This window comes from Mycetocola zhadangensis (assembly GCF_003668565.1).
Classification (GTDB): domain Bacteria; phylum Actinomycetota; class Actinomycetes; order Actinomycetales; family Microbacteriaceae; genus Mycetocola_A; species Mycetocola_A zhadangensis.
Genome location: NZ_RCWJ01000002.1, coordinates 456889 through 511590, shown reverse-complemented (window position 1 = coordinate 511590; position 54702 = coordinate 456889). Strand labels below are relative to the sequence as shown.

Below are 54702 nucleotides of genomic sequence, written 5' to 3'. Positions count from 1 at the left end.
ACTGGCCGATCGGAATGCGGAAGTCCATTACGCGAAGCTCCCTTCACGAGCTGCCGAATTTTCGTCGGCGGTGGATGCTTTCGGTACCTCGGACTCGTCGGTCATTCCGGCGGTTTCGCGAAGTGTCTGGGTGATGACCTCTACGGCAACGGTTGCCGGAGTTTCGATGACCTGGTTTTCACCCGTGGTTGTTGGAACGTTGGCGAGTGCGGCGAGGAGCGTGACGCGAGGAATCGCGCCAAGCAGACGGCCCTGCTCGTCGACGACCGCGACAGGCAGCTGGCTTTCGGCTGCCGGCTCGAACAGGTCGACCAGATACTGGTCGGGGCCGACGGTAGCCGGGTCGTTACGCACGATTGTCATGAGGTCGCGGTTGCCCGCCTTGACGTGAGTGAGCACGTCGCGGTCGTAAACCACTCCGAGCAGCTTGCGGCCATTTCCGACAACGAAGGCTGCGGAGGTCTGCATGTCGCGCATGGTGCGGAGTGCGGCGCGGGGTCCGGCAGAGCCGGAGACGACGGCGCGAGCCGGCTCCATCACACCGGCGGCGGTGAGCACACGGGCACGGTCGACGTCCTGAACGAACTGGGCAACGTAGTCGTTGGCCGGGTCGGTGAGGATCTCGTCTGGCGTGCCGACCTGCACGATGCGTCCGTCACGCATGACCGCGATGCGGTCGCCGAGGAACATGGCCTCGTTGAGGTCGTGCGTGATGAAGATGATGGTTTTGCCCAGCTCCTGCTGCAGATCGACGAGCTGTTCCTGCATCTCGCGGCGGATCAGCGGGTCGAGCGCCGAGAAGGCTTCGTCCATCAAGAGCACGTCGGTGTCGGCAGCGAGAGCGCGGGCGAGGCCGACTCGCTGCTGCATTCCGCCGGAGAGTTCGCCAGGGAGCTTGTCTTCCCAGCCGGAGAGGCCGACCCGGGAGACGACCTTCTGGGCACGTTCCCGGCGCTCAGCGAGGGGAACACCCTGAACCTCGAGCGCGTATGCGGCGTTGTCAAGCACCGTGCGGTGCGGCAACAGCGCGAAGTGCTGGAAGACCATGGAGATTTTCGAGCGACGAACCTCGCGAAGCTGCTTAGCCGGAACTCCGCTTACCGCAGAGCCGTAGACGGCAACCGAACCGGAAGTCGGCTCAAGTAGACCGTTGAGCATACGAATGAGCGTCGACTTGCCCGAGCCGCTGAGGCCCATCACGACGAAAATTTCGCCCTGCTTCACCTCAAAGCTCGCGTCGATGACAGCGGCAGTTCCCTGAGCTGTCAGCTCACCCCGCGATGCGCCCGCCTTCAGTCGCTTAACGACATCACGTGGCTTTTTGCCAAAGACTTTGTAGACATTGTTTACCTCAACGGCAACAGCGTTGGTCACATTTTCTCCGAGCGCGCGCAAAGGCACCGGTCACTTTCGTGGCGCTCCCGCGAAAAACGGGATGCCTGCGCGGCGTTTTCGTTAGTTTCGACCGGGTCGGGGACGAATGCACACGCTCCACCCATCAAGCGGCGACGTCAAGTGCGTCTGAAGCGATTCGGGAGCTGTGCTGGCGCAGCCATGGGGCCGCCGCCAACGTCACAGGACCATACGTCCGAATGCGCGACATTCCTGTGTCACATTCGTCCGCGGACTAGCGTTACGGCCATCATGGCCGTGGACCAGCCTAACAGAAACCCCGATGGACCTTGTTTTTCGCTGGGCCCTCGCCCAACAGCAGCCGTGAAAGCCACGAGCGTTTGCCCGGTCACGAGCGAGTTCGGTTTTGCAGTCGGCTCACGGCATCCGCTCATAAACTGTAGAAAATCGTCACGACGCAGGGAGCAGCTCATGGGTTTTTTCGACAGACTATTTGGCACAGGGCAGCAGGACGCCCAGCGCCCAACACCGCAGTATCGTCCGCAGCCCCGCGCCGCGCAGGGCGGATCAGCACAGGCCCCGCGCAGCGAAGACGAGATCGCTGTCGAACGCTACCGCTACCTCCTGCGAACCGCTCCTCCCGAGGCGATCGAGCAGGCTCACGAAGAGGCTTTTGCGAAGCTCACACCCGAGCAGCGACGGTTGCTGTTTACCCAGCTGACCGCCGACGCCGCACCGGGGGACGCACCGCGCGGCGATGACGCACACTCGCTTGCCCAGTCGGCCACCCGTTCGGAGCTGCGTCAACCGGGAACGATGGAACGCACCATGACCGGACCGAGCTTCGGCAGCATGGTGGGGAGTTCACTGCTAGGCACTGTCGCCGGCTACTTCATCGCGTCCGCGCTGGTCAGCACCTTCCTTCCCGACCCGTCATCGGAGGCTGGAGCCGAAGGAAGCAGCGAGGAGTCGGGCTCAGATGGAGGCGAGTCAGGAGCGGATGCCGGCGGTGATGCTGGCGGCGATTACAGCGCCGGTGGTTATGACGGCGGCGGTTTCGGAGGAGACTTCGGCGGCGGAGGAGACTTCGGCGGCGGAGGAGACTTCGGAGGCGGGTTCTAAGCGAGAACCCGCCACACAACCGACTACTCGAACCGACTACTCGAGCAGGAGCGCGGGTTCCTCGATGATCGACGCAACGTCGGCCAGGAACCGCGACGCCACATCACCGTCGACAACTCGGTGATCGAACGATGCGCCGAGCGTCGTCACGAAGCGCGGTCGCACCTCGCCATCGACGACCCACGGCTTCTGCTTGATGGTGCCGAGGGCCACGATCGCAACCTCACCCGGGTTGAGGATCGGGGTTCCTGTATCCATACCGAACACACCGATGTTGGTGATCGTGATCGTGCCGTTCTGCTGGTCAGCCGGCGGTGTTTTGCCCTCACGAGCGGTCAGGGTGAGTTGTTCGAGTGCCTGCGCGAGTTCGAGCAGCGTCATCGCCTGCGCTTCCTTGACGTTCGGAACGATCAACCCGCGCGGAGTCGCGGCGGCGACCCCGAGGTTCACGAAGTGGCGGACGATGATCTCCTCGTCGGTCCACGCAGCATTGACCGTCGGGTTGCGGCGCACAGCCCAGATCATTGCCTTCGCCATGATCAGAAGCGGCGACACCTTCACACCGGCGAAGTCGGTCGAGTTCTTGAGTCGCTTGATGAACTCCATCGTGCGGGTGGCGTCAACATCAACGAACAGCGACACGTGCGGTGCCTTGAACGCCGACTCGACCATCGCGCTGGCGATCTGCTTGCGCACGCCCTTGACCGGGATCCGCTCTTCGCGGGTGTCGCCCCACTCGGGCGTCTCAATGTTTCGGAAAACACTGGCCTGGCCCGCCTCGCGCACGACGTCATCGCGGGTGACCTCTCCCCCGATACCGGTTCCGGTGACCAGCGACAGGTTCACACCGAGGTCCTTGGCCAGCTTGCGGATTGGTGGCTTCGCGATCACCGGTCCTGGAGCGGGAGGAACGGATGCCTGTCGTGCGGCAGGCGGGACGGCACGCGTCCGCGCGCGGCGACGCGATGACACGTGACCGGCATCACCGTAACCGACGAGGACCGCTCCTGGTGCCTCGTCGTCGACGGTTCCCCGGGTATCAGCGACCGCTTCGGCGAATTCGGTCGAGATGGTGGGCGGGGCGACCTCCGCGGCCGCCTGGCCACCGGCATCCGCTGCACTGATCGTGATGATCGGTGTGCCGACATCGACAGTGGTGCCCTCGGTAACGAGAATTGACGCCACGGTGCCCTCGTACGGCGACGGCAGTTCGACGAGCGACTTGGCTGTCTCGATTTCGACGATCACCTGGTTGAGCTCGACGACGTCACCTGGCGCGACTTTCCACGAGACCACTTCGGCCTCGGTGAGCCCTTCACCGGCATCCGGCATCAAAAATTGGAACTCACTCATGGTTCTCCATTCGGTCGGCAAGCGACTAGTAGGCGAGCGCCCGATCGACGGCTTCGAGGATGCGGTCAGCGTCTGGCAGGTAGAGCGCCTCGAGCTTGGCCGGTGGGAAAGGAACGTCGAAACCGGAGACGCGAAGGACCGGCGCTTCGAGCGAATAGAAGGCGCGCTCGGCGACGGTCGCGGCGATCTCGGACCCGACCGAGACGTTGCCCGGCGCTTCCTGGGCGACCACGAGCCGACCGGTCTTGCGCACACTTTCGAGAATCGGCGTGTAGTCGATCGGTGAGATCGAACGCAGGTCGACGACCTCGAGACTGATGCCCTCGGCCGCGGCGAGCTCAGCAGCCGCAAGCAGAACGCTCACCATGGCGCCGTGCGCGACCACCGTGGCGTCGGTACCTGTGCGCACGACACGACTCGCGTGAAGCGATGCTGCCGATCCGGAGAGGTCAACCTCACCCTTGGGCCAGTAGCGGCTCTTCGGCTCGAAGAACATCACCGGGTCGTTGGACGCAATAGCTTCCTGGATCATCCAGTACGCGTCATTCGGTGTCGACGGGCTAACCGAGCGGAGGCCGGCGGTGTGCGCGAAGTACGCCTCCGGGCTCTCCTGGTGGTGCTCGATGGCACCAATGTGTCCGCCGTACGGCACCCGAATGACAACGGGCATCTGCATCGAACCCTCGTTGCGGTTGGTCAGTTTCGCCAACTGCGAGGTGATCTGGTTGAAGCCCGGGTAAATGAATCCGTCGAACTGGATTTCGCACACCGGACGGTAGCCGCGCATGGCCAGTCCGATCGCTGTTCCGATGATGCCGGACTCGGCAAGCGGAGTGTCGAGCACCCGCCCCTCACCGAACTCGGCCTGCAGACCTTCGGTGATGCGGAAAACACCGCCGAGCTTGCCGATGTCCTCGCCCATCAGGAGAACCTTGTCGTTCTCGGCCATCGCCTGGCGAAGCCCGGCGTTGAGTGCCTTGGCCATCGGCATGGTCGCGACCTGCGCATCGATGCTCAAAGTCATGCTGCGCCTCCGGCCATGTTGCGCTCGTACGCTGACAGCCACTCGCGCTGTTCGGTCATCACCGGGTGATCCTCGCTGTAAACACTGTCGAACATGAAGCTCAGGTCGGGGTCCTCGATCGCATGTGTCCGCGCGCGAATGTCCGCCGTGAAGTCCTTCGCGTCGGCGATTACACCGGTGAAAAATTCCTCGGACGCTCCCTTATTGCGGAGGTACGCCTCGAACCGAACAATCGGATCCTTCGCGATCCACGAGTCCGTGACGTCCTGTGTGCGGTACTTGGTCGGGTCGTCACTGGTGGTGTGCGCACCGATTCGGTAGGTGAGTGCCTCGATCAGCTGCGGGCCGCCACCTGACCGAGCATCAGTGAGGTGCTTGGCCGAGACGGCGTAGCTGGCGAGCACGTCGTTGCCGTCGACCTGCACAGCTGGCAGGCCGAAGCCGCGAGCACGCTCGAACAGCGGCGTGCGTGACTGGGTCGTCACCGGAACGCTGATCGCCCAGTGGTTGTTCTGCAGGAAGAACACCTGCGGCGTCTGGTAACTCGCCGCGAAGATCATCGCTTCGTTGACGTCGCCCTGGCTCGTCGCCCCATCACCGAAGTAGACCATCACGGCTTCGTCGGTCTCCGGGTTTCCGGTCGCCGTTGCGCCGTCAAACTTCACTCCCATGGCGTACCCGGTCGCGTGCAGCGCCTGGGCGCCGATGACGAGGGTGTACGGGCGGAAGTTTCCGTTGCGCGGGTCAGCAACATCCCAGCCGGAGTGCGTCGTCCCCCGCATGACCTCGATGATGCCGAGCAGGTCGACGCCACGAATCAGCCCGACCGCGTGCTCCCGATAGGACGGGAAGATGTGATCCTGAGACCGTGCGGCGCGCCCGGATCCGACCTGAGCACCCTCCTGCCCGTGGCACGGTGGCCATAGCGCAAGCTGCCCCTGCCGCTGCAGGTTGGCCGCCTCGGTGTCGAACGCGCGAGCCGTGACCATGTCGCGGTAAAACTGCTCGTGGTCCGAGTCGCTGAGCGCCTCAAGGTACGGCAGATATGGCTCAGCCGATGCCGTCGGAGAGAAAGTCCCATCAGCTGCCAGTACCTGAACCGGGGGCGTGAGGGACGTCGTTTCGGTTTCCGCCATTGTCCTAACCTAACCGCCGGGCCGAATGCCCAGCTGGTAGAGATGCCACAACGTCTGCGCTTGCACGTAGGAGTTTCTCCACAGACTCGTCTTCGCCGATCGAGATCCGGATCCCTGACCCGGCAAACGCTCGCGCCACGATACCGTGCCGCAGGAACGTCTCATTCGCTTCGAGCGTTTCCTCGCCAGTCGCCAGCCAGACGAAGTTGCCCTGCGCATCGGGAATGGTCCAGCCCTGCTCAATCATTGATGAACGGATGCTGTCACGCAGCGCCGCAAGGCGGCTCACTCGTTCGAGCAGCTCGGTTTCCACAGCGAGTGACGCGATCGCCGCCGATTGCGCCGGTTGTGTCACCGAGAGCGGGATCGCCGTCGCGCGAGCCGCATCGAGGATGGCGATGGGCCCGAGCGCCCAACCGACGCGGAGCCCGGCGAGCCCGTAGGCCTTGGAGAAGGTGCGCAGCACGACGAGGTTCGAGTACCGACCGGTCAGGGTCAGCCCGTTCACGGCATCCGGGTGGGTGACGAACTCGGCGTATGCCTCGTCGAGGAGCACAAGAACATCGCTCGGCACCTTCGCCATGAAGTCGCTGAAGTCGGCTGCCGTAACGATCGTCGACGTTGGATTGTTGGGTGTGCACACGATGACGACACGCGTGCGCTCATCAATCGCGGCGGCCATGGCGTCGAGGTTGTGCGAACCATCGGCTCGGTTGGGTACCTGGACGCTTTCGGCGCCGGCGACGGTGACGAGTCCCGGGTAGGCCTCGAACGAACGCCAGGCGTACACCACCGAGTCGCCGGGGCCGGCGGCCGCCGTGATGAACTGGCTGAGCAGGGCAACTGAGCCGGAGCCGATGTGCAGCTCATCCGGTGTCACGTCGTGTTTCTCGGCGAGCACCTGCCGCAAAGCCGAGGCACTCGCGTCGGGGTAACGGTTAAAAGCGCCAGCAGCGACGACCGCCTCGATCACGCCGGGAAGTGGCGGATAGGGGTTTTCGTTGCTCGACAACTTGAAGGCGTCATCCCCCGCGGGTTTGCCCTGCCGGTATGGCGGGGTCGCCAGGATCTCCGGTCGAAGCTTCACCACTGCCGGAGGTACTGCATGATCTGCGTTTGCGGGGGTGAAAGTCACACACCGAGTCTAGACAGCGGCCATTCCGCGGGACGCATGCACGGCCAGCCTGTCCCGCAACCCTGTCCGGAAATCCGCCTGCTTTTTCGCCGAACTGCCATAGTGGAGCATGGCTAAATTCCTGCTGAACATCGTCATCAACGCCGTGGCAATCTGGTTGACAACGCTCGTCGTCGCGGGCGTCCAGGTCATCCCGTATGCCCCCAACAACGGCGTGGCGACCGCGCTGACCTACCTGCTCGTCGCCTTCATCTTCGCGATAGTGAACAGTGTGATCGGCACGGTGATCAAGATCGTCGCCTTCCCCCTCTACATCCTGACGCTCGGCCTCATCTCGTTCCTGATCAATGGCCTGCTGCTTCTTATCGTCGGCTGGGTCACGAGTGCGTTCGGCTTCGGTCTCACCGTTGACGGATTCTGGTGGGCCGTACTCGGCGCTGTGGTGATCAGTATTGTGAACTGGATTTTCCAGATCATCCTTCGGCCGCAGCGCCGCGACCGCAACTGATTCGCTGCTCAGCCCGGCCGCACTCGCTCGGCGCGGAAGGCCTGCGCAACTCCGGCGCCTGGGCCGATTCCGGCGAGCGCGTCAGTCAGTGGGAACAGGCGCGGGTCGGTTGACTCGTCGATGAGGGCCGCCGTCCGTTCGTACTCGCTCATGTAGTGCGCCGAGCCGAACTCGCCCGGCGGCGGGAGCTCGTCGAACACCGACCGCGACACGACGATCCGGTCACGCCCTTCGACTCCGTCGACGGGTGCTCCACCCAACGCCGGCACGATGTCTTCGGCGTGCTCAACCGCGACCTGTGTGACCGAGTCGGCAACCGGCACCTGGCCGCTTGGAGCACCGAACGTGACCAGCGACTGGGTGTCGAATACTCCGGATGCCGCAACGCGCGCGGCAACGAGGCCTCCTTGCGAGTGGCCGAACAGGTGCACACGATCACCTGGCTTCACTCCAGCTTGCTCCATGGCGTCGAGCGTCGCCGTGTACGAACCGGAGTCACTGTTTGCCAGCCCGGCGAGGTTGCTTGCCATGTCGAACGGCTCATCACTCTCCGCGCCGAAATCGGTTGTGCCAGCCACATACACGGCGTACGAGCGTTTGCCGGCACTGTCCGGATACGTCTCAACGGTGACCTGCGGTTTCCCAACGCCGCTCGACGGAATCCGGGCCGCTGCTTCAGCGAGCGATGCGGGCGGGCGCACCGGTCGCTCGGAGCCCGCCCGGTTCGTGTGCACCGGCGTCGGCGTGAACGCGTGTTTGCCGCCGAGAATGATCGCGGCAGCTGCAACGGTCTCGAGCCCAACCAGCCCTGTGCCCTCATCACCGAGGAACCGGGCGACCGGCAGGCCGGTGCCTGCGGCTCCCATCAGGATGTCGTCAGCGGCCGAGACCACTCCTCGCACGGCACGCACGAACGCCGGGTTGGCCATTAGCTCCGTGTTTCCGGCGAGCTGGCCGCCGATTCCAGCGCCCAGAACCGCGACGGCTCGCCGAAGCGGAGGTTGCTTCATCATCAGGGCGGTCAACGCCAGGGCTGGCAGCATCGGGAGCGCGCCGATCACCAGGTTGCGCAGGTACGCGCCGAGCAGGAACCCGGCAAACGCCTGCATCGCACCGACCCTCTCCCGTGAGCGAGCCTCGCCGTCCGCATAGGCCTCAGCAGCCTGGCGGACGACACCGCTCAGCCGATCGGCGCTGTCTGCTGTCTCAAGCAGCGAGCGGCCGGCCCGCGAGAGGGCGGGCTCCGCGAACCCGTATGGCGCAGCGTCCGCTGACCATTCCGTCAGGCACCTGGCCATCGACGCCGAATGCGCCCAGTCTCGAGCGTCACGCGCGAGTGAACCGAGATGGGCCGAGAACCCGAAGAGCTCCTCGGTCGAGACGCTCGTGAGACCGCCGGTCGAAACGGTGAGCGAGTCTGACATTGGTCAGCGCGTTCGGGCGAAGGTGGGTATCGACGGTGCCCCCTGGCGGGTTGATGCCGGGTAGCCCTGGTAGGCGTCTGCCACCGACCGCGCCACATCGTCGTTCGGAAACCCGGCGAGTACGGCCGCCTTGGCGCGAGCGCACTGGTCGAGTGCGTCGTCGAGGTGCACGGTGACCGCCACCAGCCGATCGCCGAGTTCCTCCACCCTGCGTTCGAACTCCGCCCTGCTGAACGACCGCCACGACAGCTCGGCGGCGGAGTTCATCGTGTGTTGTTTCATCGGCTCGATCGAGGCGGCGAGCGCCAGGATGTGTCGCCGCTGCTCACTCAGCACGTCGAGCGCTCGCAGTCGCGCAGCCTGATCCAGAATTTCTATCTCGCTGTCCACGGTTTCCGCCCTCTCGGTTCACTCGACCCCAGTGAAAAAAGGGGCCGGCGAAGCTCACTGTGCCTGACCAGAAGCATCCGTTTTGTCGTTGTTCGTCAGGCGGGGACAGAAGATTGCGCTCCGGCAAGTGTGAAGGAGCAAAAGGGTCTCCCGCCCGAGCGGTTTGCGGTACAGAATAGGGGGATGATTTCCGACTCGGACCCGACCGAGGTGCAGCCGTTTCGAGTGTGCTTCGTGTGCGCTGGAAACATCTGCCGCTCTCCGATGGCGGAGATCGTCTTCCAGCACCTGGTTCATCAGGCCGGACTGAGTCGGTACGTTGAAACGATGTCGGCTGGCACAGGCGACTGGCACGTCGGCGAGCAGGCCGATGCACGCACCATCTCAGCGTTGCGGAAGTACGGTTACGACGGGGCACGCCATCGGGCAAAGCAGTTCAACCCGGACTGGTTCGACCAGCTCGACCTCGTCGTCGCCCTCGATCGCACGCACGAACGGGTTTTACGCGCGTGGGCGCCGACCGAGACCGACCGCGACAAGGTGGCGTTGCTGCTCAGTTTTGATCGGCAACAGAGCGTTTTGACCGACGTTCCCGACCCGTACTACGCGGGTGATGAAATGTTTGATCGGGTATTGGGCATGATTGAGGGGGCGATCCGCCAACTTTTTCGCCAGCTCGAACCCGCAATCCGACAGGGAGCCACCCGATGACCGCACTACCCGTCCAGCCTCTCAGCCCACTCGATGGTCGATACCAGGCGGCGGTGAGTGACCTCGGCGAGTACCTGTCTGAGGCCGGACTGAACCGTGCTCGGGTGCAGGTCGAAGTGGAGTGGCTCATCTACCTCACCGGTGCGAGCATGTTCGGGTCGACCCCGCTCAGCGAGGAAGAGATCCACTCCCTCCGCTCGCTGTACGTCGACTTCGGCCAGCAGGACATTGACTGGCTCGCCGAGAAGGAAGCGGTCACCCGCCACGACGTGAAGGCCGTCGAGTACCTCGTACGCGACAGGCTGAGCACCCTCGGCCTCGACCACATCGCCGAGCTCACCCACTTCGCCTGCACGAGTGAGGACATCAACAATTTGTCCTACGCGCTGACGGTGCAGAACGCTGCCCAGGCCGTCTGGCTGCCGAAGCTCCGTTCAGTTATCGACAAACTGCAGGCCCTCGCCCAGGCCCACCGCGCTGACGCCATGCTCGCACGCACGCACGGCCAGCCGGCCACGCCGACCACCATGGGTCACGAACTCGCCGTGTTCGTCTACCGGCTCGAGCGCATTGCCCGCCAGGTCGATGCCACCGAGTACCTCGGCAAGTTCTCCGGAGCGACAGGCAACTTCGCGGCTCACACCGTCGCAGACCCGTCGGCGAACTGGCCGTCGATCTCGCGGGCGTTCGTCGAGTCGCTCGGCCTGGTCTGGAACCCGCTCACAACGCAGATCGAGTCACACGACTGGCAGGCCGAGCTGTACAACCGCGTCTCACACGCCAACCGCGTGCTGCACAACCTCGCGACCGACATCTGGACCTACATCTCGATGGGCTACTTCCGCCAGATCCCGCAGGCAGGGGCAACGGGGTCGTCGACGATGCCGCACAAGATCAACCCGATCCGCTTCGAGAACGCCGAGGCCAACCTCGAACTGTCGAGCGCCGTGCTCGACTCCCTCGCGGCGACCCTCGTGACGTCGCGACTGCAGCGTGACCTGACCGACTCGACCACCCAGCGCAACATCGGTGTCGGTTTCGGCCACTCACTGCTGGCGCTCGACAACCTGTTCCGCGGACTCGGTGAGATCGACCTCGACCGCGACGCGCTCGCTGCCGACCTCGACACCAACTGGGAGATCCTCGGCGAAGCCATCCAGACGGTCATCCGCGCAGAGGTCGTCGCCGGCCGCTCAACGATTACCGACCCGTACGCGCTGCTCAAGGACCTCACCCGCGGCAAGCGCATCGGCAGGGACGACCTCGTCGAGTTCGTCTCCAGGCTCGACATCGGAGCAGACGCGAAGGACCGCCTGCTCGCCCTCACGCCGCACAGCTACGTCGGGCTGGCAGACGAACTGGTCGACCGCCTCTCGTAGGGTCGATTCCGACAAAATTTAATAAACGGATGCCACGCGGCTCGCGAGCCGCGTGGCATCCGTTTTTCTGTCTCGAACGTTTCCTGCCCTTCCCCGTCAAACCGAGCGCGCGTACTCTGAAACCGGAGGCGATCATGGAAACAACGGCAGGTCAACGCATAGTTATCCGCGGTTCGTCGGTCGGTGCACCCGAACGGCACGGGGAAATTCTTGAGGTCCGCGGCAATGAGGGTGGTCCGCCGTACTTTGTGCGGTTCGACGACGGTCATGAGAGCCTGGTCTACCCGGGTCCTGACTGCGTGCTCGAACACGCCTGAGCGGCGCGTTCGCGATCGGGGTTAGTGCCCGGCGTCCTGGTCGTGGATGTCTTTTCTCTCGAGGTCATCCGGCTTGACGGTGAGCGCGAACATCGCGATGAAGACGAGCGTGACGATGAACGCGATGCCGAAGGCGATGAGTGCGAACGTAATGTCGCGGGTCACCATGAGAGTGACGAGCCCGGTAAAGAGACCGGCGACAGCGGCGAAGATCAGCAGCTCGACCGGCTTGAGGATCTCGCGACGGCTCGGCTTACCTGGCTGTGGTGCGCTCATGATTGTGACTCCGTAGTGCCTGTTGGTGACGCTGTCGGGCGTGCGTCCGTGCCCCATTTGAGCGAGAACCCGCCGATGATGAGCAGCACCGCGACGATCGCGGCGTACGCGCCGAAGATCCCGACGGTGACGATTGATGCTGTCAGGCTGCGGACGACGCCGTCCGGCCCTTCGAACTGCTGGTTGAGTCCGGGTGGTACCAGGAGGTACGCGACGGCGAGAAGCACCGTCGCACCACCGATGGTCATCCAGTCCCTGGCGTACGGGGAACGGCCGCGCACGCGGAAACCGCTGTAGAGCTCGAGCACGCCGGTGAGCAGTGCCCAGACGATCACGGTGAGAAACAGGGCGGGAACTGCCGCTGAACCAGCGCCGGCGAACGCGAGCGCCGCAATCCCGGCGAGGATGCTGACCACTCCGCTGATGAGGAAGTTGAGCCGGGCACCGCGGTCATCCTTCAGCGTTCGCGGAACGAGGACCAGGGCGAGAAGACCTGACAGCAGCGCGAACCCGCCGAACACGGTGAGCCCGAGGGGGGCCGAGTGGTCGACACTGAAGGTGATCACGACAGCTGCGATTGCCGCTGGAACCGCGCGAAGCACCTGAAACAGCCAGAACCGTGACGTGGAGTCGACGGCGCCACTCGGAGCAGCAACGGCGGAACTGGCCAAGGAGGACGCCTCTTTCGTTGTCGTGATGGGGTTCGTGTGGGACCTTCCCAGTCTACGCGCCGTAGAAGAGGGCTCGGCTCGGGTTCCGTTCCCCGCGAACGGCCGTCGAGCGTCAAACCCAAACGGACGGGTGGAACGCCGCCCATTACGATGAAGTCGTGCAGCGCGTCGAAGCCAGAAACACCGCGATTCCCGGAGGTCACCTCACCGCGGAAGTGGCCTGCGCTGCACTGGCCGACGCTTCAGTCGTGCGCCCATGAGCGCGTCGCCGACACCCGGCTGGCAGCTCACCACCGGAGAGTCTGTTGCGAACGCCCTGTCAGTTCTGCAGAACCATCGCCTGGCTCTGACTCGCGCCGGGGTACCCGGGGAGCTCACTCTCACTGGCGGGAGCAGTATCGCGGGGCTCCTCACCAAGGGCGACATCGACCTGCACCTGCGAGTGGCGCCCGACGATTTCGCTGTCGCCATCACCCAGCTTCCCCTCCTGTATCGCGCGGCGCTACGAGAGATTTGGACGCCGACCTTCGCGGTGTTCGAGCAGGCCTCCGAACCGCCCGTTGGCGTCGCCGTAACCGTGGTCGGTACCGAGCACGATGTGAGGTTCGTCGAGTCGTGGAAACGGATGCGCACCGACGAGGCGGCGCGGCACCGGTACAACGCACTCAAAGCCGACGGCGGTGACATGGAAGAAGGCAAGTCTCGATTCTTCGACGCGCTCGTCGACGGTACGGCTTGACGGTTCAGGCAGATGGCGGTCGCACGGGAAATCGGTGCCGCAGGATTCCTACCCCAACGGGCCCGCGATGATCGACCAGCCCACATGCTGGAAAGTGTGAATGACCGCGATTAGTCGTTGTGGGCCCCGAGTCTGAGCGGGTGTCGAACAATATGTCGAGATCGTGAGTAGCAAGCTATTTAGTAGTGATCGCGCGCCTGGAGGATCACAATGTTCTCGTCGGTCACGTAGTAGACGAGCCTGTTGACGTCGTCGATCCGGCGCGACCATGCGCCAGCGAGGACGTGCTTCAGCGGTTCGGGCTTTCCGATTCCGTCAAATGGATCCCGGAGCACATCTGCGATCAGTTGGTTGATTCGCTTCAGCGTCTTGCGATCCTGCGTTTGCCAATAGACGTAGTCTTCCCACCCATGCGGGTCAAACGCCAGCGATCGCCTCACGCGTCAAGAAGGTCGTGCTGCTCGAACTCGCCACGCCGGGCTCGCTCAATCGCTTCAACCAACCGTTCTGCGTTCGCCGGGTTGCGCAACAGGTGCGCGGTCTCCGTCATCGCGTCGAAATCCTCTTTCGACATGATCACCGCGTTGCCGTGCTTGGACACCACCTCGACCGGGGTGTGGTCCTCGTTCACCCGCTGGATGATCCCGAAGAGACCCTTACGCGCGTCGGTCGCGGTGATCGCAGACATGAGGCCTCCTCTAACTGGTACAGAATAGCGTACCAGTGCCACCACGAAACGTAGATGGGGAAGTTAGGCGTAGAACCTGAGTAGGCTGCGACAACTCGAGTGGGCTAGCAACACTCGCGGCCCGGTCACACCTGCTTAGGCCGGTGCGAGGTCGGCGAACCGCGAGAAGTGCCCGTGGAAAGCGACGGTCACCGTGCGGGTCGGACCGTTACGGTGCTTCGCGACGATGAGATCTGCTTCTCCAGCGCGCGGGTTGTCTTTCTCGTATGCGCTTTCGCGGTGCAGGAGGATGACCATGTCAGCGTCCTGCTCAAGCGATCCGGATTCACGAAGGTCGGAGATCGCCGGCATCTTGTCTGCACGCTGCTCTGGACCACGGTTGAGCTGCGAGAGCGCGATAACCGGCACCTGGAGTTCCTTAGCGAGCAGCTTGAGCGCACGGGAGAATTCCGAGACTTCCTGCTGACGGCTCTCGACGCGCTTACCCGACGTCATCAGCTGCAGATAGTCAATGACTACGAGCTTGAGACCGACACGCTGTTTGAGCCGACGGCACTTCGCGCGGATCTCGACGAGCGTCATGTTGGGGCTGTCATCGATGTAGAGCGGAGCGTCGTTGATGCGCCCTCGAACAGCGGCGAGCTTGTTCCAGTCGCGCTGGTCGACGTTGCCCTTGCGCATGCTCTGCAGCGGAACCGATGCCTCGGCCGAGAGCAAACGCATAGCGATTTCGCTTCGCCCCATTTCGAGCGAGAAGAAGATCGACGGCTGGTTGTTGCCGATCGATGCCGCTCGGGCGAAGTCGAGCGCGAGCGTGGACTTTCCGAGCGCCGGTCGCGCCGCGACGATGATGAGCTGCCCACCGTGAAAACCGTTGGTGAGCTCGTCCATCTCGGCGAAGCCGGTCGGTGTACCCGACATTCCACCGTCGGAGCCGTTGTTTGCTTCGATCTCCTCAAACGCCGTTCCGACCGCCTCGTTGAGGGGGACGTAGTCTTCGGCCTGCGTGGAACCGGTGACACCGTAAATCTCGGCCTGGGCGGTGTTGACCAGGTCGAGCACTTCGCCCTCACCGGCGTAACCCATCTGCACGATGCGGGTGCCGGCCTCGACGAGGCGACGCAGCAATGCACGTTCGGCGACGATCGAGGCGTAGAAGCCAGCATTGGCCGCAGTCGGAACGAGGCTGGTCAGCGTGTGGAGGTAGTCAGCGCCACCGGCGCGGGACAGCTCACCGGTCTTGATGAGCTCATCAGTGACCGCAATGACGTCGGTGGGCTCACCATGTGAATACAGCGACAGCAGTGCGTCGAAGATGATCTCGTGCTTGGGGATGTAGAAGTCGGCGCCTCGCACCGATTCGACGACGTCAGCGACGGCGTCTTTCGAGAGGAGCATTCCACCGAGGGTGGATTGCTCGGCGAGCATGTCGTGGGGTGGAGTGCGCTCTGCGCGCTGCTCAGAGCGTTCGCCGGACGGCAGGTGGTCGTTGAGATGAGTGATCGACACTCGTTCCTCCTCTGGCTTTGCAGCCCGTCCGGCGGGGACAGCTCATGGATTTCATGACCATTTTCAGCAGATCATCAACCACCGACACGGTGGGATGGACTGCCTTGCGCGCCCCAGTAAAAACGTGCGCTGCTACACACTAGGAGCGCCGCCCTCCCGGCACAAATGCCCCTGTGGATAACTCTGTGAGTAAAGTGGGCGAAACGCCGGGGACCATGTGCACAAGGTGTGGATAGGTTTGTGGAGAACAAGAAACTTTGGCAATAGAAATACGCGCTGACCAGGGTTTCCTTGATTCCACAGGTGTGCACTTCAACCTGTTTAGAGTTTCTCTTGAATGTTAGACATCCGCCATTTACCTGTGCACAAACAACTTGACTTAAAGACCTAAGGGGGTAACAGAATTCGCCGAGCGGCGGAAAAAATCCTTATCTTTGGGCCAACGAGAAGCGGCCCATTCCCCGAAAGGAATGGGCCGCTGACTGTTCGATGGCCCGAGCCGAAGCTCATGCCGCAAACGCGAGACTGCTACTTGGCAGCAACCACCTGAAGGGTGATTACGGCGCTGAGGTCTTCGCGCAGGCGAACCGTTGCTTCGTGAGTACCGACAGACTTGATCGGAGACGGGATCTCGATCTTGCGCTTGTCGATCTGGCCGAGGCCAGCTGCGGCGACTGCGTCAGCGACGTTAGCCGTCTTGACGGAGCCGAACAGGCGACCTTCGGCGCCAGCCTTGACGGCGAGCTTGACCTTGGTGCCTTCGAGCGCTGCCTTGAGCGCCTGAGCGTCTTCGAGGGTAGCAAGTTCGCGCGCTGCGCGAGCGGCCTTGATCTGCTCGACCTGCTTCTCAGCACCGCGGCTCCACGCAATGCCGAAGCCCTGCGGGATCAGGTAGTTACGTGCGTAACCGTTCTTGACCTCGATGATGTCACCAGGAGTGCCGAGACCGGTCACTTCGTGCGTGAGGATGAGTTTTGACATGTGGGAGTTCCTTACCTGCCGGAACCGGCGTAGGGAAGAAGCGCCATCTCGCGTGCGTTCTTGACTGCACGGGCGATGAGACGCTGCTCCTGGACGGAAACACCGGTGATGCGACGGGCGCGGATCTTTCCACGCTCGGAGATGAACTTGCGAAGGGTTGGGACATCCTTGTAGTCGATGACCCCAACGCGGATTGCCTTCGCGGGAGCGAGCGGCTTGCCGCCCTTGCCACCGCGGGCAGGCTTGCGGCTTGCGCCGCTAGACTTTCCAGCCATTTGGTTTCCTTAGTGTGAATGTGTCCGCTCGGAGCCGAGGCCCCGGCGGACGAAGTGTTTAGAAGGGGGTGTCGTCGCCGTAGGATCCGGGCGTGTTCCAGCTGTCGCCGGAGTTGCCCGCATTGCCTGCGTTCGAGTTGCCGCCACCGAATGCCTGAGGGGCAACCGGTGCGCTGGCAGCCCACGGCTCGTCCTGAACTGCGGCGGGGCCGCGGCCTCCACCGCCGCCCGAGGACTGTGCGCGGGTGACCTGAGCTGTTGCGTACCGAAGCGAAGGGCCGATTTCATCAACCTCGAGTTCCATCGAGGTGCGCTTTTCGCCTTCCTTCGTTTCGTACGAACGCTGCTTCAGACGCCCGGTAGCGATGACACGGCTACCCTTGGTGAGCGATCCGGCGACGTGCTCGGCGAATTCACGCCAAACGCTCGCGCGCAGGAACAGTGCTTCGCCGTCTTTCCACTCGTTTGCCGCACGATCGAAATTGCGCGGAGTGGATGCGATGGTGAAGTTGGCAACCGCCAACCCGTTCTGCGTGTAACGCAGTTCCGGGTCAGACGTGAGGTTGCCCACCACGGTGATTACGGTCTCGCCAGCCATGAGGACTAAGCGCCTTCGACCGTTGCCGGCTCGGCGGGCTTAGCGTCAACCTTGGCCTTGGTGGCAGCAGCCTTGCGGGCAGCCTTCTCCTCGGCGCGCTTGCCTTCAGACTCAACAAGAGCGATCGCTTCTTCGGCACGGAGCACCTTGGTGCGCATGACGGCCTCGGAGAGCTTCAGCTGACGGTCGAGCTCGACCGTTGCTTCGCTCGTCGCGGTGAAGTCGACGACGGCGTAGATGCCTTCGGTCTTCTTGTTGATTTCGTAAGCCAGGCGACGACGGCCCCAGATGTCAACCTTGTCGATGGTTCCACCATCGTTGCGGATGACATTAAGGAACTTGTCGAGACTGGGAGCAACTGTGCGCTCGTCAATCTCGGGGTCGAGGATAACCATGAGTTCATACTGATGCGTCACTAACCCACCTCCTTCGGACTCGAACGGCTGCAGACGATCTGCAGCAGGAGGGTTCTAGCATCGTTGCACCGGACGAGAACAGAGTGTTCGCATACGGGCAACCTGAGTAGCTTATCGGACAGGCCGCGTTTTACCTATTGCGGTGTGGCATCCGCTCGCTCGATATCGTCGGAAATTCAGCCGCTGATGGCCGCGTTCGCCGCGTCCTCGGCCTGCTTCAGCCCGACCTTCGGGTCGAGGGTGCCCTTGAAGATCTCCTGGAAGATCGGGTCGAACGCCTCGAATCCCTTGCCGTAGTTCGCGCCGGTGGGTGCGGGAATCGGCGGAGCTCCTTCGACCACGTCGAAGAACGGGTCAACGGAGACACCCTTGCCTTCCCAGTAGTCGAAGTAATCGGCCTGGGCGCTCTCGACGGCCGGAACAGCGGCTCCGGTCTTGCCGAGGTAGCTGTTGCCTTCCTCCGAACCGAGCCAGGTCAGTACTTCGGCGATGGCGTCTTGCTTGTCGGATGCCGCGTTGCCGGCGACAACAACACCGTTTGTGACGGTCACACGCCCGGCTGGCCCCTTCGGCATCGGTGCGACGCCCCAGTCGAACTGTGCACCGTCAGCGACATTTTTGAGGTTGTACAGCCCGGACTGGAACATCGCCATTTTGCCCTGCAGGAAGGCGTCGCGGCTGAAGTCACTGTTCGTGTTCGTATCGGCGGCGGACGGCGCAACCTTGGCCGTGTTGATGGCGCTGACGAGGTACTGGAACGCTTCAACCGTCTTCGGATCGGAGAAGGCGAACGAGTCACCTATCTGATAGACCCCACCGTTCGAGCCGATGAAGGGCAGCGTGATGGCCTGCGTGTCGTACGCGATGTTGGTGCCGTACTGGGCGGCCGTGCCGTTGAAGGCCGGGTCAGTTGCCGGCACACCCGCGCTGTCGCGGGTCAGGCTCTTCGCGACCGGGAGGTAGGTGTCGGCAGCGGGGTCGGGCGACCAGCTCAGGTCTGCCAGGGCTTCAGGGGTGACACCGGCGGCCTCGATCAGGTCTTTGTTGTAGTACACGGCAACGCCAGCGTCGTAGAGCTGCGGAACGCCCCAGAGTGTGTCGTCGCGAGTGAACTGGTCGACGACACTGTCCTGCCAGCCCTCGCGTGCGTCCTTGCCGAGCGCGGAGTCGATGTTCACCAGGTTGCCTGAGTCGGCATATGCGCCGAAGTACGAGTTATTGACCCAGAACAGGTCGTCCATGGTCTTGCCTGCAACGTCGGTGCGGAGCTTGGTCCAGTAGTCCCCCCAGCCGACGATGTTGACCTTCACATCGATGTCCGGGTTCTCTTTTTCGAACGCCGCGAAGGACTCCTCGTATGCGGATGCGACTGTGCTGTCCCAGAGCCGGAACGACACGGTGGTCTTCTCGTCTTCGGCGTCACCGGCTGCGCAGCCGGTCAGTGCGAGGGCGGATGCGGCGATAACAGCCGCAAAGGAGAGGAAACGCTGAGCCATGTCGGGTCTTTCTCTTACTTGAATCCGGAGATCGTGATGGAGCGGACGACCTGCTTCTGGAACGCCAGGAACAGAACAACGAGGGGAACCAGGGCGAGAGTCGTCGCAGCCATCACGAGGGTCCAGTTGCCGTTGTACTGAGATTGGAGGGTAGCAGTTGCGACTGTAATGACGCGCCAGTCCGGCCCCGTCGTGATGACGAGCGGCCAGAGGAAGCTGTTCCACTGGCTGACAATCGTGATGAGCGACAGCGTCGCGAGGATGGGTTTCGACAGCGGCACGATGATGCTCACCAGGGTGCGCCAGTGCCCGGCACCGTCGATGCGGGCGGCGTCGACCAGGTCTTGGGGGATACCGCGAAAATACTCCCGCAGCAGGAAGATCGCGTACGGGCTCCCGAACATGAACGGGAGAACGAGGCCCCAGAACGTGTTGCGAAGCCCCAGTTCGACCATCATCAGGTACAGCGGAATCACCAGCACGATGTTCGGCACCATCAGCCCGGCCAGGTAGACCCAGAACAACACCCGACGACCGGCGAAGTCGATGCGCGCGAAGGCATACGCCGCGAGCACAGAGAAGCCGAGCTGGAAAATTACGATGACGGATGTCATGGCGAGCGTCACGAGGATGGCTGACCCGAACTGCCCCGGGCCGGTGAGCAGCGTCGTGAAGTTCTCCAGGCTGAACGGCCGGGGCAGCGCGAGCGAGTCCTCACTGGCGAACTGAGCGGGCGATTTCAAACCGGTCATCACGCTGAGCAAAAACGGCCCGAGGGTGAGAATGGCGGCAGCGAGAAGGATCACGTATACGCCGAGCGTGGACAGGATGCGCTTAGGAGAGGTCATAGGTAGTCCTCTTGCCGAAGTAAAGCTGCTGACCAATTGTGAGAACGACGAGCAGCACAAGCAGAACAACCGCCATCACCGCGGCGCGGCCCAGGTCGAAGGTGGCGAATGCTTCGCTGTAAATGCGGGAGGCGACGACGTCTGTTCTGCCGTAGGTACCGGCATCCGTCACCACGAAAGGCCCGCCACCGGTGAGTGCGTAGATCTGATCGAACAGCTGGAAGACACTGATGATGCTCGTGACGAGAACGAAGAACGTCGTCGGGCGAAGCAACGGCAGTTTGATCCGGAAGAAGGTCGCGATCGGGCCGGCGCCATCGATGCTGGCGGCGTCGAGGATGTGCTGTGGGATGTTGAGCAGTCCGGCCATGAAGAACAGCGTGATGTAGCCGACGTTCGACCAGACCACGACAGCCGCGACGGACGGCAGCGCGAGCGCCGGGTCGGCCAGCCACTCGATGCGGGACCCGATCAGGTCGTTGAGCAGCCCGTCGCTCGGCGCGAGGATCCAGCGCCAAACGATGCCGAGCGCCAGTGGTGCGCAGACCCACGGCAGGATGTAGATCGTGCGAAAGAACAGCGAGCCCGGCAGCCCGCGCGTGAGCAGTGATGCGGCGATCATGCCGAGTGCGGTTTGCACCGGGATGACGATCACCACGAAAAAGAGCGTGACCGCAAGCGAGTTGTAGAACGTGGGGTCGCTGAGTACGTCCGCGTAGTTGGCGCCACCCACTGGGGTGATCGGTGAGAGCAGGTCCCAGCTCTGAAAACTCAGCCAGAGCACCACGAGAATCGGCAGCACCAAAAACGCGGCAAGGCCAAAGAGGCTTGGCGCAAGCATTGAGTAAGCGGCCGCATTGTTCCTACGGCGCGATGCGCGGTGCCGTCGAGGCAGCGCCGCACCGAGCGACACTGTTTCGGGCATCCGTCCATCGTAACGCTGAGGCGCGTCGGCCCCGACCCGCGCGGGATACGGATGCTTCGGCGTCAGTCCTCGGGGATCGACGAATTGTTGCCTGGTGTGGCGTGGGACACATCTTCTTCAGCCTCATGCGCCACCGACGAGATCGGGTTGCCCACGGTCGTGCGATCGACGTCGTCTGCTGTTTCGTCCGCGCCGGAAAGCGGGTTGCCCGGTGTGGCGTGCAACTCTTCTTCCTCGACACGGTGCTCAGCATCGTCGATGGGTTCGCCGGTCGTCGTGTAGTCAGCGCCCTGGTCGTCAGTGACCTTGGCCGCACCGTTCTCGCCTGGGGTGTGTGAGTTAGTCATGCTGGAGAGCGTACGCGGGAGCGGCACCCGGCAACAGGGGTTGCGCCGAAAGCGACTCAGCTCGACCGGAGAACCTCGATCGGCACCGTATCGAGGAGCGCCTTGATACTGCCGTCGAGCGTGAGTTTCTGCGACACTTCGACCGCTCGATCGAGGTCAGGGCCGGTGAGGGCGACGTACACCGGCTCAACGTGGTGCACAAAACCGATCGGCCTCCCGTTGAGCACCACTTTCTCGACATCTCTCCCGACGCGGTCGAGATGCACTTCGACATCTCTCTCCACCTTGTCGTTCTCCAGCGAGATGTGCACCTGCCACGTCGGTGCTGACTTTCTCTTCCTCAGGGAGCCGTGTGTTGCATCGACTCGCTCGGCGGTGATTCGCATGAGATTCTCCTGCCATTCGTACGCTTCATTGGGTACGTTGTCGCCCTCACGCGGAGGCGAGGCTTCTCCCCGTAAGCCGTGACAGCGGACCACGAGCTTACAACCATGAGGGATCGTCACGGAAGAGATGCGGCGCGTGCGAATCCTCGTCTGAGCGGATCAGGCCGGGCTGTTGCGTTCGGTCCACCATGCGAGCAGTCGACGTTCGGCTTCGTCCGAGCCGAGCGGACCCTCATCCAGCCGCAGTTCGAGCAGCCATTTGTAGGCTTCGCCAACCTCTCGCCCCGGTGGAATCCCGAGCACACGCTGGATGGCATTGCCATCGAGGTCGGGGCGCACCGCTTCCATCTCCTCCTGCTCGCGCAGTTCGGCGATTCGAGCCTCGAGGTCGTCGTAGGCGAAGCCGAGCCGGTCGGCCTTGCGGCGGTTGCGGGTCGTGACGTCTGCACGAGTGAGAATGTGCAACCGCTCAAGGAGGTGACCGGCGTCACGCACATACCGACGAACAGCCGAGTCGGTCCAGGCACCCTCCGTGTAACCGAAGAACCGGAGGTGCAACTCGATCAGTCGCGCCACGTCCTTCACGGTGTCGTTGTCGTAACGCAGCGCGGTCAGCCGTTTCTTCGCGAGCTTCGAGCCGACCATGTCGTGGTGGTAGAAACTCACAGCCCCACCGGGTTCGAGCCGGCGCGTCGCTGGCTTCCCGATGTCGTGAAGGATCGCGGCGAGACGCAGGGTGAGGTCGGGGGCGCCGTTGAAGTCTCGGGTTTTTTCGTAGTCGATTGCCTGTTCAAGCACGGTCAACGAGTGCTGGTAGACGTCTTTGTGGTGGTGGTGCTCGTCGATCTCCAGGCGCAGGGCGGGGATCTCAGGAATCACTATCGAGGCGAGGCCGCTCTCAACGAGCAGTTCGATCCCGGCCCGCGGCGCATCGGTGAGCAGCAGCTTGGAGAGTTCAACCTGCACACGTTCGGCTGACACGATACGGATGCTGTCCGCCATGTCGGTCATTGCTTCCGCTGTGGCTGCGTCGGTGACAAACCCCAGCTGTGACGTGAAACGCGCGGCCCTCAGCATGCGCAGGGGGTCATCGCCGAAGCTCACCTGGGGTGTGCTCGGGGTACGGATCGTACGGCTGAGCAGGTCCTCGACCCCGCCGTACGGATCAACGAGGGTGATGTCGGGCACCCGAAGAGCCATCGCGTTCACCGTGAAGTCCCGGCGACGAAGATCATCCTCGAGATTGTCCCCGAAAGCGACGACGGGTTTGCGTGTGACGCCGTCGTAGGCGTCGGCCCGGTAGGTGGTGATCTCTACGGTTTCGGTCAACCCGCCTGCGGTAACCCGGGCTCCAATGGTGCCGAATTCGCGGCCGATATCCCATTGTGCGTCTGAGACCGGTTTGACCACTGCGAGGATCTGGTCAGGCGATGCGTTCGTGGTGAAATCGAGGTCGGTGACCTCCCGCCCCAGCATCGCATCACGAACCGGACCGCCAACGAGAGCCAACTCGAACCCGGCGGCAGCGAACGCCCGCGACACCGTCGAGACCACAGGCGAGGCGGCCAATGCCGACAGGCGTTCCAACGATTCAGCCATGCTCACCATGGGTTACATCGTAACGGGGAGCGCACACCGCCCGCGCTGACTGAGGGACGAGCGAAGGGTGAGAGCAACGCGCAATCGGTGTTCAGGCTGCCCCGCAAGAACACCGATTGCGCGTAGCTACTGCGCCAGTCTGATCTTGAGTACCACTGAGCGCACTAGGGCATACCCCTAGTGGTCGGGGAATTTCGCATCACCTACGTGGGACGTCCCTTGACCATCAAGTAGCTGTCGGATCCCTCGCCGGGAGCTGAGTTGAAGCTTCGCGAGCACGTTTCCCATGTGGTACTCAACGCCCTTTACAGTCACGAAAAGCCGCTGGGCTACCTCGCGATTCGTGAGTCCCTGCGCGGCGAGATGTGCGACCTCGCGCTCGCGACCGCTGAGCACAGCCAGCGGGTCACGCGCTGATTGCTTTTTCTGCGCATGCGGAGGGCGGGTTGCCTCATCGAGCAGTTCGACCCACCAGCCGTGTTCGATTTGCGCCCTCGGTTTCTCCGTGGCGATCGCCTGGCGCGCGATGCGAATCACCGAGGCGCGGTCGCCCTCGGCCCGAGCACTGACGGCATCAACGAGGAGCAGCACTGTCTGGTCGATGGCCGGGTGGGCGTTTCGAGCTTCGGCGACATGGAGGGCCACCTCGTCCCGCTCACCCCTGGCCGCGGGCACAAGCGCCGCCGCCGCATGGGACACCCCGTACGTTGACGCTCCACCGACGTCGTCTGCGAGTGAGACCGCGATGGTGATGGTTGTTGATGCTTCGTCCAAACGCCCCTGGCGGAACTGGGCGAGCGCAAGCTCAACGCGCCCGAACGGAGCCATGGACGGACGCATCACATCGGCCAGGGCGATTCCGTGTTCCAGGTCGCGAATGGCCTCATCAAGCATCCCGCGCTGGCGTCGAATCGTGCCGCGAGTGATGAGCATGATGGCGTGGCGTGGCGTGAATCCGGAGACAGCCCCCTGACCGATCTCGGCGGAGATCTCCGCTTCAACGTTTCCTTCCGCCCCTGATCTCCAACTGGCGAAGGCATGCCAGGCACGAGCAATGCCCTCAAGCTCCGTCAACTCGACTCCACCGATAATGTCAGGGGCATAGTCCGGATCCGATTGCACGGCCGCGATGTTCGCCAGGGCGGCATCACTGGCACGAATCACATGGTCGTATCGGCGAAGCTCAATCTCGAGTGTGGCAATAGCTTCGTTCGCAACAGCAACCAGCGCCAGCTCACGCAACGTTTCGGGCACTGTCGACGCCGCACGCACGAGCGTGGTTCGAGCGGTGTGGACGTCTTCAACTGCGAACGCCGCGCTTCCGATAAGCAGGTCACGCTCCACCCCAGCGGGAAGGTTGGCGAACTCGGGCATCGCCTGAACGAGAAGGCCGAGTTGCCTCGTGGAGATAGCGAACAAGCCGGCCTGGACGAGCCGAGCGTGCCGATCGGTGGGAGCACTCGACACGGTGGCCGCCCAGAGCGAGTAACGCACGGCACGCTCGGCCTCGTGATGCCGCATCGCCTCTCGGGCTTCGTGATCGAGCACCGCGGCTAATTCCTCATCGGGCCCCGCAGAGGCGCACACCCGGTGGCGAAGGCCGCGGTCCCCGCCGGTGACCTGAGCTGCGGCCCGGTGAAGTTCCTGCCGACGCCGCACCGAGAGGTCGGCGAGCACTGCATCGCCGACGCGGTGGTGATGCAGTTGCAGCTCCAACTGGCCTCCGCTGTCGACAATGTCGGCCAGACCGGAGCGGGCAGCATCGTCAACTGCCTCATCGCTGGCGGCCGGCCCCGAGAGCTGGGCGATGGCGGCGCTCAGCACGGTCACCGGCACCCGACCGTCGAAGATGGCGATCATTTCGATGACCGTTCGTGCCGCGGTATTGAGTCTCTCTAGCGAGTCTCGCATGATGGCTTCGAAGCCGGGAGCAAGCGGAAGCACTCCGTCGCCGAGTCTCCGCTCGAGATCGATCACGGGATCCGCGGCGGAGGCGACATACTCGAGGATCACCCGAATGTGCAGCGGGTTGCCGTCGGTTGCGGCGATCAGGCGCTGTGCGGTGCGCCGGGGAAGCCGCAGAGCCAGTTTCGAGTGGGCGAGGTCAACGACGTTGTCTGCGGAGAGGCCGCCGAGGTCAAGTTCCACGCCACGTTCGTCGTCAAGCACAAGTCGACGGATGTGGGCCAGGAAATCAGTGGGTGCCGGACGCGCAGCGATCAGGATGAGCATCCGGTCATGAAGGGATCGTCTGCCGGCGAACCACAGCGCCCGCGCGGACTGCTCGTCCATCCACTGAGCGTCGTCGATGGCAATGATCGTCGCTCCTTCGCTGGCGTCGACGAGGGCGAGCAGTTCGGCACCGACGGTGAGCGTCGATGCCGCGGGGTCGATGCCGTTTGCGAGCACCGGGCTGAGGCGAGACTGGTCGAATGGTGAGAGCAACTGGTTCAGAACGCCGTACGGAAGGGCCCTCTCGTACGCGTCGGCCACAGCGTGGTGGCGAGGCCAGGCGGGGAGGGAGTCCAAAGCTTCACGAAGAAGCGCCGTCTTGCCGAATCCCGACTCACCCAGAATGAGCACGAACTGCGCCTTGTGTTCCTCAACGGCTGCTGCCGCACGCGCAATGGCGTTCAACTGCCGGGCTCGACCGTACAGGACGGACGCTCGCGGGGCAGCCGGATCGGTGGGCGGCTCGACTGTCATTTGGCTTTCACCGTAGGGCCAAAGCTGGTGTCTCGCTAGCCCTTCTCCGGGGTGGCGGCGACTCGCGACGTAACCTGGCCGACGCCTCGAACTGACGTGGGGCAACCGACCCTCAACGAACCGGATACCAGCGCCCGCTGTCACGCACGGTGACCGCCCAGGTCACCGGCTCCGCCAGCTCGCTGGTCCTGGCCACAACCTGGCCACCGATCGCGAGCGCCACCTCATCGTCGTCCTCGGCGAACCGGACGGTGATGCGCGCCGCGCCCCGAACGACGGCGACATCCGACGCCTCAACCGTGGCGAATTCGGCTGCAGCTTCGGCAGCGGCCGGGAGCACCGCGTCGGGTCGCACACCGGGGGCCAACCGGCCGATGGTGATAGTGACGCGATAGGAGGGCATCCCTCAAGAGTATGCCGCCCGGGCCAACGCATACAGTTGACCGGTGACCTCCCCGATTTTCCCCGAGTCGACCGCTCGTTCCGGCGCCCCGTTGTCTCCAACGGTGCTCGCTACTCTGCGCAATCCGAGGGCCCTGAGTGTTGAAGTGCTCGCGGGGATCGTCACGACACTCGCGCTCATCCCCGAGGTCATTTCGTTCTCGGTGATCGCCGGGGTTGACCCCAAAATCAGCCTCGTGGCATCCGTCGTTCTGGCGATTTCGATGTCGTTCCTCGGGGGACGTCCGGCGATGATCACCGCTGCGGCCGGCGCCGTTGCGCTGGTCGTGGCCCCTCTGGTGAAGGAGCACGGTGTCGAATACCTGCTCCCCGCTGTCGTGCTTGCCGGCCTCGTCCAGGTGCTCTTCGGCGTCACCGGGCTCGCACGCCTGATGCGGTTCATTCCACGGTCTGTGATGATCGGCTTCGTCAACGCGCTCGGCATCCTCATCTTCACCGCACAGGTGCAGCACCTGATCGGTCAGTCGTGGCTCGTCTATCCGCTGTTCGCGCTGACCCTCGCCATCGTGCTTGTGCTGCCGAGGTTCACGAAAGCGGTTCCTGCGCCGCTCGTCGCCATTGTGGTGGTGACGGCGATCACTCTGATCGCCCACCTCACCGTTCCGACCGTCGGCGACCAGGGCGATGTGGCCGGTGGCCTCCCCGGGATCACGGCGCTGCTCGTTCCGCTGAACCTCGAGACGCTCCAGATCATCTGGCCGACCGCGCTCAGCGTCGCGTTCGTCGGGCTGATGGAAACCCTGCTGACCGCCAAGCTCGTCGACGACATCACCGAAACGCGGTCCGCGAAAAACCGTGAGTCATGGGCACTCGGCGTCTCGAACATCCTCGCCGGCTTCTACGGTGGCATCGCTGGCTGCGCCATGATCGGCCAAACCGTCGTCAACGTGAAACTCGGCCGGGCACGCACCCGCATCTCAACGTTCATCGCCGGTGTCGTGCTCCTGCTGCTCGTCACCGTGCTGAGCGACGTGATGGAGCAGATCCCGATGGTGGCGCTCGCGGCCGTGATGATGGTCGTCGCCGTGACGACGGTCAACTGGCACAGCATCTCGCCATTAACACTGAAGCGGATGCCAGTACCCGAGACGGTCGTGATGGTCACCACGGTTGTCGTTGTCGTTGTCACCCACAACCTCGCGGTCGGTGTGGCGGCAGGTGCGGTGCTGGCCATGGTGCTGTTCGCCCGTCGGGTGGCCCACGTTGTGCGGGTGGATCGCACACTGTCGGAGGACGGGACCCGAGTGCGTTACGAGGTGAACGGACCTCTGTTCTTCGGTTCGAGCAACGACCTGGTCGAACAGTTCTCATACGGGCAGGACCCGGCCGACGTTGTCGTCGATTTCACGTCGTCCCAGATCTGGGATGCGTCGACCGTCGCCGTTCTCGACTCCGTGCAATCCAAATATCGCGCGCATGGCATCACCGTCGAGTTCGAGGGCCTGGACGACAGGTCTTCAAGTTTCCACAGCAACCTCACCGGGCGCCTCTGACCCGACCTGGTGGACGGGAACTTACACCGATTGCTCCGGTTTGAAAAGGCTGTGCGGTGGGAAAGCGCGATGAGTAACGTCGGGGTCACGTTCACGAAAGGAACCGGCATGACTGAGCAGCACCCCACCGAAAACGGTAACGACACGCTTCCACCCCTCGCGGATCAGGGCCAGCGCGACGGCAGCTACGAAGAGGCAAAGAACGCCGACTCCGCCGATCAGTCGTCGTTGGAGACGCCGCCGGACGACGGTATGACAACCGACGAGGCAGCAGACGGTTCCGACCGCTCCGTCGACGGCGCAGACGATGCTGGCGGATCGAAGCCCTCAGGCCAGACCGGCAACTACAGTGCAGCCGGGACGGATGCCATCGACGAGACAGTGCCCGTTCAGGACTGACGGCACGGCTCAGGCGTCGTCGTAGTCAGTGAAGTTCCTGATGTGCCGCGTCGGCGCTACGGTCACGGCTGCTTCTCGCGGCTCGGTGCGGTGAAGCGGAATCGCGACGAGGAGGATGATCAGCAGAATGACGGCAGCACTCACCGTGAACGGAGGAAGACCGGCCACAAAGTCGACAGCGGGACCGTGGAAGACGGCGAGGACCGAGCCGCTCAGGTCGGTGACCGGAGCCGTCCAGCTGTCGGGGCGGAACGCATCCGTCACTGCCATGCTTTCGTTCTTTATCTCAGCCACGTGACCAACCGCGAAGCTGCTCGCGGTCGGCGTACGGACGGCCACCGTGTCACCGATCTCAGGGATTCCGGCCTGCGGCGCAACCACCGCGATGGCGCTCTCGCCCTTACTCACCGCGTCAGTAACAAGAACAGCGCGTTGGCCGGTCAGGGCCGCCCAGAGCATAGGAAAAACGAGCACGAGTAATAGCGCAGTGATTATCACGCGGCGCGCGACAATCCCTGCGTGAAGTGCGGGTGTCAAAGCGTCATCGTCTGGCCAAGTCGGCCGGACATGAGTTCTGATGACCGTCGGGATAGGTCGGATGTTCACTAGGGGTCCCCTCGGTGCCAAGCTCCGTCGGGTACGGAAAAGACGCTCAGCGATGACCATTCTGGCGGGAAAAATGGTACAGAACCCTAGGGACTGGCCCTAGGGTTTGCAACGGGTTTCCGATCTGTCGTCGTGGTCGGGTGAAACCCACCTGAACCGCGGCGACAGGTCGGCACGCGCTGCGCCAGAGATCATATCTCTTTCGGGTCCTTCTGCGGCTCCCGCGCTGCGTGGCAACGCCGTGGCAACACAGCACCCGGCACGACCCGACTCGGGTTTCGGACACCTTTGCCGCGCGCGTGGTATTTCGTACGGGCGGAGTGACAATGGAGGAGTGATCCGCAAACACGTGATTGTGCACGGAACTGTGCAGGGCGTCGGCTTCCGGTACTGGACGCGGGCCGAGGCTCAGCGCCTCGGTGTGACCGGCTGGGTCCGCAACCGTCTCGACGGCACCGTGGAGGCCGAGGTCGAAGGAACAGAGGCCGACGTGAGCGCTCTGATCGAGTGGCTTCGTCGTGGCCCGAGCTACGCCACGGTGACTGGCCTGAACGCTGCCGACATTGAGTACCGCGGCGACGCCGACTTCGTCGTGCTCTGATCGGCTGGCGCAGCGCGAGAACTGCTGACAGCGGCGTGTCTGCGGCGTAGCATTCCTGTCACCGACGGACCGACCGAGCAGGAGAAGACTCTGATGAACACCACGTCACAAATGATGATGATGCACGAGAAGGACATGCCGATGGGCGGCATGAACATGTCGCTGATGCAGGAATGCATGGAGGCAACTGCCGCATGCGAGCAGGCGTGCACCATGTGCGCTGCCACGATGTCGGGCGACGGTATGGCGACCTGCATGAACATGTGCATGAACATGGCCGACATGGCGAACACGATGATGCGAATGATGATGCGTCCAGCCGGAATGCACATGGAAAGCATGATGGCCGCATTACAGGCCACCATGACGATGTGCGCGGCATGCGCCGACGAGTGCATGACCCACGCCGACATGCACGAGGACTGCGCGATGTGCGCTGAGGTGTGCCGTCAGTGTGCCATGGCCTGCCAGAAGATGATGGACTCGCTGTCCGGAGTGATGCCCGCAAGCTGAGCCCGCTTGAACTCAGGCTCCATCGACTCCTGGAAGAGCGGGCGCGACGAGCACGTGAACGCGGTCCGAACCGAGGGCGAGCATGTCGTAGAGCGCGTGCACGGCCACCGGTGTTCCGAGCGTCACCTCACTCGACAGGTCGGCGTGATTCCAGACCCAGATTGTGCGGTCGGACTCCATCAGGCCGATGCCGATCCACCCGCTCGCTGGGAGGTGGGTGACGACGCCGTCGCGCCATTTGCTTGGCGTCGCAGCGGCGACCCGCACCTGCAGGGGGCGAACACCGTGCCCTGGTGATGTCTTGTCGCAGCCGCGCGGCGAGCACAGCATGGTCTCGTTCACTCCGGGGTGAAGATGTGACATTCTGTCCTCCTTCCGCGTGGACCGCCGCATTCCGGCGTTGACATCCACGGTAAGTCGGAGAACGGATGCCGTCACCCGGCTCCGTCACACTCCGAAACACTGGGGCGACAGTTCTAGACTCGGCTCATGTCGCGAGTGGTGGTCGTCCTTCCCCTCACTCCCCTCGCCGTTGGCGATAACTTCCTGGTTTCGGCCTGGCCACTGCACGTCACCGTGGTGCCGCCGTTTGCCACGGACGCCTCCATTTCGGACATGGCCGAAGCGCTCGCCGAATCAGTGGGAAGCGAAGCGGATCTCTCCGTCCTCGCCACCGGAGACGACCTGTTCGGTCGCCGCAACAACATCCCGGTCACGCTCATCGCCGACGACGAACGACTGTTGGCCCTGCGCAATCGACTCGTCGCCGGTGTGCGGCCGTTTGCCAGGAACCCGGACGATCGCGCCTTCTCCGGCGCGGAGTTTCGCGCACACGTCACGGTGAAGGGCGCGAATCGGGTGCACGAGGGCGACGTGCTGCGACTGCAGCAGGTGGCACTTGTGGATATGGCACCGCGCCAGTCCCCCACCGGTCGCACCGTCCTCGCGACGGTGCCGTTGCTTCCCGCCGGCTAACCCTCGGCGTCCTCAGCCGAGGCCTGGTCGGCAGTGTCGAGATGCACCCGTTTGTACGTTCGGCCATCGGCCAGTTTCACGGTCTCGGCGCGGAGCGAGCCCCGGCTCACCCGCAGGTAGATCGCCTGGGCCGTAACTCCCAGCTGCTTCGCCGCTTCCGCCACCGACAGACCCGGAAGGTCGGTCGGCACGCTGCTTGGGCGGGCCGACCGTTTACGTCCGGCTTCGTGCCGTTCGACGATTTCCTCGTCGGTGCCGAGCCAGCGCCACTTCGCGGCTGAGGGTTTCAGCCCCGCCGCGCTCGCGACGTCGTCCCAGCTCGTTCCGTCCTCGATCGCCTCTCGAACAGCGGCCAGAGTTGCGGGATCTTTCTCGAGTTCTGCGAGAAGCGAGCGGATGTCACGCAGCCGGCTGACAGCATCCGGAATCGTCTTCGCGTTGTCACCTTCCGCAACGCGGGAGAGAGCGGCTCGGGTGGCTGGCGACAAATAGGGCACGGCCCCATCGTATCCGCGCCGCGGGCAAGTGACCGGGATCGACGGCGAGCGCAACCCCTTGAGCGTAACGGGGCGCATGCAACAAGGTGGAAGCATCCCACTTTGACCATCAGGAGCTGACCAATGAGTCCCAGGTTCATCTTTATTCTCGCCCTCGCGTTCGCGGCATACGTGCTCGGTGCCAAAGCCGGCCGACCACGCTACGAACAGATCCGGACGAGCGTGACCTCCTTCTGGGACGACCCCAAGGTGCGGGCCACCCGCAAGAAGGTTGGGCGCAAGGCGGCACGATCCGAGCGGGCACTCGCGAAGAAAATCAAGCAGCGCAAGCGCTAAACGGGTAGACCAGTATTCACCGATCACTTACTTCCGGAGGCAACAAAATGAGTGACCCCACCAAAGACGAAGTTCCGACGCCAGCAGAGGTTTTTGCCAACTCAGAGTTGGCTGACGCGCCCGAGACCGACGACAGTGCGACGGGCACCGACGACAGCGACACGACCGGAGGCGCCGACTCGTCACAGATCACCTTTGAGCAACACGATGGCGACCAGTCGGACGAGTCAGACGCGCACGTGTCGGGTGTCGGCCAGCCGGATGTCGATTCCGCTGCCGAGCACGCCCACGCAACCATCGACGACGCTCCACTTGACGCGCCGGGGCTGAAGGACGCAGCCCACGACGCTGTCGAGCAGGGTGCTGAGGCCGTGAAACCGCTGGCCGAGGGATCGGACGACCAGGGCGAGGCCGCCGAGAAGGCTGCTGCAGCGGTTGCCGCCGAACTGGCGGAGAAGCTGGAGAAGGCGGCATCGATCGCCCAGGACAAGGCCGCTCACGCGGCGGATGCGTCGCGTGAAGCAATCGACGCCGCCCGCGAGGCCACCCAGGCCGCGATCTCGGACTTCCGGAGCAACTACGAGAAACGACCGGGCACGGTGGTCGCGGTCGCGACTCTCGCAGTTCTCGCCGCTGTCGCGCTTCTCGTCAAGGTGTTCCGCCGCTAACACCGTGAGCACCAGCCGAACCCGGGTCGCAGATGCGACCCGGGTTCGTTGCGTTTCGGCTCAGCCTGCGTACGCCAGCACGGGTTTCCCTGGCACGTCGGCGCGCAGAGTGAAGACGGCGCCCGCCTCGGGTTCTGGGTCGTCGAGGTTCTCACGCGAGGTGGTGATGAAGAGGTCTCGTCCGTCAGCACCACCGAGGGTGCACGCGGTGACGAGACGAACGGGTAACTCGATCTCCGCGAGGACGGAGGTGTCTGGCGCGTACAACCGAACGCGTCCCACCGAGTTCAAAGCAACCCAGATGTTTCCTTCGGAGTCGACGCAGAGTCCGTCTGGGCTTCCGTCCCCTCCGTCCGCAAACGGGCGTCGATGAACGAGGGCGTTGTCCTGGACGTCGAACACATCGGTGCGTCCGGTTGCGGTGTCGTTGTAGTACGCGCGGGTGCCGTCCGGCGAGAAGTCGATGCCGTTCGAAATCGTCACGTTCGGCAGGAAGGTGCTCGCTGCTCCGGTCGGGTCGATGCGATACAGCGACGCTGCGCCCTCGGTCTGGTCGTATCCCATCGATCCGGCATACAGGCTGCCGTCCGGCGCACAGCCGCCCTCGTTCATGCGAACGCCGGGATCCGTCCACAGCTCGAGCCGGGAGCTCGGCGGCTCAGTGACGGAGTCCGCCAGTCCGATGCCACGCTCGAGCCCAACGACGTAGCCGCCGCGTGTACGGGGCCGCACGAACGCCGCGATCTCGCCCACGTGCATCCGTTTCACTCCCCCGGAAGCGTCGACGGAGAGGATGTCGCCCGCGAGCATGTCGACGAAGCGGAGCCCGCCCCAGCTGTCCGACCACACCGGGCCCTCTCCGTGGTACGCAACCGGGTCCGTGAACTGCTCGAGCGCCGCCATGCGTCAGTACTTCGCGCTCGGGATGAGGATCCAGAGGATGATGTAGGCGATGATCTGGGGTCCTGGCAGAAGGAAACTCAGCACGGTCAACACCCGCACGAGGGTGATCGAAATGCCGAAACGGTTGGCGACAGCCGCGCAAACACCGGCGATAACCCGGCCGCGGCGAGGACGAATGAGGTTCATGCGCCCAGCCTGACACCGCCGCCCGCGCGGCACAATCGGGGTTTTACCTGATTGCTCGGCCGGGTCGCCGTGCTCAGACCAGTTCGAAGCCCAGGGGAACCGTGCTCACTGCAACCCTGCTGGCCCCCGAGTCGGTCACGTCAATGCGGAGCTTCGCGTGGATCTGCTCCTTCATGGCGTCGACGTGGCTGATCAGCCCGATGGTGCGACCACCTGAGCGCAGGCTGTCCAGTGTCGACATGGCAATCTCGAGCGTGTCGCCGTCAAGCGAGCCGAATCCCTCATCGATGAACAGGGTGTCGAGGGAAATGCCGCCGGCCTGGTTCGTCACCACCTCGGCAAGTCCGAGCGCGAGGGCGAGGGACGCCAGGAAGGTTTCACCACCGGAGAGCGAGTGGGTGGGCCTGGCACGTCCCGTGTGTTCGTCGAGGATCGCAAGGCCAAGCCCCGATCGGGTGTTGCGGTATTGCACGGAGTCGTCGTGTTGCAGGGTGTACCTGCCGCTGGTCATGGTGCCGAGCCTGGCATTCGCCGCGGTGACGATTTCTTCAAGCTGGGCGGCGAGCACGTACGTTTCGAGACGCATACGTTTGGTGTTCGGCTCGTTGCCCTGAACAGCGCTCGCGAGGGCACGAACGTGCTCGTATTCCTCTCTCAATGCAGCGGATGCTTCCTGCTCGGTACGCACTCGGCACACGATCGCGCCCAGCTGGCCGACTCGCTCGGACAGTGAACTGGCTGCCTGGAGAGCAGCGTCCCTGGAACTGCGCGTTTCTGCGACGAGGGACTCTGCGGCGGAAAGGTCGATCAGGTCGGCGGGAAGGTCGGCGAGCTCCGGTTCAGCGAGAGTGGATCGCGCGGACGCCACGGCGTTGTCGAACTCGCGAATCCGGGTATCGAGGGATGCAATTTCGGCGGCGCCTCGACGCGCGGCATCGACGGCGGCTTCATCGGCGCAGTCGTTTTCTGCCAGCTGATCGGCGAGTGTTTCGGTTGCGGCGGCCAGGGCTGCCTGCCGTGTCTGAGTGGTCGCCATGGCGTCGAGGAGGTCTCGAGCGGCCTCGAGCCGCCGCTCAAGTTCCGCTGCCCGCTCGGCGACGGACTCGAAGCCGGACCGGTGTTCGGTGACGCGGGTCGTTGCCTCAGTTAGTCGTGTGGCCGCCTCGGCAACGCCGGTCGACGCCCTCGCAGAATCGGCGCGGAGCGCTGTGAGGGACTCTGTCGCTGTGTCGAGTTCGGCGCGAAGGGCGGCCTGTCGCGCTTCGTAACCGACCACTTGCTCAGCTGCCGTCTCGAGGTCGATGAGTTCGAGCGTGGCATCGGCGAGTTCGGCGTCGATTTCGTCGAGTGGTTTGGATTCGGCTCGCGCCTGCTCAGCGGCCAGCCTGGTGGCGAGGTCTTGCGCGATCGCCGTGGCGTCGTCGAGCTCGGAACGTCGGTCGGCAACTGCGGCCCGCGCAGCCGCCATGTCAGCTTCGGTAATCTCGTCGCCGTCCCACGAAGCCGGTTTCGGATGCTCAGGTGACCCACAAACGGCGCAGGGGTCTCCGGCTACGAGCGCACGGGCGAGTTCACCGGCGTGGCCGTTGAGGCGTGCCGTGAAGAGTTCGTCGAGGCGTGTGGCCGCTGCCAGGTGGGCCGCGCTGGCGTCTTTCTCTGTGAACCGGGCTTCGGTGAGTTTTCGATCGAGCGTGGCCGCACGCTGGGCGGCGGAACGGGCGACCTCGAGTCGCGCGACTTTTGCTTTCGCTTCGGGCAGGCTCGCCGCGGTGACCTTCGCGACGCTGAGCTCTTCGGCAACCGCATGAAGCTGCCCCGGAAGCTCGGCGACCCGGTGAGTGGCGGCGGCGACGTCGGCTTCACGGTCAGCGTGGACCTTCTCGAGCCGTTCGACCTCGCCCCGCAGCCGGTGAAGGGTGCGCTCGTCGGCGACGATGCCCTGCAGCGTGCCGAGCGAACGCGCCAACTCGTCGATGACCTTACCGAGCGTCTCGGCGTCGATGTCAATCGCGCCCTCGAGCAGCGCCGAGTAGCGCTCTGTTTTCTCCTTCTCCGCTTCGACGGCCCGTTGGTGCGCAGACTCGGCTCCGCGGCGCGCGGCGACGTGTGCCCAGACGGAGGACGCGCGTCGCGCCCGGTCGAGTGTCTCGCGGTCTGCTTCGATGGCTTCGGTCTGGGTCTCGAAGGTCTCGAGGGTGGACCGTGCGCTGTCGCGTCGGAGTTGCCTACGGCGCGTATCCTGCAGCGCCCGGTGTTCGGCGTCGGCGGTGGAGAACTCGGCGTCGGCGACCGTCGCGGCCTCTGCCGCCCTGGCATGAGCGTCGGTGAGCTCGGCGAGGATCTCATCGAACCAGGCAAGGGCGGGTTGAGTCGGCGCCTCCTGCTGCACGAGCCCGGCCGCGAGCGCCGCCTGGCTTTGGAGGCTGCCTCCTGACGAGTCGAGTTGCGCGGCGAGGTCCTTGCTCCGTGCGACGAGGGCGAGCTCCATCTGTTCGAACCGTTTGGTGCCGAACAGTGTGCGGAGAACCGCCTGGCGTTCGTCGTTCTTGGCGAGGAGGAACTGCTGGAACCTGTTCTGTGCGAGCAGAATCACCTGCAGGAACTGGTCTTTCGTGAGCCCGAGAATCGCATCGAGCTCGGTGGCCACGTCGACGGGCCGAGCGGCAATGCCTTCCCAGACTCCGTCGGTCAATCGGAACAGCTCAGCCGTTGCTTTCTGAGGTGTCGTTCCGGAGCCGCTTTTCTTGGGGCGTTCGTACTCCGGCGAGCGGCGCACGCGGTAACTCGTGCCGTGAACGGTGAACTGCAACTCGACGAACGTCGAGTCGCCCGGTTCGCAGTAGTCGCTGCGGAGCCGGGACTGGGTTCCGTCATAGCGCGGAACACCGCTGTACAGGGCGAAGCAGATCGCATCGAGCAGGCTGGACTTGCCAGCCCCTGTTTTACCGGTGATGAGGAAGATGCCGTCATCGTCGAACCGTTCAAAGTCGATCTGCTGTTCGTCTTTGTACGGACCGAAGCCCGCGATGGTCAGCCGCTGGATCTTCATGCGTCCACTCCGGCGAGGGTGTCGACGGCACGAGGAACGTCGGCCTGGGGCACCCGGGTCTTCGTCGGCACCGTGACGACCTCATCGTTCGCGCCGAGGGCAACCTCGGTGAGCACCGAGTTGAGGATCTCGGTTTCGAGCTCGGTTGGACCGGCGCCGTTGCGGACGAACTCAAGGAAACCGGAGACGATCTCGGTGTCGGTGCGCGCGTGTACCCGCTCGGCGTAGGTCGTCTCTGTGCTCGATGCGGTGACCTCGGGGCGGTGCTCGAGGGTCACGCAGTGCGCGAACCGTGACTGCAGCTTGCGCATGCCGTCGAGTGGACGCACCTGGTCGGTGAGCACAACGGAAACCCAGTGCTCTTCGACCGGAGCGTGCGCTGTGTCGGCGAGAATCTCGTCGAGGGTTCCGGTGAGCACAGAAAGCTCGCGTGGGATCGGCAGGTCGAGCCATTCGACACTCGCCAGGCCATCGGCATCGAGGTCGACGAGCCAGGCGCCGCGCGGTTTGGACGCCTCAGAGAAGGAGTAGTGGAGCGGTGCACCGGAGTAACGCACGCGGTCGCTGAGCATCGAGCGGCCGTGGATGTGACCGAGGGCGACGTAGTCAGGGCCGTGGAAGACGCTCAGCGGCACGTAGTCGATGCCGCCGGAGGTGATGTCGCGTTCAACGTCGCTCGACTCGACACTGTTCTGCGAAACACTGTTCTGTGAAACATTGACGGCGAAGCAGTGCGAGAGCACGACGCTTCGGCCACCTCGCTCGGCCATGTCGGCGCGGATGCGTCCCATCACGAAGTCGAGTACCTGTTCGTGGTTTCGCAGCGGAACGTTCGGGTAGTGGTGACGCAGCAGCGACGGTTCGAGATAAGGAATGCCGTAGAAGTGAACGGGCCCAGCATCGTCGGTGATTGTGACCGGGTTGTTGTGCTGCTCCTGACGAGTGATGACGTGCACGCCGGCAAGTCCAGAGAACCGCGACATGAAACCGAGCCTGGTGGCGGAATCGTGGTTGCCGCTGGTGAGAACGACGGATGCTCCTGCCTCACGCAGCGCCACGACCGACGCTTCGAGCACGGTGTATGCCTCGGCTGACGGAGTGGCTGAGTCGAAGATGTCTCCGGCGACAACAACAACGTCGACCGAGCGTTCGCGCACTTCAACGGCGAGCGCAGCGAGCACGGTGCGCAGGTTCTCGATGGTCGAGTGACCATGGAACGTGCGACCGATGTGCCAGTCGGAGGTGTGCAGGATTCTCATACCTTCACGCTAACCCGGGGCACCGACATCGTTCGTTCGCGACGCCGGAGCTGTGGATTTCTGCGGGTCGCTTGTGATGACATCCGCTCTCGAAATCAAGCCCCTCGGCCGACTTGGGTGCCGAGAAGGTGTCTGACTTAGTGTTGCGACATGACTGCAACCCAACTGTGGCTGGTTCGGCACGGGGAGAGCACGGCGAATGTGCTCGCGACCGAGGCGCAACGAGCAGGTCTTGAGGCCATTGCTGTGGAACATCGCGACGCGGATGTGCCGTTATCGGATGCCGGTATGCGGCAGGCGGAGGCGCTTGGACACTGGCTCTCAGCGGCCGACGGCAGGCCGGAGTCGGTGTGGAGTTCGCCGTATCTTCGGGCGCAGCAGACGACGGCGATCGCGCTCGAGGGCTCAGGGCTGGAACTGCCGATCCTGGTCGACGAGCGGTTGCGAGACAGGGAACTCGGCATCCTCGACGCGTTGACCTCGCACGGCGTCGACGTGCGGCTGCCCGAGGAGGCGGCGCGACGGCGCTGGCTGGGGAAGTTCTACTACCGGCCGCCGGGCGGAGAGTCATGGACGGATGTTGTGCTGCGCGTGCGTTCATTCCTCCGCGATCTGGACTCGACGAGCGGCGACGGCCCCGTGCTGATTGCAGCGCACGACGCCGTTGTGATGGTGTTCCTCTACATCTGCCTCGGCTGGTCTGAACAAGAGCTGCTCGACTTCATCGGCTCGCACACAGTGCTCAACGCGTCGGTCACGCAACTCTCGCGGGAGCCCGGCTCGGCACGCTGGACCCTCGACGTCTTCTCACACGACGATCACCTTGAAGCCCTTGGCGTCCCAGTCACCCGACACGGAGGAGACAGCAATGTCCACCCGCACTGACCCCTCCGACCACGTAGTGGTCACCCCCAACCTGCTGCGGGAATGGGCGCTGCCCGAGGCCAGCGACTCGAAGTACGGGCGCGGCACAGTGCTCATCGTCGGCGGCGCACGGCGCTCCCCCGGTGCGGCGATGCTCGCTGGAATGGCCGCGCTGCGCGTCGGCGCCGGGCGGCTGACACTCGCTGTGGCTGGGTCCGTCGCTGCACCTGTCGCTGTCGCCGTGCCCGAGAGCGGAATCGTGTTCCTGCCCGAAACGGCGGACGGTGCTGTCTCCGGGGACGGGCTCGCGGTTGCCGAAAAGGATCTCTCGAGCAGCGACGCGGTGCTCGTGGGTCCCGGCCTCGATGACCCCGACGAACTCAAGGTGATGCTCTCGACCCTGCCGTCGCTTTTGGGTGAGGAAACGGTCGTCGTGCTGGACGCGTTCGCGCTCGGAGTTCTTCCCGGGGTGCCGGATGCCGTCTCGGCGTTGGCCGGTCGGCTGCTGCTGACACCGAATAAAGGCGAGGCCGAGCGGTTGCTCGAACGAGACCTCGGCGACGATCTTGCCACGGACATCGCGGAAATTGCCGAGCGTTATGGCGCAGTGGTCACCTGTTACGACGTCATCGCTCATCCCGACGGTCGGGTGTGGCGCACCGGAACCGGCGCGGGCGGACTCGCCACATCGGGCAGCGGCGACGTGCTCGCCGGCGCCATCACCGGGCTCTGCGCACGCGGTGCATCGCTCGAGCAGGCGGCGGTCTGGGCCACCCACGCGCACGCCGCGGCCGGTGATCGTCTCGCCGTTCAGGTCGGCCCGATGGGGTTCCTGGCGCGCGAACTGCTCGACGAGTTCCCGCGCGTGCTGGTCGAAATCAACGGGTAGCGCCTACCCGCACCTTGCGTGGGCGCAAACGGTTGATGGTGCGCGCTCGGTGTCGCCTGCCCGCACCTTGCGTGGGCGCAAACGGTCAGTCACGCTGTGCTCGGTCACAGATGGCGACGATCTTCGTGAAAATTCGACCGTTCGCGACCGAGCAAGGGTGCAACAGCCGTTTGCGACCGAGCAACGCGGCGTGGGGCGTGGGGCGTGGGCGCAAACGGTCAGTCACGCTGTGCTCGGTCACAGATGGCGACGATCTTCGTGAAAATTCGACCGTTCGCGACCGAGCAAGGGTGCAACAGCCGTTTGCGACCGAGCAAGGGTGCAACAGCCGTTTGCGACCGAGCAAGGGTGCAACAGCCGTTTGCGACCGAGCAACGCGGCGTGGGGCGTGGGGCGTGGGCGCAAATGGTCAGTCACGCTGTGCTCGGTCACAGATGGCGACGATCTTCGTGAAAATTCGACCGTTTGCGACCGAGCAAGGGTGCAATAGCCGTTTGCGACTGAGCAACGCGGTGTGGGCCGGGCGACCGCCGATGGTGACTCCGCAGCGGGCAGCGTGGCCGGAACGACCGCGATGGCGGCTCCGCATCGGGTGAACGGCGCACCACGGCTCAGCAAACTTTTCCCTCACCGGGAATACGGTGGAATACCTTGTCGTTGGGGCTACGGCGGTCAGTGCCATTTCGCACTCTCCGCGAGAAGGTTCGTGAACGCCTGGCGTGGCATCCGCTCGCCTGCATCCTCCCTCTGCCCCACCGCGCCCGCGGCTGACAGCCCCTCGAGTGCGCTCGACTGAACAATTGGACTTCTGTGAACGATCGCGTCCCCCTTCTCGACGACTCCGTCGCCTCAGCCGAAACGGTCTCCCCCGACCATGTGGCTCGCAACCGCCGGGTGATCTGGCTGCTACTTGCCGCGACCTTCGTTGTGATCCTCAACGAGACGATCATGAGCGTCGCGATCAACGAGCTCATGCTCGACCTCAACATTGACGCTCGCGCCGCGCAGTGGCTGACCACGGCGTTCCTGCTCACCATGGCTGTTGTCATCCCGATCACCGGGTTCCTGTTGCAGCGTTTCCACACGCGCCCGATCTTCATCACGGCGATGAGCCTGTTCTCGATGGGCACCCTGCTCGCCGCGCTCGCCCCCAACTTCGAGGTGCTGCTCGTCGCCCGCGTCGTGCAGGCTTCTGGCACCGCGATCATGGTGCCTCTGCTGATGACCACGATCATGACGCTCATCCCTGTCGCCCAGCGCGGCCGGATGATGGGCAACATCTCCATCGTCATCTCGGTCGCACCAGCGATCGGCCCCACGATCTCCGGCATCATCCTCAACGCGCTGAGCTGGCGCTGGATGTTCTGGATCGTACTGCCGATCGCCGTTGTCATGCTGGTCATCGGCATCCGCCGGGTCGAGAACGTGTCCGAGCCTCGGCGCGTGCCCCTCGACGTGATCTCGGTCCTGCTGTCGGCGTTCGGCTTCGGCGGACTGATCTACGGGCTGAGCCAGATCGGCGGGCACGGCCCCGCCGACGCCACCGCAGCTGAACAGTCCGCAGCGGCCATGCCGATGTGGATCGCACTCGCCGTCGGCGTGCTCGGGTTCGGCAGCTTCATCATTAGGCAGCTGCTGCTGCAGCGGCACGACCGCGCACTGCTCGATCTGCGCACGTTCCGCTCATCGAACTTCAGCATCTCCATCGTCGTGATGGTGATCAGCATGGCTGCACTCTTCGGCACGATCATCCTGGTGCCTATCTTCACCCAGCAGGTGCTCGGACTCGAACCGCTTGAGACCGGCCTGCTGCTCCTGCCAGGCGGGCTCCTCATGGGTCTGCTCGCGCCGTTCGTCGGCCGTCTCTACGACAGGTTCGGCCCGCGGCCGCTGCTCATACCCGGTTCGATCGTCGTGAGCTCCGCCCTCTGGGCGCTGGCCATGGTCAGCGAGTCGACCTCGCCGTTCTACCTCCTCGGCGCGCACATCGTCCTGAGCGCCGGGCTGTCGTTCCTCTTCACTCCACTGTTCACGTCGGCCATGGGTTCGGTGAACCCGCGCTTGTACACCCACGCCTCGGCGACGGTGAGCACCGTGCAGCAGGTCGCGGGTGCCGCTGGAACCGCGCTGTTCATCACCCTGATGTCGACCACATCAGCCGCCCTGGCCAGCGACGGCGCTTCCGACGTCGCTGCGGCAGCCGGCGGAGTGCAGTCAGCGTTCTTCGTTGGCGCGATCATCTCGCTGCTGGCCGTGGTCGGAGCGATCTTCGTGAAGAAGCCCGCCGACCTGCCCGAAGGCATGCCGGTCGGGCACTAGGTCACGACGCGGAACGAACCACCCGGTACGTCGACTGGGTAAACCCGGCATCGAGTGCCCGCGTCGCGGTCAGCTCGAGTTCGACATCGGACTCGAGCTGACCGAACAGCCGGATCCCCGAACCGATTAGCACCGGCGCGACGCTGATCGTGATCTCGCTGAGCAGTCCCTCGCGCAAAAACGTTGACACGGTCTTCCCGCCGTCCGCGTACACCCTCGTGATCCCCTCACGCTCGAGCGTTTCCAGTGCATCGTCGAGCGTTCGGTGCACCGTGGCGTTCGGCCATTCGGTGCTCTCCAGCGAGGTGCTCAAAATCAGGATGCGTTTGTCGCCATACGGATACTCCTCGAAGTCCTTCACGACGTCATAGGTGCCGCGGCCCATCACCATCGCGTCGATCGACGCGAAAAAGTCGTCATAGCCGGTATCGCCGAGCGCCTCACCGCGTCCGACCAGCCAGTCGAGTGTGTCGTCTTCTCGAGCGATAAAACCGTCGACACTTGTTGCCAGAAAAGCGGATGCCACGAGGCCATTTTCGTTTCTTATTTCGTTCATGCGAAAAAGCTACTCGAGGCATCCGACATCGAGGTATCCTCCCGAGGATCAGACGCCCGGAGCCGGACGGAGGATGCAGAACTCGTTGCCCTCGGGATCGCGAAGGAGGCAGCTCACAGTCCGGTTTCCCGGTTTACGCTGGGCACATGACCTCTTCCTTCTCTCATGAGCCGGACGCCAAACGGTACGCGCTGCACATTGGGAACGAGCTTGTCTGCGTCGCCGACTACTCACCACGCCCCGGCGCCGTGTACTTCACGCACACGTACACAACCCCGTCGCGGCGGGGCAACGGTCATGCAGCAGCCCTCATCGAGTTCGCGATGAACGACATCGAGTCGAGAACCGACGACCGTGTCGTCCCCGTCTGTTCGTTTGTCGTCGACTGGTTCGCCGGCCACCCGGAGCGGAAGAATCTCCTGAACCGCTAACGCCTGTCGTTACAACTCGTGTGACTCCGCGAGCGTAATGAAGGCGCTGAGTTCGGCCACTTCCTTGGCCGTGACCGGCAGGTAGTCGGTCAGCGCCGGTGAGTAGACGAGCCAGGCGGCCCACTTCGCGCGCGAGATCGCCACGTTCAGCCGGTTCTTGAGAATGAGGAAGCCCATTCCTCGAGGAACCTCGGCCGCCGAGGACGCGGCGAGCGTCATGATCGCGATCGCTGCCTCCTGGCCCTGGAACTTGTCGACCGTGCCAACGCGCACTTCACCGAATCCGGCAGATGTGAGCGCGTCGCGAACTTCAGCGACCTGCGCGTTGTACGGCGACACCACGATGATGTCCTGCTGCCCGAGAGGCTCGGCGTTCCGGGACTCCGTGGGGTCGGTCCAGGCGCGACCGATCGCCGAACGCACAAGTTCCACAACCCGGTCCGCTTCCTCACGGGAGTAGGTGGAGTTTCCGGCATGTTCGACGCGCTCGACGTGAAGCCCGGCCTCGATGCCGTCGAGGTGACGGGTCGAGGTGACCTCATGGGCGTGGAGTTCTCCCTCGTAAGACAGTCGCGAAACCGGTGCAGTGACATCCGGGTGCATTCGTCGTGACTCGGCCAGGAAGTAACCGAGTTCAGCCGGGAGCACATCGTGTCCGTCGCTGACCCAGCCGAGAGCTGAGGTGTCAATCGGCTCGGGGTGCAGACCCTGGCTCACCTGCGGCAACTGCTGCGGGTCTCCGAGCAGGAGCAGGTTGCGAGCGGCAACACTCGCCGCGATGGTGAAGGCGAGTGAGTACTGTCCGGCTTCGTCGATGACGAGAAGGTCGAGCGAGTGTCGGGGGAACCGTGCCTTGTTGCTGAAGTCCCACGCGGTGCCGCCGAGGACGAAGCCGGTTTCTTCGTGTTCGGCCGCGAACATCAGCTGCCCGTTGGACGGCAGTTCGGTGTACGGCACCGGCGCTGCGTCCGCTCCGTTCTTCTGCACCTTGCCCACCAGCTCGGCGGGGAGCCCGGCCTTGACGACGGCGGACAGCAGGTTCTCGACCACCGCGTGGGACTGCGCCACAACGCCGATCTTCCAGCCGTGTTTCTGCACCAGCGCTGTGATGACGTGGGCACCCAGATAGGTCTTGCCCGTGCCTGGTGGGCCCTGGACGGCGAGGTAGGAGGCGTCGAGGTCGAGGATTGACTCCGTCACGGCGTCGATCCGGTCGCCCGAGACCGGCGCGAGCGATCCGCTACGGGTGCGGGGCGGCGTGCGGCGGAGGATGTCGACGACGGGGTCGATTGGCCAGGCCGGCTGGGCGTCGATGATGGCCTGCGCCCACTCTTCGATCGCCGGCTTCTGCTGCCCGGCTGGCGGCGGAGCTGCCGGGGTCAAAGCGATGGGCACAGCGTCGTACGGCTCGACGCCCGTCGGAGTGGTTTCCTCGACGAGAGCGCCGCGGTCGTCGACCTCGAGCACACGCACAGTTTTGGGAACCCGAGCGCCAGGGTCACCGATCTTCGCGTCGAACGGCCGCCCCTCGTACTCATAAACGAGATGCGGACCGGCCTGCTCACCCGGTTTCATGCTGCTCCCCGGTCCCCACGAGCCGGTCAGCCGCAGCCAGCGCCGTTCGTTCTTCTGCTTCCCCTCACGGAACCACGGCTTTTCAACGGTCACTCCGCCCGGAACAACAACCAGAACGTCGCGGGTGTCTGCCCAGTCGCCGATGTCTTGCACCAGTCGGGCGAAGTGGCCCCACCAGAAGCTCTTCTGTTCACGCTGGTGGTAGTCGAGCGCGGCAGCCGCGAACGCCGCAGCGGTCTCGTCCGCGCTGCGTCCGGCAGCGAGCCGATCCCCGGCGAGGGCGAGCAGGGCATAGCGGAGGGGTGACGGCTCGACGTCGGGAACCGAGTCCTTCGCCTCGTGCAGCGTTCCGGGCAAAACCCCGTTCTCGCGGCCCCGTTCGAGCAGCCAGTCCCGCAACCGCAGCGTCGAGACGCAGTCGTACTTGTTGTACTCGCCGATCTCGTCGAGCTTGTGCTGCCCCTCATTCACCGACCCGTGAGCGAGCAACTCCATCGCGTCGGCGTACTCGGTGATCGAGTCTGCGGCATTGATCACGCCCTCCTGATTGCGGAGTTCGTCACCCATGTAGAGCGGTTCGAGCTTCTTGATCGAGTACGACCGTGACCCGACCCGGATGCTCTTCTTGACCATCGGGTACAGGTCGACGAGCACGTTGTCGCGAAGCAGCGCATCGACCTCCTCCTCACCGATGCCGTGCCGGGCGGCGATCGAGGACAGGTGCGTGCGCTCGTATGAGGCGTAGTGATAAATGTGCATGTGCGGGAACCGAGCACGTCGTTCGGCGACGAAGTCGAGGAACTCCCGCAGAGCCACGCGTTCCTCAGCGAAACTGTGCGCCCAGAACGATGTGAACGTTTCGTCGTTGTCGACGAGTCCGAACAGGTAGTCGAGCCCCCACGAGTGGCCGTCGCCCTCGGTGTAGAGAGGATCGCCCTCGAAGTCGAAGAAGATGTCGCCGGCGTCTGGCTCCGGCAGAGCGGCGAGCGCCTCGGGGTGAAACACCCGCACGGGCGGCGGTGTGTGGTCTTCGGGGCTCGACGGCCCGTGCAACTGCAGGTCGGCTTGCAACCGAAGCCCGGCCAGCGTCGAATCACCCATGCCGTCGATGCCGGCTCCGTCGAACGCGGCAAGCTCTTCGATGGTCGTAATGCCGGCGTTCGCCAATCGAGCGCGCTGGGTCACCCTCATGCCGGCGACCAGCAGCACATCCCGGCTGGCCTGAATCTCGAGCTCACAGGTCTCACAGCGACCGCAGATCGAATAACGCTCGTCGCCCCACGCCACAACGTCGGTGTCTGCGATGCGCTCGGCGATGATGTGCGCGAGCCGCTCTTTGCGTTTGCGGTAGACCGGCATGATGTCGCTGACCCTGTGCTCGCTCGTGGTTCCGTTGCCGAGCAATAGCTCGACGGCGTCGGCCGCGGCAACTCCGCGCGCCTCGAGTTGTTCAACGTACGCGGCCAGCTGCAGCAGTGCTGTCACCTTCGCCGATCGTGCCAGTTTGGTGTCTTGCACCAGGTAGCGGCCGTCCGGCCGTCGCACAATGAAGTCAGCGAATCCAACAAAGATCCCGTCGAAGAAAGTGGCCTGAAACACCACATCGGCTTCGCTCGCGAACGCCCGGTCGGTGGCGGCCACCGCGGCCTCGAGGGCGTCGGTGGTCATCTTGTCCGGACGCGAAATCTCGGCAACGCCGTCGCCGAACTCCGCCCGATACGCGTCGAGCACCCGCGCCTCGTGTTCATCCCCGAGCCGCCCGGTGCGCGCCAGCATGGCATCGGCTTTCTCATCGACCCGATCAATGCGTCCGAGCTTCGCGTCGAGTTTGCGCAGGAACGCGAACTCGCACTTCGACGCCGCCGTCAAGTCACTGGCGCTGGTGACGAGTGAGTCGTCGAGGAAGAACACAGGACCTCCGATGGTCGATTTCGTTCTCGAGGCTAGCGGCAGCGCCCGACATCGACCGCACTCGCCCGGTCTGGGACTATCGGCGCTATATGTATATGGCGGCGTTCTGTGATCGCTAGCTGGCGCATCGGCCTGGTCGCCTGCGTCGGCTCAGCGCAGGCGACCGAAGTCTTATGTCCCATGGGTTTCGAGACACCGAGGTTACGAGACACCTCGTATCGGCCGGGTCACGATAATGAGAGCCCCGCGAGCAACTACTCAAAGTCCGCAAGAGGAACTGAGAAGACGTCTAGAGTTTCAACGTCTTGGCAAGACAGCAAGTTCCTTCCGCCAGGTCGTAGCTGCCCCGAGAGCGTCTGTGAAAGGGATCTCTAATTCGACCGAAAAGGTGTACCTCGCGATCTGATCGGTTGCCGGCCCGCGATGGTTTGGGGGCAACGCCTCCAAGGAGAAGTGAACTCGAACGACGGCTGTGTCTTCCCCGTAGCTTTTGACGCTGAAGGCAAGATTCGGCTCAGTGAATGCAAGGGACGGTTCGATGCCACCGTTGCCGCGTAACCCGGTGGGAGCCTCACGCCGATTCGCAACGCGCTCAAACCACTCGGCGATCTCTATTGCTTCGTCGATAACCAAGGAGGGGTGCCGGAAGGACCACTTCTGTTCCTTGGCGGTAACTTCACCGGCGATGACAAGCCAGTTGTCATCCCAAGCATCTCCCATCGCCGATGCGAACTCGTATTCAACCGGATGAAGAACGACGCGCGGTATGCCAGAAAGGTCCTTGAGTTCCATTTCAAGATCATCGCATCGCGCCCGGCGTGTATTTCGCTTGATGTGATCCAGGTGCCTTCGGTTGTCGACACATGTATGCCCAGCATCCGTTGAACGGATGCTCTGGGCGCGAATCGACGCAGCAACTTATTCCGGACTCTCCGGGGGTGACAAGCGCCGAAAACGGTTCCTCAGAATCTGGGAGAGCCACGTTCCCAGTGAGCCCAAAGTGATGATGAAGGGCGGCGCGGGGTCAACACTGTTCATCCAGTCTTCGTCGAAGACGGGCCACGAAAGCACAGACGATCCTTCCTTGTCTGTGTCCTCTGATGCAGTGATTGTTTCGTCGGCAAGTTCGATCGTCTCTATAGGAATTGCCGTTCGTGACTCGCTCGAAAGCGCGCGGTGGTCCACCGAGTGCAGGGACTCGATGACTATCTCTTCGCCTGATACCCAGACTCGCCGCAACCGTAGCTGTGCAGGCTCGTAGTCAGCGGGTACCTCCACACACAACACGACCTCGAGCGACATGACCAGAATTCGAAACCTTCGACCTACCCGATCGGTGAAGACCGGCGCGGGCGCGAAACCTGCCCACTCACCCTCGCGCTCGAACTCGAGGTCGATGCCGAGATCAGTCAGGGACTCGTAAGTCCTACTCAGGGACTCGTTCTTCTTACTGGGATCCCCCCACGACAAATTGATCGGCGGATCAGGTGGGTCCCCGAGGACTACTGCCATGGCCGGCGCCTACCCTTCTGATCGCTGTTCTTGTACGTCTCGCAACTATAGGGATCCGAGACGTCTCACTCGCATTCCAAATGCGGTGCTCGTTTGTCTCGTATCCCATGGGTTTCGAGACAGCCAGGTTATGAGACACCGGACCCCCAGTGACGGTGGACTCGAAGTGGCGGTTCAACGCAGTTGTCTATAGCGGCACGGCGACGCTACGGCTCCCGTAAGCGGAACCCCTACTGCATCAAATCTTGCTGGAACGACTGCGCGCAAAGAGAACGACTCCGGTGATCATCAACGCGATCCCGCTCGCCGCTATGACAGTTACTGTCCAAGCGGGCTGCACGGAGATGTACCCACCTCCGGGCGCCGGGAACTGGCACGTGATACCAAGTGGGACAAGGGACGGTTCGCCACTGATCTCGCCTTCAAGCAGAGCCTCTGGCGGGTGCGAAGCGACGATCTGGCAGAAGAAGTCCGGGTTTCGGAGCCCCGTCCAGTAGTTGAAGAGCAACATGGCCGGGAAGGTGAGCAGGCCCGCCACGAACGCGACAATGGCTGTTGATTTCTGCATGGTTTCCCCCTGTACCCAATAACGTCACACTAACGAATCGTGGCGATTTCCAAGTAACCCTCAACGAGGAGCCCGACGGGAAGGGTTGCTCTACGAACGTTCGACTGATTTCGCGACCAGCGACGCGACTTGTGAGGGCGTGAGCTGTGTCGTGTCTATGACTTCGGCAGCGTTGTGAAGCCACGCGTTGGACGCCTCGTCGTACATGGCGAGATGGTTAAGGCGAAAGTTCGAAGGCTCCATCACTTCGTCCGCCATGATGCGCCGACGAAGTGTGTCTTGGTCGGCGTGAAGCACGAAATGGTGCAAACGAATGTTGTGTGCGGCTATGCCTTCGCTGATCTCTCGCCAGTACGCTTCGACGAGCACGGTCATCGGCATGATCAATGTTCCGCCGGTGTACTGAAGAATTCGCCGAGCAGTTTCGACTACGAGTTGGCGCCACGGCGGCCAGTTCTGGAAGTTGTCCGTCTCCGGTAGCCCGGGATGGACGCCCATGAGGGTCTCGCCGACGCTCTCGGCGTCGAATATGCGTGAATCGGGAATCAGTTGCTGAACAAGTGCAGCGGTAGTTGTTTTCCCCGCGCCATGAGTCCCATTCAGCCAAACGATCATTTCGCAATGGTAGCGACGTCCTCCAGGCGTCCGTCAGCCGGACCCTTTACGCGCGAACCCTCAGCGAGAACGACCAGGAATCACCGCCATATCGGCGACGATGACCCGATGTTCCATCGAATCGGATCTCATCTACTCGAGCACGCTCCTGTGCTCCTTTGAACTGCAAATGGGCTGGACAGAAGTGATTTTCTAGGAGTACGTTCACCTCAACCGCCTGCGGTGGCGGGAGCGTCGGTCATGTCGCAAGGAGATAGCAATGTCTACTGGTTCGCCCTCAGATCGCGCGATGGTCGATGTTGTGAGATCGGCAGTTCTCGGATTCCTCGCTGGGTTGGTTTGGTTCGTTGTCCTGTCGTACAGCGAAGGGGCGCGGGTGGACTCGCTGACGGCTGGAGATACGCTGCGTGTCATCCCCGTGATTCTGATTTCCATAGCGGTGAGCGCGGTCGCCATTTGGGCTATCTCGCGGCTCCGGACAGCGTTCGGAATCGGCACAGCCGTTGGACTGATCGTATTGGCGCTCATCGGACTGATCGTTGGTGACCTAGCCATGGCATTCGCGAACCCAATCCTGTTACCGTTCCCAAGTTTATTCAGCCGAGGCGCAAGCGCTATCTCCGTATGGATCGCGGTAGTCGCGTCACTAATCTTCGCTTCCCCGACCAAACGCCGAAACCCCGATGTTCAGCGTGCGGAAGAACAACCTCGATTGAGCCACCAGTACCCATAAACCGGACCTCTACCGACACAGAGTTGCGGCCAAACCTCCGAACTTTGCGAGCACCGGCAACGCGTCACTTGGGAACCCTGACCGAGCGAGACGCCTTTCGCCTTCTCCTCGAGCTATTTGTCCCAAGCAACGGTTGGCTGAAGCCCGCGTGCTTCCCGCTCCTCGTTTAACAGATCCTGAATCAGTCCGCGCTTCGCCAACGTGTACGCCTTTCCGGCGACGAGCGTCGCGCCGAGGTAAATCTTCAGCGCGGCATATCGCTCCCGGGCCGTCGCATCGTGCATCAGTTTGTCGCGAAAGACGCGCTGATTGCAGAGTTCCCACTCGCCCATGGAGAAGACGTGAAGAATTTCGGTCCGTCCTGAGTCGGTTCCGCGAACGAAGATCGCGTGGTTCTTCGGTCCCGTTCGATGCTCTTGATACCCGAGTGATTCGATCGCTGGGCCTAGCGAGAATGGGTCGATATTCGACGCTGTACAGGCGGCGATGTCGATGACGGGCTTTGCCGGGAGTCCGGGTATCGCCGTGCTGCCGATGTGTTCGATGGCGATGATCTGCGTGCCAAGAGCGGCTCGAAGCCTTTGAGCTTGCTCGGCAAAGCGAATCGGCCAATCCGAACTATACGGCACGACGGTGACCATGGCAGCGACTCTATCCCTAGACCATCTCAAGCCGAACCTTCAGTGGGACAAGTCGCGAGACCAAGCCACTTCGCGATCCAATTGACCGGTCTCGGTGAAGAGCATCACCTGGCGAGTGGTACGCAGTGCCGCCGCCAATTCGTAGCGGTCCGCGGGTTCGAAGCCGAGCTTCTGCCAAAACGGCCCAGACCGTCGGCTGAGAATCAGTGCGTGCAGTCCGTCGTCGCTCAGCTCATATCCGGTGCTGGCAATGATGGTTCCGTTGGCGTCGCGCTTTATCCACAGTCGGGTCGAGGCTGAATCGAGTCCGCTCAGAGTGAGATCGACATCCCGGAGAAAGTGTGTCACCTCGTCAATATCGACAGGAGAAACCGGCGCGAGTGGCTGCATCTGACGAGTCTATTGAGCGCTCTCAACCAGCTCACGGAGGGAACCTCACAATTGGACCGCCGACAGCAACTCAAATCCTTTGGAGCTCCTTGTGTCTGTCAAGGCAATAACTACTGCAGCGTCAGCAGTCCTGATCGATAGTCTGGCGACATGCCTCCTATGAAGACTCACGGCGCTACGCGCTCACCTGTGGTGGCAGCTTGGGTCGTCCTTCTGGGCTTGCTCGCACTTTGGGTGGCGCAGCCGGTCCTGCCAAGTTGGGCCTGCGCGGCCAGCCTGGCAGGACCGTGCCCCCCGCACTTATTGCCGGTTCGCGCATCGCTGATTAGCGCAAGCATCCTTATCGCGCTGCTCGCGACTGTCATAGTCGGGTTGCTGCTTCGGCCCAGAGCAAACCGGTGGCTGAGCGGTATGTCTCGAAGTATCGTCTTCGCCGTGCCGGTAGTCCTAGTCTTGACAGTCGTCGCACACTTCCTGATACCGCAGCCCTGAATAGAGCCTGCTTCGCTCGCATTGCCGGGCCGACCTCGAAACGCCGCGCCCGCACGCAGGACGCTCAACGGACTCTTCCCGGCGTTCACTGCCCGCAATGAAGTTGCCGGGCGGCCAAGTCCCGCAAGCCCCGCCCGTTGAGGATTGCCGCTCAGGCGCCCCTTACGTGGCAGCATGGCCCGACCGATGTCTCATATCCCTAGGGTTTTGAGACAGGCAGGTTACGAGACACCGGACCCTCGCGACTGCTCTCGCGCCGGATCCCGTCAATCGCCTTGCGGCTCGCTGTCGTGGTGAGCCAGGCGCCAGGGTTGGGCGGTATGCCGTCCACCGGCCAACGCTCCGTGGCGATCGCGAAGGCTTCCGCGGCCGCGTCCTCGGCAGTGTCGAGATTCCCGAACCGCCTGGCGGTTGTCGCCACGACCCGTGCCCACTCGTCTCGGTGGGCGCGGGTCAAGGCGTCCTGCGCGTCGATCAGGTATCCGACAGGAGGGGCCGCACTTCGAGCCGACGGTTGCAGGCTTTCGAGCCCTCGCACATCAGCTTGAGGGCGACGTCCAGGTCAGGCGCGTCGATGATCCAGAATCCGGCGGCCCACTCCGTGGCTTCGACGAACGGTCCGTCGGTGAAGACCGGCTCGTCGCCGCGCCCGTCGATCACGGTCGAGACCGTCGGGTCGGCGAGGCCGGCGGCGAACACCCAGTGGCCGCCGGTGACCAGCTTCTCGTTGAAGGCGTCGATCGCGACAGCCTCTTAGACGGTGCCCGATTCGCTGCGGTAGTCGATGACATTGACCAGGTATTGCATGGCTTGGTCCTCTCAGGCGTAGTTGGGGCGGCCGGTGAGCCGGTAGGTGTGAGCGAGGACACCGGTCGGGAACGCCCGCGTCTCGACCAGTTCGAGACCGAAGTCTTTGCCTTGCTGCGGGAACAGCCGAAGGCCGTCTCCCACGATGACCGGGCACACGATGAGGTTGATCTCGTCGACGAGTTCGTTCTCGAGCAGCCAGCGCGCCAGCACGCCGCTGCCCACGACCACCAGCTCGCCGCCCGGCTGTGCCTTCAGTTCCCTGATGCCCGCGGCGATATCCCCCGAGATCACCGTCGTGTTCTTCCACGCCGGGTCGGTCAGGGTGTTGGACACGACGTACTTCGGCCGAGGATTCATCGCGCCCGAAAACGGGTTCGAGTCGTCGGCCTGACCACCCCAGTAGCTCGCGAACAGTCCGTACGTCTTGCGGCCGAGCAGGAACGCGTCCGCGCGCTGCCACGTCGAAGCGATGTACGCGGCCGACTCCTTGTCGCCGGTCGGGATGGCCCAGCCGCCGCGAGCAAAACCGGGGTCGAGCTCGTCATTGTTGCCGCCATTTGCCTGCATGACGCCGTCGACGCTGACCTGGATCGAGATCGTGAGATTCATGGTATTGCTCCCTTGTTCCGAGTCACCTCTGGAGGCGGCTTTACTACTTCAACGAAACGCGATCACCCGATTCGACAATTGTTCCTCAAGACCGTCACAGTGTTTACACCTGCAGCCTTTGCCAGGGGAGTCGAGAACCCGATGCAAGAGCTCAGCATCGGATGGGAGTGGGCGACGACACCCGAGCTATCTCTATGTTCAGGTCTCGCAAGACGTTCGGCTACCCCGACGAAGAGATATCAACGAGATGCCGGCGATCGAGGGTCAGTCGATCGCTGCGGTTTCACCGGGGTCAGAGTGCCCGCGCCCGCCGGTCCCAATCGGCCCTCTTGGCCTCTTCCTCTTCCTCTTCCTCTTCCTCTTGCCAGAAATGGCCGTCATGATGACGAACGTACAAAAGGAAACCAAGGAACGCTGCACCCAGGATCAAACCCCGCGAGAGATAGGTAATTCCCCAGCTCCCAAACAGTTCCCACGACCAGATTCCCGACTATCATCACCAACTGCAGTTTCGCGTCAGCCGCGACGAGTGGAGTACGAGCAGGTTGGAGCGCTGAAGGATGGGTCATTGGACGCGAGCCATCATTTGTGATGGCTCGGTCAGCTCGGTGAAGCCGTATTGGGCGTAAAGCCCGTGAGCATCGCCCGTTGACAACAGAATCCGTTTTAGGTCTAAGGTTCCAGGTCCGCCATTACACCAGCGGCCAGCATTTTGCCGATGCCTTGACCGCGGGCTTCGGTTGCGACGAACACGTCGCAGAGCCAAGCGAACGTAACGCCGTCAGTCACGACGCGACCGTAAGCCACCTGCTCTCCAGACCCGATGTCGTACACCCCGTAATTCCGAGAGGCGTCGATAGCTGCATCCTGCTTCTCACGAGCCCTACCTTGCGCCCAATAGGACTGCTCGCTGAGCCACTGGTGCACCCGGGCACGATCAACTCTGTCCGTTTCGGCGGAGAAGATATAACGCTCAGTCATGACAACACCCAAAAGGAATGGGGTGTTGCATCTCGAAACAACGCATGCCAACTTCCGTCTCCTGTCGGATTAGGACGCGTCCGCCGCTCGATAGCGCCACATAGCGATCACAGAACGCCGCCACGAAGCGCTAACAGTCACGCGCCCGGTTATCCCAACGCGAGCGCCACCCCGTCGAGAATGTCATGCTCGCTCGTAATCACCTCGGTCACTTGGCGTCCGGTGCCCGCCGTCCGATCCCGCACGAATCGCAGCAGCTCCGCCCAGATCACCGCGCCGGCTGCGATCACGTCGACCCGCCCCTCGTGCATAAACGGCAGCGCCGCGCGCTGATCCCGCGGCATCCTCGCCAGGTCGTCACACGCGGCGAGCACCAGCTCGAGCGGCAGCCGCGCCCCACTAATCAAAGCGGGGTCGTAGCTCGGCAACCGCAGCGCGTGCGCCGTGATCGTAGTCACTGTTCCGGCAACACCGAGAACAGCGGATGCCGCCGACACGTCGACGACTCGTCCCGCCTCCTCGAGGGCGGAGCGGACATCGTGAGCAA

The 54702-nt window shown here is 63.5% G+C and carries 63 protein-coding genes (2 of these 63 cut by a window edge); 18 read left to right on the top strand and 45 right to left on the bottom strand.

What is annotated here, in order from left to right:
• Both D9V28_RS16510 and D9V28_RS09025 read right to left on the bottom strand, forming a co-directional pair.
• Nucleotides 1-28: the 5' end (the start) of an ABC transporter permease/substrate binding protein gene (locus tag D9V28_RS16510; RefSeq protein ID WP_121659376.1), read on the bottom strand. The gene continues 1790 nt to the left of window position 1, outside the view; 28 of the gene's 1818 nt are visible here — the first part of the coding sequence; its start codon is at nt 26-28; the stop codon falls past the left edge of the window.
• Nucleotides 28-1374 carry a quaternary amine ABC transporter ATP-binding protein gene (locus D9V28_RS09025; protein ID WP_121659715.1) on the bottom strand — a complete coding sequence of 449 codons (1347 nt, stop codon included), beginning with the start codon at nt 1372-1374 and terminating at the stop codon, nt 28-30. Before D9V28_RS09025 ends, D9V28_RS16510 begins: the two co-directional genes overlap by 1 nt.
• A 450-nt stretch (nt 1375-1824) precedes the next feature.
• On the opposite strand from D9V28_RS09025, the gene D9V28_RS09020 reads away from it, so the two are divergent.
• Entirely contained in the window at nt 1825-2475 is a 651-nt protein-coding gene (locus D9V28_RS09020; RefSeq protein WP_121659375.1) for a hypothetical protein, read from the top strand.
• Nucleotides 2476-2511: 36 nt separating this feature from the next.
• Here the strand turns inward: D9V28_RS09020 and D9V28_RS09015 are convergent, their stop codons facing one another.
• Genes D9V28_RS09015 through D9V28_RS09000 form a run of 4 tightly spaced genes read right to left on the bottom strand, consistent with a single transcriptional unit; the run spans nt 2512 to nt 7123 of the window.
• Nucleotides 2512-3828 (bottom strand): dihydrolipoamide acetyltransferase family protein, encoded by a 1317-nt coding sequence (locus D9V28_RS09015; RefSeq protein ID WP_121659374.1) that lies wholly within the window; start codon nt 3826-3828, stop codon nt 2512-2514.
• Nucleotides 3829-3853: 25 nt separating this feature from the next.
• The gene (locus tag D9V28_RS09010; protein WP_121659373.1) at nt 3854-4852 is read right to left on the bottom strand and encodes an alpha-ketoacid dehydrogenase subunit beta; all 999 of its coding nucleotides are present in this window, start codon (nt 4850-4852) and stop codon (nt 3854-3856) included.
• Nucleotides 4849-5988, bottom strand: coding sequence for a thiamine pyrophosphate-dependent dehydrogenase E1 component subunit alpha (locus D9V28_RS09005; RefSeq protein ID WP_121659372.1), 1140 nt, complete (start codon nt 5986-5988; stop codon nt 4849-4851). The genes D9V28_RS09010 and D9V28_RS09005 overlap by 4 nt, the downstream gene beginning before the upstream one ends.
• Nucleotides 5989-5992: 4 nt before the next feature.
• On the bottom strand, nt 5993-7123 hold the full coding sequence (locus tag D9V28_RS09000) for a histidinol-phosphate transaminase (RefSeq protein WP_371870000.1): 1131 nt from the start codon (nt 7121-7123) through the stop codon (nt 5993-5995).
• A 109-nt stretch (nt 7124-7232) separates the two neighbouring features.
• On the opposite strand from D9V28_RS09000, the gene D9V28_RS08995 reads away from it, so the two are divergent.
• On the top strand, nt 7233-7631 hold the full coding sequence (locus tag D9V28_RS08995; RefSeq protein ID WP_121659371.1) for a phage holin family protein: 399 nt from the start codon (nt 7233-7235) through the stop codon (nt 7629-7631).
• 8 nt (nt 7632-7639) lie between these two features.
• On the opposite strand, the gene D9V28_RS08990 is transcribed toward D9V28_RS08995, so the two are convergent.
• Nucleotides 7640-9055, bottom strand: coding sequence for an alpha/beta hydrolase family protein (locus D9V28_RS08990; RefSeq protein ID WP_121659370.1), 1416 nt, complete (start codon nt 9053-9055; stop codon nt 7640-7642).
• Nucleotides 9056-9058: 3 nt separating this feature from the next.
• A complete protein-coding gene (locus tag D9V28_RS08985; RefSeq protein WP_121659369.1) occupies nt 9059-9445 on the bottom strand; it encodes a hypothetical protein in 387 nt (128 codons plus the stop codon).
• 183 nt (nt 9446-9628) lie between these two features.
• On the opposite strand from D9V28_RS08985, the gene D9V28_RS08980 reads away from it, so the two are divergent.
• The 3 genes from D9V28_RS08980 (at nt 9629) to D9V28_RS08970 (ending at nt 11852) form a co-directional block, all read left to right on the top strand.
• Nucleotides 9629-10156 (top strand): low molecular weight protein-tyrosine-phosphatase, encoded by a 528-nt coding sequence (locus D9V28_RS08980; RefSeq protein ID WP_183086479.1) that lies wholly within the window; start codon nt 9629-9631, stop codon nt 10154-10156.
• Nucleotides 10153-11535 (top strand): adenylosuccinate lyase, encoded by a 1383-nt coding sequence (gene purB / locus D9V28_RS08975; protein WP_121659368.1) that lies wholly within the window; start codon nt 10153-10155, stop codon nt 11533-11535. The genes D9V28_RS08980 and purB overlap by 4 nt, the downstream gene beginning before the upstream one ends.
• Before the next feature lie 134 nt (nt 11536-11669).
• Complete coding sequence (locus tag D9V28_RS08970) at nt 11670-11852, top strand: DUF1918 domain-containing protein (protein ID WP_121659367.1); 183 nt, start codon at nt 11670-11672, stop codon at nt 11850-11852.
• Between the two features lie 21 nt (nt 11853-11873).
• On the opposite strand, the gene D9V28_RS08965 is transcribed toward D9V28_RS08970, so the two are convergent.
• Together D9V28_RS08965 and D9V28_RS08960 are read right to left on the bottom strand one after the other, a co-directional pair.
• The gene (locus D9V28_RS08965) at nt 11874-12128 is read right to left on the bottom strand and encodes a hypothetical protein (RefSeq protein ID WP_121659366.1); all 255 of its coding nucleotides are present in this window, start codon (nt 12126-12128) and stop codon (nt 11874-11876) included.
• Nucleotides 12125-12799 (bottom strand): DUF308 domain-containing protein, encoded by a 675-nt coding sequence (locus tag D9V28_RS08960; protein WP_121659365.1) that lies wholly within the window; start codon nt 12797-12799, stop codon nt 12125-12127. Before D9V28_RS08960 ends, D9V28_RS08965 begins: the two co-directional genes overlap by 4 nt.
• Nucleotides 12800-13055: 256 nt before the next feature.
• On the opposite strand from D9V28_RS08960, the gene D9V28_RS08955 reads away from it, so the two are divergent.
• Complete coding sequence (locus D9V28_RS08955; RefSeq protein WP_121659364.1) at nt 13056-13538, top strand: GrpB family protein; 483 nt, start codon at nt 13056-13058, stop codon at nt 13536-13538.
• A gap of 179 nt (nt 13539-13717) precedes the next feature.
• Here the strand turns inward: D9V28_RS08955 and D9V28_RS08950 are convergent, their stop codons facing one another.
• The 15 genes from D9V28_RS08950 to D9V28_RS08880 all read right to left on the bottom strand — a co-directional run bounded on the left by D9V28_RS08950 (nt 13718) and on the right by D9V28_RS08880 (nt 26715).
• Complete coding sequence (locus D9V28_RS08950; protein ID WP_121659363.1) at nt 13718-13978, bottom strand: Txe/YoeB family addiction module toxin; 261 nt, start codon at nt 13976-13978, stop codon at nt 13718-13720.
• On the bottom strand, nt 13975-14226 hold the full coding sequence (locus D9V28_RS08945) for a type II toxin-antitoxin system Phd/YefM family antitoxin (protein ID WP_121659362.1): 252 nt from the start codon (nt 14224-14226) through the stop codon (nt 13975-13977). The genes D9V28_RS08950 and D9V28_RS08945 overlap by 4 nt, the downstream gene beginning before the upstream one ends.
• Nucleotides 14227-14361: 135 nt before the next feature.
• Nucleotides 14362-15729 (bottom strand): replicative DNA helicase, encoded by a 1368-nt coding sequence (dnaB, locus tag D9V28_RS08940; protein ID WP_371870004.1) that lies wholly within the window; start codon nt 15727-15729, stop codon nt 14362-14364.
• A 534-nt stretch (nt 15730-16263) separates the two neighbouring features.
• Nucleotides 16264-16716: a 50S ribosomal protein L9 gene (gene rplI / locus D9V28_RS08935; RefSeq protein ID WP_121659360.1), complete on the bottom strand. Its 453-nt coding sequence runs from the start codon at nt 16714-16716 to the stop codon at nt 16264-16266.
• Between the two features lie 11 nt (nt 16717-16727).
• Nucleotides 16728-16991, bottom strand: coding sequence for a 30S ribosomal protein S18 (rpsR, locus tag D9V28_RS08930; RefSeq protein ID WP_108392326.1), 264 nt, complete (start codon nt 16989-16991; stop codon nt 16728-16730).
• Between the two features lie 58 nt (nt 16992-17049).
• The gene (locus tag D9V28_RS08925; protein ID WP_121659359.1) at nt 17050-17589 is read right to left on the bottom strand and encodes a single-stranded DNA-binding protein; all 540 of its coding nucleotides are present in this window, start codon (nt 17587-17589) and stop codon (nt 17050-17052) included.
• A gap of 5 nt (nt 17590-17594) precedes the next feature.
• Nucleotides 17595-18005 carry a 30S ribosomal protein S6 gene (gene rpsF / locus D9V28_RS08920; protein ID WP_121659358.1) on the bottom strand — a complete coding sequence of 137 codons (411 nt, stop codon included), beginning with the start codon at nt 18003-18005 and terminating at the stop codon, nt 17595-17597.
• Nucleotides 18006-18181: 176 nt separating this feature from the next.
• Nucleotides 18182-19501 carry an ABC transporter substrate-binding protein gene (locus D9V28_RS08915; RefSeq protein WP_121659357.1) on the bottom strand — a complete coding sequence of 440 codons (1320 nt, stop codon included), beginning with the start codon at nt 19499-19501 and terminating at the stop codon, nt 18182-18184.
• 14 nt (nt 19502-19515) lie between these two features.
• A complete protein-coding gene (locus D9V28_RS08910) occupies nt 19516-20349 on the bottom strand; it encodes a carbohydrate ABC transporter permease (RefSeq protein ID WP_121659356.1) in 834 nt (277 codons plus the stop codon).
• The gene (locus D9V28_RS08905; protein ID WP_121659355.1) at nt 20336-21274 is read right to left on the bottom strand and encodes a carbohydrate ABC transporter permease; all 939 of its coding nucleotides are present in this window, start codon (nt 21272-21274) and stop codon (nt 20336-20338) included. Before D9V28_RS08905 ends, D9V28_RS08910 begins: the two co-directional genes overlap by 14 nt.
• A 62-nt stretch (nt 21275-21336) precedes the next feature.
• Nucleotides 21337-21621 (bottom strand): hypothetical protein, encoded by a 285-nt coding sequence (locus tag D9V28_RS08900; RefSeq protein ID WP_147440955.1) that lies wholly within the window; start codon nt 21619-21621, stop codon nt 21337-21339.
• A gap of 56 nt (nt 21622-21677) precedes the next feature.
• Entirely contained in the window at nt 21678-22007 is a 330-nt protein-coding gene (locus D9V28_RS08895; RefSeq protein ID WP_121659353.1) for a hypothetical protein, read from the bottom strand.
• Nucleotides 22008-22166: 159 nt separating this feature from the next.
• Nucleotides 22167-23615, bottom strand: coding sequence for a CCA tRNA nucleotidyltransferase (locus tag D9V28_RS08890; RefSeq protein WP_121659352.1), 1449 nt, complete (start codon nt 23613-23615; stop codon nt 22167-22169).
• Nucleotides 23616-23783: 168 nt separating this feature from the next.
• Nucleotides 23784-26312 carry an AAA family ATPase gene (locus D9V28_RS08885; protein ID WP_121659351.1) on the bottom strand — a complete coding sequence of 843 codons (2529 nt, stop codon included), beginning with the start codon at nt 26310-26312 and terminating at the stop codon, nt 23784-23786.
• A 112-nt stretch (nt 26313-26424) separates the two neighbouring features.
• Nucleotides 26425-26715 (bottom strand): hypothetical protein, encoded by a 291-nt coding sequence (locus D9V28_RS08880; protein ID WP_121659350.1) that lies wholly within the window; start codon nt 26713-26715, stop codon nt 26425-26427.
• A 43-nt stretch (nt 26716-26758) separates the two neighbouring features.
• Here D9V28_RS08880 and D9V28_RS08875 point away from each other — a divergent pair, with 43 nt between their 5' ends.
• Nucleotides 26759-28267: a SulP family inorganic anion transporter gene (locus D9V28_RS08875; RefSeq protein WP_229727857.1), complete on the top strand. Its 1509-nt coding sequence runs from the start codon at nt 26759-26761 to the stop codon at nt 28265-28267.
• A 108-nt stretch (nt 28268-28375) separates the two neighbouring features.
• On the top strand, nt 28376-28666 hold the full coding sequence (locus D9V28_RS08870) for a hypothetical protein (RefSeq protein WP_147440954.1): 291 nt from the start codon (nt 28376-28378) through the stop codon (nt 28664-28666).
• A gap of 9 nt (nt 28667-28675) precedes the next feature.
• On the opposite strand, the gene D9V28_RS08865 is transcribed toward D9V28_RS08870, so the two are convergent.
• Nucleotides 28676-29140, bottom strand: a complete 465-nt coding sequence (locus D9V28_RS08865) for a hypothetical protein (RefSeq protein ID WP_147440953.1) — start codon at nt 29138-29140, stop codon at nt 28676-28678.
• A gap of 466 nt (nt 29141-29606) precedes the next feature.
• Between D9V28_RS08865 and D9V28_RS08860 the strand changes: the two genes are divergently transcribed.
• Nucleotides 29607-29873: an acylphosphatase gene (locus D9V28_RS08860; RefSeq protein ID WP_121659347.1), complete on the top strand. Its 267-nt coding sequence runs from the start codon at nt 29607-29609 to the stop codon at nt 29871-29873.
• Between the two features lie 93 nt (nt 29874-29966).
• The gene (locus D9V28_RS08855) at nt 29967-30386 is read left to right on the top strand and encodes a four-helix bundle copper-binding protein (RefSeq protein ID WP_121659346.1); all 420 of its coding nucleotides are present in this window, start codon (nt 29967-29969) and stop codon (nt 30384-30386) included.
• 12 nt (nt 30387-30398) lie between these two features.
• Here the strand turns inward: D9V28_RS08855 and D9V28_RS08850 are convergent, their stop codons facing one another.
• Entirely contained in the window at nt 30399-30749 is a 351-nt protein-coding gene (locus tag D9V28_RS08850; protein WP_147440952.1) for a hypothetical protein, read from the bottom strand.
• A 126-nt stretch (nt 30750-30875) separates the two neighbouring features.
• On the opposite strand from D9V28_RS08850, the gene D9V28_RS08845 reads away from it, so the two are divergent.
• Nucleotides 30876-31361 carry a 2'-5' RNA ligase family protein gene (locus D9V28_RS08845; protein ID WP_121659344.1) on the top strand — a complete coding sequence of 162 codons (486 nt, stop codon included), beginning with the start codon at nt 30876-30878 and terminating at the stop codon, nt 31359-31361.
• On the opposite strand, the gene D9V28_RS08840 is transcribed toward D9V28_RS08845, so the two are convergent.
• A complete protein-coding gene (locus D9V28_RS08840; RefSeq protein ID WP_121659343.1) occupies nt 31358-31858 on the bottom strand; it encodes a hypothetical protein in 501 nt (166 codons plus the stop codon). The two genes, D9V28_RS08845 and D9V28_RS08840, sit on opposite strands and share 4 nt — an antisense overlap.
• 123 nt (nt 31859-31981) lie before the next feature.
• On the opposite strand from D9V28_RS08840, the gene D9V28_RS08835 reads away from it, so the two are divergent.
• Both D9V28_RS08835 and D9V28_RS08830 read left to right on the top strand, forming a co-directional pair.
• Nucleotides 31982-32194, top strand: a complete 213-nt coding sequence (locus D9V28_RS08835) for a hypothetical protein (RefSeq protein ID WP_121659342.1) — start codon at nt 31982-31984, stop codon at nt 32192-32194.
• Nucleotides 32195-32241: 47 nt separating this feature from the next.
• Nucleotides 32242-32862 carry a hypothetical protein gene (locus tag D9V28_RS08830; protein ID WP_121659341.1) on the top strand — a complete coding sequence of 207 codons (621 nt, stop codon included), beginning with the start codon at nt 32242-32244 and terminating at the stop codon, nt 32860-32862.
• 60 nt (nt 32863-32922) lie between these two features.
• On the opposite strand, the gene D9V28_RS08825 is transcribed toward D9V28_RS08830, so the two are convergent.
• From D9V28_RS08825 to D9V28_RS08810, 4 genes are all read right to left on the bottom strand, one after another.
• Nucleotides 32923-33765, bottom strand: coding sequence for an SMP-30/gluconolactonase/LRE family protein (locus tag D9V28_RS08825; protein ID WP_121659340.1), 843 nt, complete (start codon nt 33763-33765; stop codon nt 32923-32925).
• Between the two features lie 3 nt (nt 33766-33768).
• Complete coding sequence (locus tag D9V28_RS08820; protein ID WP_121659339.1) at nt 33769-33951, bottom strand: PspC domain-containing protein; 183 nt, start codon at nt 33949-33951, stop codon at nt 33769-33771.
• Nucleotides 33952-34024: 73 nt separating this feature from the next.
• Nucleotides 34025-37000: an AAA family ATPase gene (locus D9V28_RS08815; protein WP_121659338.1), complete on the bottom strand. Its 2976-nt coding sequence runs from the start codon at nt 36998-37000 to the stop codon at nt 34025-34027.
• Complete coding sequence (locus D9V28_RS08810) at nt 36997-38259, bottom strand: exonuclease SbcCD subunit D (RefSeq protein WP_121659337.1); 1263 nt, start codon at nt 38257-38259, stop codon at nt 36997-36999. The genes D9V28_RS08815 and D9V28_RS08810 overlap by 4 nt, the downstream gene beginning before the upstream one ends.
• A 150-nt stretch (nt 38260-38409) precedes the next feature.
• Here D9V28_RS08810 and D9V28_RS08805 point away from each other — a divergent pair, with 150 nt between their 5' ends.
• The 3 genes from D9V28_RS08805 (at nt 38410) to D9V28_RS08795 (ending at nt 42331) form a co-directional block, all read left to right on the top strand.
• Nucleotides 38410-39144 (top strand): histidine phosphatase family protein, encoded by a 735-nt coding sequence (locus D9V28_RS08805; protein ID WP_121659336.1) that lies wholly within the window; start codon nt 38410-38412, stop codon nt 39142-39144.
• The gene (locus D9V28_RS08800) at nt 39128-40012 is read left to right on the top strand and encodes an NAD(P)H-hydrate dehydratase (RefSeq protein ID WP_121659335.1); all 885 of its coding nucleotides are present in this window, start codon (nt 39128-39130) and stop codon (nt 40010-40012) included. The genes D9V28_RS08805 and D9V28_RS08800 overlap by 17 nt, the downstream gene beginning before the upstream one ends.
• Before the next feature lie 810 nt (nt 40013-40822).
• Nucleotides 40823-42331 (top strand): DHA2 family efflux MFS transporter permease subunit, encoded by a 1509-nt coding sequence (locus D9V28_RS08795; protein ID WP_121659334.1) that lies wholly within the window; start codon nt 40823-40825, stop codon nt 42329-42331.
• A 1-nt stretch (nt 42332) separates the two neighbouring features.
• Here D9V28_RS08795 and D9V28_RS08790 read toward each other — a convergent pair whose 3' ends face one another.
• A complete protein-coding gene (locus tag D9V28_RS08790; protein ID WP_121659333.1) occupies nt 42333-42887 on the bottom strand; it encodes a dihydrofolate reductase family protein in 555 nt (184 codons plus the stop codon).
• A gap of 146 nt (nt 42888-43033) precedes the next feature.
• Here D9V28_RS08790 and D9V28_RS08785 point away from each other — a divergent pair, with 146 nt between their 5' ends.
• A complete protein-coding gene (locus D9V28_RS08785) occupies nt 43034-43318 on the top strand; it encodes a GNAT family N-acetyltransferase (RefSeq protein ID WP_121659332.1) in 285 nt (94 codons plus the stop codon).
• Between the two features lie 9 nt (nt 43319-43327).
• Here D9V28_RS08785 and D9V28_RS08780 read toward each other — a convergent pair whose 3' ends face one another.
• From D9V28_RS08780 to D9V28_RS08760, 5 genes are all read right to left on the bottom strand, one after another.
• The gene (locus D9V28_RS08780; RefSeq protein WP_121659331.1) at nt 43328-46804 is read right to left on the bottom strand and encodes a TM0106 family RecB-like putative nuclease; all 3477 of its coding nucleotides are present in this window, start codon (nt 46802-46804) and stop codon (nt 43328-43330) included.
• 297 nt (nt 46805-47101) lie between these two features.
• Complete coding sequence (locus tag D9V28_RS08775) at nt 47102-47596, bottom strand: WapI family immunity protein (RefSeq protein ID WP_121659330.1); 495 nt, start codon at nt 47594-47596, stop codon at nt 47102-47104.
• A gap of 126 nt (nt 47597-47722) precedes the next feature.
• Nucleotides 47723-48316 carry a hypothetical protein gene (locus D9V28_RS08770; RefSeq protein ID WP_121659329.1) on the bottom strand — a complete coding sequence of 198 codons (594 nt, stop codon included), beginning with the start codon at nt 48314-48316 and terminating at the stop codon, nt 47723-47725.
• A gap of 238 nt (nt 48317-48554) precedes the next feature.
• Entirely contained in the window at nt 48555-48884 is a 330-nt protein-coding gene (locus D9V28_RS08765; protein ID WP_121659328.1) for a hypothetical protein, read from the bottom strand.
• 90 nt (nt 48885-48974) lie between these two features.
• The gene (locus D9V28_RS08760) at nt 48975-49499 is read right to left on the bottom strand and encodes a P-loop nucleotide/nucleoside kinase family protein (protein ID WP_121659327.1); all 525 of its coding nucleotides are present in this window, start codon (nt 49497-49499) and stop codon (nt 48975-48977) included.
• Nucleotides 49500-49758: 259 nt separating this feature from the next.
• Between D9V28_RS08760 and D9V28_RS08755 the strand changes: the two genes are divergently transcribed.
• A complete protein-coding gene (locus tag D9V28_RS08755) occupies nt 49759-50232 on the top strand; it encodes a hypothetical protein (RefSeq protein ID WP_121659326.1) in 474 nt (157 codons plus the stop codon).
• Between the two features lie 113 nt (nt 50233-50345).
• On the opposite strand, the gene D9V28_RS08750 is transcribed toward D9V28_RS08755, so the two are convergent.
• From D9V28_RS08750 to D9V28_RS08720, 7 genes are all read right to left on the bottom strand, one after another.
• Nucleotides 50346-50873 carry a GrpB family protein gene (locus D9V28_RS08750; RefSeq protein WP_121659325.1) on the bottom strand — a complete coding sequence of 176 codons (528 nt, stop codon included), beginning with the start codon at nt 50871-50873 and terminating at the stop codon, nt 50346-50348.
• Nucleotides 50874-50912: 39 nt separating this feature from the next.
• Nucleotides 50913-51263, bottom strand: coding sequence for a GNAT family N-acetyltransferase (locus D9V28_RS08745; protein WP_121659324.1), 351 nt, complete (start codon nt 51261-51263; stop codon nt 50913-50915).
• A gap of 691 nt (nt 51264-51954) precedes the next feature.
• Nucleotides 51955-52176, bottom strand: a complete 222-nt coding sequence (locus tag D9V28_RS08740; protein ID WP_229727983.1) for a sigma factor — start codon at nt 52174-52176, stop codon at nt 51955-51957.
• A 53-nt stretch (nt 52177-52229) separates the two neighbouring features.
• Nucleotides 52230-52496, bottom strand: coding sequence for a YciI family protein (locus D9V28_RS08735; protein ID WP_268234420.1), 267 nt, complete (start codon nt 52494-52496; stop codon nt 52230-52232).
• Between the two features lie 78 nt (nt 52497-52574).
• Nucleotides 52575-53174: a dihydrofolate reductase family protein gene (locus D9V28_RS08730; RefSeq protein ID WP_121659323.1), complete on the bottom strand. Its 600-nt coding sequence runs from the start codon at nt 53172-53174 to the stop codon at nt 52575-52577.
• Between the two features lie 672 nt (nt 53175-53846).
• Nucleotides 53847-54155 (bottom strand): GNAT family N-acetyltransferase, encoded by a 309-nt coding sequence (locus D9V28_RS08725; protein WP_308472491.1) that lies wholly within the window; start codon nt 54153-54155, stop codon nt 53847-53849.
• 149 nt (nt 54156-54304) lie between these two features.
• Nucleotides 54305-54702 carry the 3' end of a Ppx/GppA phosphatase family protein gene (locus D9V28_RS08720; protein ID WP_121659322.1) on the bottom strand. It continues 550 nt past the right edge of the window, so only the last 398 of its 948 coding nucleotides appear in the window; its start codon lies beyond the right edge, outside the window; it ends in the stop codon at nt 54305-54307.

Excerpts from the sequence above, each read along its gene's own strand:
- D9V28_RS08835 (WP_121659342.1), top strand. The coding sequence starts at position 31,982 with ATGAGTCCCAGGTTCATCTTTATTCTCGCCCTCGCGTTCGCGGCATAC.
- D9V28_RS08965 (WP_121659366.1), bottom strand. The coding sequence starts at position 12,128 with ATGAGCGCACCACAGCCAGGTAAGCCGAGCCGTCGCGAGATCCTCAAG.
- D9V28_RS08790 (WP_121659333.1), bottom strand. The coding sequence starts at position 42,887 with ATGAACGAAATAAGAAACGAAAATGGCCTCGTGGCATCCGCTTTTCTG.
- D9V28_RS08770 (WP_121659329.1), bottom strand. The coding sequence starts at position 48,316 with ATGGCAGTAGTCCTCGGGGACCCACCTGATCCGCCGATCAATTTGTCG.
- D9V28_RS08980 (WP_183086479.1), top strand. The coding sequence starts at position 9,629 with ATGATTTCCGACTCGGACCCGACCGAGGTGCAGCCGTTTCGAGTGTGC.
- purB (WP_121659368.1), top strand. The coding sequence starts at position 10,153 with ATGACCGCACTACCCGTCCAGCCTCTCAGCCCACTCGATGGTCGATAC.
- D9V28_RS08725 (WP_308472491.1), bottom strand. The coding sequence starts at position 54,155 with ATGACTGAGCGTTATATCTTCTCCGCCGAAACGGACAGAGTTGATCGT.
- D9V28_RS08850 (WP_147440952.1), bottom strand. The coding sequence starts at position 30,749 with ATGTCACATCTTCACCCCGGAGTGAACGAGACCATGCTGTGCTCGCCG.
- D9V28_RS08825 (WP_121659340.1), bottom strand. The coding sequence starts at position 33,765 with ATGGCGGCGCTCGAGCAGTTCACGGACCCGGTTGCGTACCACGGAGAG.
- D9V28_RS08830 (WP_121659341.1), top strand. The coding sequence starts at position 32,242 with ATGAGTGACCCCACCAAAGACGAAGTTCCGACGCCAGCAGAGGTTTTT.
- D9V28_RS08815 (WP_121659338.1), bottom strand. The coding sequence starts at position 37,000 with ATGAAGATCCAGCGGCTGACCATCGCGGGCTTCGGTCCGTACAAAGAC.
- D9V28_RS09005 (WP_121659372.1), bottom strand. The coding sequence starts at position 5,988 with ATGGCGGAAACCGAAACGACGTCCCTCACGCCCCCGGTTCAGGTACTG.
- D9V28_RS09010 (WP_121659373.1), bottom strand. The coding sequence starts at position 4,852 with ATGACTTTGAGCATCGATGCGCAGGTCGCGACCATGCCGATGGCCAAG.
- D9V28_RS08900 (WP_147440955.1), bottom strand. The coding sequence starts at position 21,621 with ATGACTAACTCACACACCCCAGGCGAGAACGGTGCGGCCAAGGTCACT.
- D9V28_RS08890 (WP_121659352.1), bottom strand. The coding sequence starts at position 23,615 with ATGGTGAGCATGGCTGAATCGTTGGAACGCCTGTCGGCATTGGCCGCC.
- D9V28_RS08785 (WP_121659332.1), top strand. The coding sequence starts at position 43,034 with ATGACCTCTTCCTTCTCTCATGAGCCGGACGCCAAACGGTACGCGCTG.
- rpsR (WP_108392326.1), bottom strand. The coding sequence starts at position 16,991 with ATGGCTGGAAAGTCTAGCGGCGCAAGCCGCAAGCCTGCCCGCGGTGGC.
- D9V28_RS08945 (WP_121659362.1), bottom strand. The coding sequence starts at position 14,226 with ATGTCTGCGATCACCGCGACCGACGCGCGTAAGGGTCTCTTCGGGATC.
- D9V28_RS08800 (WP_121659335.1), top strand. The coding sequence starts at position 39,128 with ATGTCCACCCGCACTGACCCCTCCGACCACGTAGTGGTCACCCCCAAC.
- D9V28_RS08870 (WP_147440954.1), top strand. The coding sequence starts at position 28,376 with ATGACTGAGCAGCACCCCACCGAAAACGGTAACGACACGCTTCCACCC.
- D9V28_RS08805 (WP_121659336.1), top strand. The coding sequence starts at position 38,410 with ATGACTGCAACCCAACTGTGGCTGGTTCGGCACGGGGAGAGCACGGCG.
- D9V28_RS08845 (WP_121659344.1), top strand. The coding sequence starts at position 30,876 with ATGTCGCGAGTGGTGGTCGTCCTTCCCCTCACTCCCCTCGCCGTTGGC.
- D9V28_RS08995 (WP_121659371.1), top strand. The coding sequence starts at position 7,233 with ATGGCTAAATTCCTGCTGAACATCGTCATCAACGCCGTGGCAATCTGG.
- D9V28_RS08775 (WP_121659330.1), bottom strand. The coding sequence starts at position 47,596 with ATGGAACTCAAGGACCTTTCTGGCATACCGCGCGTCGTTCTTCATCCG.
- D9V28_RS08895 (WP_121659353.1), bottom strand. The coding sequence starts at position 22,007 with ATGCGAATCACCGCCGAGCGAGTCGATGCAACACACGGCTCCCTGAGG.
- D9V28_RS08955 (WP_121659364.1), top strand. The coding sequence starts at position 13,056 with ATGAGCGCGTCGCCGACACCCGGCTGGCAGCTCACCACCGGAGAGTCT.
- D9V28_RS08880 (WP_121659350.1), bottom strand. The coding sequence starts at position 26,715 with ATGCCCTCCTATCGCGTCACTATCACCATCGGCCGGTTGGCCCCCGGT.
- D9V28_RS08910 (WP_121659356.1), bottom strand. The coding sequence starts at position 20,349 with ATGACCTCTCCTAAGCGCATCCTGTCCACGCTCGGCGTATACGTGATC.
- D9V28_RS08915 (WP_121659357.1), bottom strand. The coding sequence starts at position 19,501 with ATGGCTCAGCGTTTCCTCTCCTTTGCGGCTGTTATCGCCGCATCCGCC.
- D9V28_RS08970 (WP_121659367.1), top strand. The coding sequence starts at position 11,670 with ATGGAAACAACGGCAGGTCAACGCATAGTTATCCGCGGTTCGTCGGTC.
- rplI (WP_121659360.1), bottom strand. The coding sequence starts at position 16,716 with ATGTCAAAACTCATCCTCACGCACGAAGTGACCGGTCTCGGCACTCCT.
- D9V28_RS08855 (WP_121659346.1), top strand. The coding sequence starts at position 29,967 with ATGAACACCACGTCACAAATGATGATGATGCACGAGAAGGACATGCCG.
- D9V28_RS08745 (WP_121659324.1), bottom strand. The coding sequence starts at position 51,263 with ATGCAGCCACTCGCGCCGGTTTCTCCTGTCGATATTGACGAGGTGACA.
- D9V28_RS08810 (WP_121659337.1), bottom strand. The coding sequence starts at position 38,259 with ATGAGAATCCTGCACACCTCCGACTGGCACATCGGTCGCACGTTCCAT.
- D9V28_RS08925 (WP_121659359.1), bottom strand. The coding sequence starts at position 17,589 with ATGGCTGGCGAGACCGTAATCACCGTGGTGGGCAACCTCACGTCTGAC.
- D9V28_RS08905 (WP_121659355.1), bottom strand. The coding sequence starts at position 21,274 with ATGCCCGAAACAGTGTCGCTCGGTGCGGCGCTGCCTCGACGGCACCGC.
- D9V28_RS08820 (WP_121659339.1), bottom strand. The coding sequence starts at position 33,951 with ATGAACCTCATTCGTCCTCGCCGCGGCCGGGTTATCGCCGGTGTTTGC.
- D9V28_RS09020 (WP_121659375.1), top strand. The coding sequence starts at position 1,825 with ATGGGTTTTTTCGACAGACTATTTGGCACAGGGCAGCAGGACGCCCAG.
- D9V28_RS08730 (WP_121659323.1), bottom strand. The coding sequence starts at position 53,174 with ATGAATCTCACGATCTCGATCCAGGTCAGCGTCGACGGCGTCATGCAG.
- D9V28_RS08750 (WP_121659325.1), bottom strand. The coding sequence starts at position 50,873 with ATGGTCACCGTCGTGCCGTATAGTTCGGATTGGCCGATTCGCTTTGCC.
- D9V28_RS08990 (WP_121659370.1), bottom strand. The coding sequence starts at position 9,055 with ATGTCAGACTCGCTCACCGTTTCGACCGGCGGTCTCACGAGCGTCTCG.
- D9V28_RS08765 (WP_121659328.1), bottom strand. The coding sequence starts at position 48,884 with ATGCAGAAATCAACAGCCATTGTCGCGTTCGTGGCGGGCCTGCTCACC.
- D9V28_RS09015 (WP_121659374.1), bottom strand. The coding sequence starts at position 3,828 with ATGAGTGAGTTCCAATTTTTGATGCCGGATGCCGGTGAAGGGCTCACC.
- D9V28_RS08885 (WP_121659351.1), bottom strand. The coding sequence starts at position 26,312 with ATGACAGTCGAGCCGCCCACCGATCCGGCTGCCCCGCGAGCGTCCGTC.
- D9V28_RS08760 (WP_121659327.1), bottom strand. The coding sequence starts at position 49,499 with ATGATCGTTTGGCTGAATGGGACTCATGGCGCGGGGAAAACAACTACC.
- D9V28_RS08755 (WP_121659326.1), top strand. The coding sequence starts at position 49,759 with ATGTCTACTGGTTCGCCCTCAGATCGCGCGATGGTCGATGTTGTGAGA.